47 protein-coding genes and 3 pseudogenes (1 of these 50 running past the window's edge) are annotated in these 56,631 nt (G+C 56.4%); 29 read left to right on the top strand and 21 right to left on the bottom strand.

The genetic code is table 11. The features are described from left to right. Positions 1–259: 259 nt before the first annotated feature. The 5 genes from ACR0KL_RS15545 to ACR0KL_RS15525 form a co-directional block, all read right to left on the bottom strand. Entirely contained in the window at positions 260–1,660 is a 1,401-nt protein-coding gene (locus ACR0KL_RS15545) for a TRAP transporter large permease (RefSeq protein WP_170680024.1), read from the bottom strand. A gap of 11 nt (positions 1,661–1,671) precedes the next feature. Continuing rightward, positions 1,672–2,304, bottom strand: a complete 633-nt coding sequence (locus tag ACR0KL_RS15540; RefSeq protein WP_480777230.1) for a TRAP transporter small permease subunit — start codon at positions 2,302–2,304, stop codon at positions 1,672–1,674. Positions 2,305–2,371: 67 nt separating this feature from the next. Continuing rightward, positions 2,372–3,382 carry a TRAP transporter substrate-binding protein DctP gene (dctP, locus tag ACR0KL_RS15535; protein WP_170680028.1) on the bottom strand — a complete coding sequence of 337 codons (1,011 nt, stop codon included), beginning with the start codon at positions 3,380–3,382 and terminating at the stop codon, positions 2,372–2,374. Positions 3,383–3,507: 125 nt separating this feature from the next. Further along, on the bottom strand, positions 3,508–4,848 hold the full coding sequence (locus tag ACR0KL_RS15530) for a sigma-54-dependent transcriptional regulator (RefSeq protein WP_170680030.1): 1,341 nt from the start codon (positions 4,846–4,848) through the stop codon (positions 3,508–3,510). Further along, positions 4,845–6,575 carry a sensor histidine kinase gene (locus ACR0KL_RS15525; RefSeq protein WP_480777229.1) on the bottom strand — a complete coding sequence of 577 codons (1,731 nt, stop codon included), beginning with the start codon at positions 6,573–6,575 and terminating at the stop codon, positions 4,845–4,847. The genes ACR0KL_RS15530 and ACR0KL_RS15525 overlap by 4 nt, the downstream gene beginning before the upstream one ends. 130 nt (positions 6,576–6,705) lie before the next feature. Between ACR0KL_RS15525 and ACR0KL_RS15520 the strand changes: the two are divergent. After that, positions 6,706–7,462 (top strand): annotated as a pseudogene (locus ACR0KL_RS15520) (IS5 family transposase). Positions 7,463–7,634: 172 nt separating this feature from the next. Here the strand turns inward: ACR0KL_RS15520 and tolA are convergent. From tolA to ACR0KL_RS15490, 6 genes are all read right to left on the bottom strand, one after another. After that, positions 7,635–8,342 carry a TonB family protein gene (tolA, locus tag ACR0KL_RS15515; RefSeq protein WP_170680034.1) on the bottom strand — a complete coding sequence of 236 codons (708 nt, stop codon included), beginning with the start codon at positions 8,340–8,342 and terminating at the stop codon, positions 7,635–7,637. A gap of 113 nt (positions 8,343–8,455) precedes the next feature. Then, on the bottom strand, positions 8,456–8,851 hold the full coding sequence (locus ACR0KL_RS15510) for an ExbD/TolR family protein (RefSeq protein ID WP_170680036.1): 396 nt from the start codon (positions 8,849–8,851) through the stop codon (positions 8,456–8,458). Next, positions 8,848–9,219 (bottom strand): biopolymer transporter ExbD, encoded by a 372-nt coding sequence (locus tag ACR0KL_RS15505; protein ID WP_170680038.1) that lies wholly within the window; start codon positions 9,217–9,219, stop codon positions 8,848–8,850. Before ACR0KL_RS15505 ends, ACR0KL_RS15510 begins: the two co-directional genes overlap by 4 nt. Beyond that, positions 9,209–9,874, bottom strand: coding sequence for a MotA/TolQ/ExbB proton channel family protein (locus ACR0KL_RS15500; protein ID WP_170680040.1), 666 nt, complete (start codon positions 9,872–9,874; stop codon positions 9,209–9,211). Before ACR0KL_RS15500 ends, ACR0KL_RS15505 begins: the two co-directional genes overlap by 11 nt. 4 nt (positions 9,875–9,878) lie before the next feature. After that, positions 9,879–10,277: a hypothetical protein gene (locus ACR0KL_RS15495; RefSeq protein WP_480555272.1), complete on the bottom strand. Its 399-nt coding sequence runs from the start codon at positions 10,275–10,277 to the stop codon at positions 9,879–9,881. A gap of 61 nt (positions 10,278–10,338) precedes the next feature. Next, the gene (locus ACR0KL_RS15490; RefSeq protein ID WP_170680042.1) at positions 10,339–12,378 is read right to left on the bottom strand and encodes a TonB-dependent receptor domain-containing protein; all 2,040 of its coding nucleotides are present in this window, start codon (positions 12,376–12,378) and stop codon (positions 10,339–10,341) included. Positions 12,379–12,617: 239 nt separating this feature from the next. Between ACR0KL_RS15490 and ACR0KL_RS15485 the strand changes: the two genes are divergently transcribed. The 5 genes from ACR0KL_RS15485 (at position 12,618) to ACR0KL_RS15465 (ending at position 19,934) form a co-directional block, all read left to right on the top strand. Further along, a complete protein-coding gene (locus ACR0KL_RS15485; protein WP_170680044.1) occupies positions 12,618–13,670 on the top strand; it encodes a ChuX/HutX family heme-like substrate-binding protein in 1,053 nt (350 codons plus the stop codon). Then, entirely contained in the window at positions 13,670–14,521 is an 852-nt protein-coding gene (locus tag ACR0KL_RS15480) for an ABC transporter substrate-binding protein (RefSeq protein WP_170680046.1), read from the top strand. The genes ACR0KL_RS15485 and ACR0KL_RS15480 overlap by 1 nt, the downstream gene beginning before the upstream one ends. Next, positions 14,518–15,591 (top strand): iron ABC transporter permease, encoded by a 1,074-nt coding sequence (locus ACR0KL_RS15475; protein ID WP_170680048.1) that lies wholly within the window; start codon positions 14,518–14,520, stop codon positions 15,589–15,591. Before ACR0KL_RS15480 ends, ACR0KL_RS15475 begins: the two co-directional genes overlap by 4 nt. 2 nt (positions 15,592–15,593) lie before the next feature. Then, positions 15,594–16,367: a heme ABC transporter ATP-binding protein gene (locus ACR0KL_RS15470; protein WP_170680050.1), complete on the top strand. Its 774-nt coding sequence runs from the start codon at positions 15,594–15,596 to the stop codon at positions 16,365–16,367. 1,383 nt (positions 16,368–17,750) lie between these two features. Further along, the gene (locus ACR0KL_RS15465; RefSeq protein WP_170680052.1) at positions 17,751–19,934 is read left to right on the top strand and encodes an esterase-like activity of phytase family protein; all 2,184 of its coding nucleotides are present in this window, start codon (positions 17,751–17,753) and stop codon (positions 19,932–19,934) included. Between the two features lie 172 nt (positions 19,935–20,106). Here the strand turns inward: ACR0KL_RS15465 and ACR0KL_RS15460 are convergent, their stop codons facing one another. Beyond that, entirely contained in the window at positions 20,107–20,238 is a 132-nt protein-coding gene (locus ACR0KL_RS15460; protein ID WP_480555268.1) for a hypothetical protein, read from the bottom strand. Positions 20,239–20,680: 442 nt separating this feature from the next. On the opposite strand from ACR0KL_RS15460, the gene ACR0KL_RS15455 reads away from it, so the two are divergent. The 14 genes and pseudogenes from ACR0KL_RS15455 to ACR0KL_RS15390 all read left to right on the top strand — a co-directional run. Then, positions 20,681–21,718: a GlxA family transcriptional regulator gene (locus tag ACR0KL_RS15455; RefSeq protein ID WP_480777228.1), complete on the top strand. Its 1,038-nt coding sequence runs from the start codon at positions 20,681–20,683 to the stop codon at positions 21,716–21,718. A gap of 96 nt (positions 21,719–21,814) precedes the next feature. Next, positions 21,815–22,954: a ring-hydroxylating oxygenase subunit alpha gene (locus tag ACR0KL_RS15450; RefSeq protein ID WP_170473975.1), complete on the top strand. Its 1,140-nt coding sequence runs from the start codon at positions 21,815–21,817 to the stop codon at positions 22,952–22,954. Between the two features lie 96 nt (positions 22,955–23,050). Continuing rightward, positions 23,051–24,583, top strand: coding sequence for a choline-sulfatase (gene betC / locus ACR0KL_RS15445; protein WP_480777227.1), 1,533 nt, complete (start codon positions 23,051–23,053; stop codon positions 24,581–24,583). 1 nt (position 24,584) lies between these two features. Next, positions 24,585–25,379: an SDR family NAD(P)-dependent oxidoreductase gene (locus tag ACR0KL_RS15440; RefSeq protein ID WP_480777226.1), complete on the top strand. Its 795-nt coding sequence runs from the start codon at positions 24,585–24,587 to the stop codon at positions 25,377–25,379. 154 nt (positions 25,380–25,533) lie between these two features. Next, positions 25,534–26,463: a 3,5-dioxohexanoate:acetyl-CoA acetone transferase gene (gene kce / locus ACR0KL_RS15435; RefSeq protein WP_480777225.1), complete on the top strand. Its 930-nt coding sequence runs from the start codon at positions 25,534–25,536 to the stop codon at positions 26,461–26,463. A 12-nt stretch (positions 26,464–26,475) separates the two neighbouring features. Continuing rightward, complete coding sequence (locus tag ACR0KL_RS15430) at positions 26,476–27,897, top strand: aminobutyraldehyde dehydrogenase (protein ID WP_480777224.1); 1,422 nt, start codon at positions 26,476–26,478, stop codon at positions 27,895–27,897. Next, a complete protein-coding gene (locus ACR0KL_RS15425; RefSeq protein ID WP_480777223.1) occupies positions 27,890–28,636 on the top strand; it encodes an SDR family NAD(P)-dependent oxidoreductase in 747 nt (248 codons plus the stop codon). The genes ACR0KL_RS15430 and ACR0KL_RS15425 overlap by 8 nt, the downstream gene beginning before the upstream one ends. Beyond that, positions 28,636–29,562 (top strand): 3-hydroxyacyl-CoA dehydrogenase NAD-binding domain-containing protein, encoded by a 927-nt coding sequence (locus tag ACR0KL_RS15420; protein WP_170680062.1) that lies wholly within the window; start codon positions 28,636–28,638, stop codon positions 29,560–29,562. Before ACR0KL_RS15425 ends, ACR0KL_RS15420 begins: the two co-directional genes overlap by 1 nt. 465 nt (positions 29,563–30,027) lie before the next feature. Beyond that, a complete protein-coding gene (locus ACR0KL_RS15415; RefSeq protein WP_480555263.1) occupies positions 30,028–30,318 on the top strand; it encodes an oxidoreductase C-terminal domain-containing protein in 291 nt (96 codons plus the stop codon). A gap of 545 nt (positions 30,319–30,863) precedes the next feature. Then, a complete protein-coding gene (locus tag ACR0KL_RS15410) occupies positions 30,864–31,166 on the top strand; it encodes a hypothetical protein (RefSeq protein ID WP_480555261.1) in 303 nt (100 codons plus the stop codon). A gap of 26 nt (positions 31,167–31,192) precedes the next feature. Next, positions 31,193–31,327: pseudogene (locus ACR0KL_RS15405) on the top strand (glycine betaine ABC transporter substrate-binding protein); the annotation flags it as partial. Between the two features lie 109 nt (positions 31,328–31,436). After that, positions 31,437–31,583: a hypothetical protein gene (locus ACR0KL_RS15400; protein ID WP_480777232.1), complete on the top strand. Its 147-nt coding sequence runs from the start codon at positions 31,437–31,439 to the stop codon at positions 31,581–31,583. A 140-nt stretch (positions 31,584–31,723) separates the two neighbouring features. Further along, positions 31,724–31,855 (top strand): hypothetical protein, encoded by a 132-nt coding sequence (locus tag ACR0KL_RS15395; RefSeq protein WP_480555257.1) that lies wholly within the window; start codon positions 31,724–31,726, stop codon positions 31,853–31,855. Between the two features lie 222 nt (positions 31,856–32,077). Next, positions 32,078–32,749: pseudogene (locus tag ACR0KL_RS15390) on the top strand (ATP-binding cassette domain-containing protein); the annotation flags it as partial. A gap of 367 nt (positions 32,750–33,116) precedes the next feature. Here ACR0KL_RS15390 and ACR0KL_RS15385 read toward each other — a convergent pair. After that, positions 33,117–34,070, bottom strand: a complete 954-nt coding sequence (locus ACR0KL_RS15385) for a helix-turn-helix domain-containing protein (RefSeq protein ID WP_170680063.1) — start codon at positions 34,068–34,070, stop codon at positions 33,117–33,119. An 82-nt stretch (positions 34,071–34,152) separates the two neighbouring features. Between ACR0KL_RS15385 and ACR0KL_RS15380 the strand changes: the two genes are divergently transcribed. Continuing rightward, complete coding sequence (locus tag ACR0KL_RS15380) at positions 34,153–36,633, top strand: CoA transferase (RefSeq protein WP_480777222.1); 2,481 nt, start codon at positions 34,153–34,155, stop codon at positions 36,631–36,633. A gap of 4 nt (positions 36,634–36,637) precedes the next feature. Then, entirely contained in the window at positions 36,638–38,281 is a 1,644-nt protein-coding gene (locus ACR0KL_RS15375) for a N,N-dimethylformamidase beta subunit family domain-containing protein (protein ID WP_170680065.1), read from the top strand. A gap of 675 nt (positions 38,282–38,956) precedes the next feature. Here the strand turns inward: ACR0KL_RS15375 and ACR0KL_RS15370 are convergent. From ACR0KL_RS15370 to ACR0KL_RS15340, 7 genes are all read right to left on the bottom strand, one after another. Beyond that, positions 38,957–40,021, bottom strand: coding sequence for an ABC transporter ATP-binding protein (locus ACR0KL_RS15370; RefSeq protein WP_170680066.1), 1,065 nt, complete (start codon positions 40,019–40,021; stop codon positions 38,957–38,959). Next, positions 40,021–41,268, bottom strand: coding sequence for an MGH1-like glycoside hydrolase domain-containing protein (locus ACR0KL_RS15365; protein ID WP_480555253.1), 1,248 nt, complete (start codon positions 41,266–41,268; stop codon positions 40,021–40,023). The genes ACR0KL_RS15370 and ACR0KL_RS15365 overlap by 1 nt, the downstream gene beginning before the upstream one ends. Before the next feature lie 5 nt (positions 41,269–41,273). After that, complete coding sequence (locus ACR0KL_RS15360) at positions 41,274–42,482, bottom strand: carbohydrate ABC transporter permease (RefSeq protein WP_170680068.1); 1,209 nt, start codon at positions 42,480–42,482, stop codon at positions 41,274–41,276. Continuing rightward, complete coding sequence (locus ACR0KL_RS15355; protein WP_170680069.1) at positions 42,482–43,717, bottom strand: carbohydrate ABC transporter permease; 1,236 nt, start codon at positions 43,715–43,717, stop codon at positions 42,482–42,484. The genes ACR0KL_RS15360 and ACR0KL_RS15355 overlap by 1 nt, the downstream gene beginning before the upstream one ends. Before the next feature lie 60 nt (positions 43,718–43,777). Continuing rightward, positions 43,778–45,133, bottom strand: a complete 1,356-nt coding sequence (locus ACR0KL_RS15350; protein WP_480777221.1) for an ABC transporter substrate-binding protein — start codon at positions 45,131–45,133, stop codon at positions 43,778–43,780. A gap of 21 nt (positions 45,134–45,154) precedes the next feature. Beyond that, on the bottom strand, positions 45,155–46,285 hold the full coding sequence (locus ACR0KL_RS15345) for a substrate-binding domain-containing protein (RefSeq protein WP_170680073.1): 1,131 nt from the start codon (positions 46,283–46,285) through the stop codon (positions 45,155–45,157). A 184-nt stretch (positions 46,286–46,469) separates the two neighbouring features. Further along, positions 46,470–47,669: an ROK family transcriptional regulator gene (locus tag ACR0KL_RS15340; protein WP_170667793.1), complete on the bottom strand. Its 1,200-nt coding sequence runs from the start codon at positions 47,667–47,669 to the stop codon at positions 46,470–46,472. Positions 47,670–47,857: 188 nt separating this feature from the next. Here ACR0KL_RS15340 and ACR0KL_RS15335 point away from each other — a divergent pair, with 188 nt between their 5' ends. From ACR0KL_RS15335 to ACR0KL_RS15315, 5 genes are all read left to right on the top strand, one after another. Beyond that, entirely contained in the window at positions 47,858–48,877 is a 1,020-nt protein-coding gene (locus tag ACR0KL_RS15335) for a sugar ABC transporter substrate-binding protein (protein ID WP_170380654.1), read from the top strand. A gap of 117 nt (positions 48,878–48,994) precedes the next feature. After that, complete coding sequence (locus ACR0KL_RS15330; RefSeq protein ID WP_170474861.1) at positions 48,995–50,065, top strand: ABC transporter permease; 1,071 nt, start codon at positions 48,995–48,997, stop codon at positions 50,063–50,065. Then, positions 50,065–50,847, top strand: a complete 783-nt coding sequence (locus tag ACR0KL_RS15325; RefSeq protein WP_170429655.1) for an ATP-binding cassette domain-containing protein — start codon at positions 50,065–50,067, stop codon at positions 50,845–50,847. The genes ACR0KL_RS15330 and ACR0KL_RS15325 overlap by 1 nt, the downstream gene beginning before the upstream one ends. Beyond that, positions 50,847–51,515 (top strand): nucleoside/nucleotide kinase family protein, encoded by a 669-nt coding sequence (locus tag ACR0KL_RS15320; RefSeq protein ID WP_480555283.1) that lies wholly within the window; start codon positions 50,847–50,849, stop codon positions 51,513–51,515. Before ACR0KL_RS15325 ends, ACR0KL_RS15320 begins: the two co-directional genes overlap by 1 nt. Positions 51,516–52,461: 946 nt before the next feature. Then, the gene (locus ACR0KL_RS15315; protein ID WP_480555251.1) at positions 52,462–52,746 is read left to right on the top strand and encodes a DDE-type integrase/transposase/recombinase; all 285 of its coding nucleotides are present in this window, start codon (positions 52,462–52,464) and stop codon (positions 52,744–52,746) included. 284 nt (positions 52,747–53,030) lie between these two features. Here ACR0KL_RS15315 and ACR0KL_RS15310 read toward each other — a convergent pair whose 3' ends face one another. Next, positions 53,031–54,293: a replication initiation protein gene (locus tag ACR0KL_RS15310; RefSeq protein WP_170680218.1), complete on the bottom strand. Its 1,263-nt coding sequence runs from the start codon at positions 54,291–54,293 to the stop codon at positions 53,031–53,033. Positions 54,294–54,873: 580 nt separating this feature from the next. Between ACR0KL_RS15310 and ACR0KL_RS15305 the strand changes: the two genes are divergently transcribed. Together ACR0KL_RS15305 and ACR0KL_RS15300 are read left to right on the top strand one after the other, a co-directional pair. Further along, positions 54,874–56,259 carry an AAA family ATPase gene (locus tag ACR0KL_RS15305; RefSeq protein WP_170380699.1) on the top strand — a complete coding sequence of 462 codons (1,386 nt, stop codon included), beginning with the start codon at positions 54,874–54,876 and terminating at the stop codon, positions 56,257–56,259. Next, on the top strand, positions 56,252–56,631 hold the 5' portion of the coding sequence (locus ACR0KL_RS15300; RefSeq protein WP_170680077.1) for a ParB/RepB/Spo0J family partition protein. It continues 688 nt past the right edge of the window; the window shows 380 of its 1,068 coding nt (coding positions 1–380); its start codon is at positions 56,252–56,254; the stop codon falls past the right edge of the window. Before ACR0KL_RS15305 ends, ACR0KL_RS15300 begins: the two co-directional genes overlap by 8 nt.

Below are 56,631 nucleotides of genomic sequence, written 5' to 3'. Positions count from 1 at the left end.
GGGCAATCCTAGGTTCTTTTCCGGTATGGCGTTCCGTTTCCATTTTGACCGATTGTAATGCGAAGATGTGGAGATGTCTCTGCTAGGCTCTCTCCGGTCATTTTGTCATCCGCAGAATAGATAGACCATGGCACTAACCGTCCCGGCGAGGACGGTCAAAACTGGACATTGAACAAGTGTCATGAATTCTGCCACGCAGCTGATTGATGCAGGCCTTGGCCGCACCGGCAAACCGCACTCCAAAACCAACCCATGTGGTTCAGACCTGTCCTGGAAGCCATAGAACAATCGCAGGGAAGACGACGAGCATCGCGATGGTCGCAGCATCCGCTAGAAAGAAAGGCGTTACACCCTTAAAGACATCCTGCACGCTTAGGTCATCCCGCACACCAGCCACCACAAAGCAATTCAGCCCGATAGGTGGGGTGATCAGGCAAAACTCGGCCATTTTGACAACCAGAATGCCAAACCAGATGGCACACATGGGCCCAGACATACCGAAGGTACTCTCGGCTGCACTTACGGTCTCACCACCGTTCAGAGCCATGACAGCAGGGTACACGACCGGCAACGTCAGCAGCAGCATACCTATCGCATCCATGAACATACCCAACACTGCGTAAGCCAGAAGAATACAGATCAGGATCAGCATTGGAGACATTTCTAGCGAGGTGATCCAGTCGGAGAATGCACTTGGCAACTCGGCGAAACCAAGAAAACGAACGTAAACCAAAACGCCCCAAATGATCGTGAAAATCATGACGCTCAGCTTGGCGGTTTCCAAAAGCGCGTCTTTGAGTTCGGACCAGCGCATACCCTGATACAGCGCCATCAGGAACACTACGAATGCTCCAATTGCGCCGCCTTCGGTTGGCGTACCCCAGGCATCGCCGCCGAATGGATTGTAGACAAAGAAGATGATAGTAACGACGACAATCACGATGGGCAATGCGGGCGGCAACGAGAGGAAACGTTCTTTCCATGTAAATCCGGTGACCGCGGGACCAAACCCTTTGATTACGACGGCCATGCCAATGATAAGCAGGCCATAAATCACAGCCGAGAACATGCCCGGGATGAATCCCGCCAACAGCAGTTTGCCCACATCCTGCTCGACTATAATCGCGTAGATGACCAGAATGGCCGAAGGCGGAATGAGCGAGGCGAGCGTACCGCCTGCAGCAACGACACCTGCAGCAAAACGCTTGTCGTAGCCGATCTTCAACATCTCGGGGATGGCGATACGCGCGAACACAGCGGAAGTGGCGACCGAGGCCCCGGAAACCGCAGCGAACCCAGCAGTCGCAAAAACTGTCGAGACAGCCAGCCCGCCGGGAACCCATGCCAGCCAACGCTTTGCGGCTTCGAACAAGGCTTTGGTTAGCCCCGCATAATAAGCGAGGTAGCCAATCAGAATGAAAGTCGGGATAAGGCTCAACGCTTGGCTTGAGATCTTAGAGTGCGGCACCTGCCCCGCTGTCTTGACGGCCACAGTCACAGCCTTGCCGAACCGCGCCGGGTCATACCCAAACTTGGCCCAGAAGATCCAGATCAGACCAACCATGCCAGCTGTCGCGGCGGCGAAGGCCACGCGCATCCCCAACACCACAAGAACAAGCATACCGCCCGATACGATCAGACCAATATCTATGGGTTCCATAAGATTTAACCTCAGTTGTCGTGGCCCGAGACGTGCTCGGCTTCCATTGCAGCTTGGGTCGCTGCATCGGCAACTAGCGGGACGGCAATCGGTGCCTGATCGGGGTGCCGGATCGCACGACTGTAGGCCCAAAGCTGTAGAGCAAGCCTTAGGCAAAGCACGCTAAAGGCGACGGGTGCCAACAGCTTGGCCGGCCACAGCGGGATACCGATGTCGATGGAGCTGTCGCGGCTCCAGAGTGGAGCACCAAAGTCAAAGCTGCGTGCGAAATGCGCCCAGCTCCCCCAGATCAGCAAGACGATCAGCGCCAGAATGACTGCGGTCGTGATGAACTCAACGATATAGAGCGTCCGGCCCTTGAGCGCGCCAACAACCATGTCCATTCGGATATGACCGCCATCACGCTGCGCATAAGAAATCCCCATGAAGGCGATCAACGGCATGGCCTGCTCGATCCAGTCCACGTAACCGGGAAGCGGCGCATTGGCGAAATTCCGGCCACCAACGGAAACCACGGCCATGACCATCAGCGAGAAAACTGCAAGACCGCTGATCAGAGCCAAAAAGCTTTCCAGTTTGTAGAGACGTTGATCGAGAATGCTGAGACGGCTGTCGTCGGACAGCACTTGGGATGACCCGGCCATCTTTGTACTCCGCTGTCAGGAAAAAGGCACCCGACGCCAGCTTGGCCGACGCCGGGCTGTGAGTGGATTAGCTACCGTTTGCGATCTTGCCAGTCACAAGGTCATAAAGCTCTTGTGCTGGCAGGCCGCGCTCGGTGTTTTCTGCAATCCAGGCCTCGGCCGCGGGGGCGGCAGCGGCTTCTTTGAACGCTGCGATTTCTTCATCGCTGAAAGTGACCCGTTCAATACCGCGTTGATCCAACTCTGGGCCCCACGCTTCCATCGTTTTGGTCTGGTAGTGGCTCACGTAATGATCCAGTGCCTCTTCCACCGATCCCAACAGCGCTTTGCGGTGTTCGTCAGATAAATCTTCCAGCGCCAGCGTGTTCACCACGACAGGGCAGTTGACGGTGCCGGGGTTGAGGTTCGTCGTCCACCACGTGCCGTTTTCAATGGTGCCAAATGACATATGCGCATGTGGCGCAAAGCTGACCGCTTTGACGATGCCACTATCCATTGCCTGGCGCACTTCGGATGCAGACATCGAGGTCGGAACTGCCCCAACCGTCTCCATCGCTTTACCGATGCCGCCGGTCGCCCTTACGCTTAGACCTTCAAAATCGGTTAGAGATTTCGGCGCTTCACCGACACCCACAAGGTTGTACTGCGGCAGTGGCGACGGCATCAGCAGAGTCGCGTCCCAGCGGGCCAGATCCTCAACAACGGCCGGGTGTTGATAAACGGCCATCGACAGATCAATTTCTTGTTCAAGGGATGTCACGCCCAGAAACGGCAGTTCCATGACAGTGATCGAGGGGTTCTTGTCGCGGTGATAGCCTGCGCAGAATTGGGCCATTTCAAACGCACCGATCGAAATCCCATCGAGGTTTTCTTTGTTCTTCGACAAACCGCCATAGCTGATGTTGAGTGTGAACTCACCGTCCGTCTTTTCGCTCACCAATTCAGCAAGTTTCTCGACGTGTTCGGTAAAGGCACGACGCTTGCCCCACAGGGAAACGTTCCATTCGACAGCCAGCGCTTCGGATGCAACGGTCAGTGACAGGGCGGCAATGGCCGCCCGGTTAAGATGTTTGCGCATATTGGCTCCTCCCAGATCACGCAATGTGTTTGGGCAGAGTATTCAGGATGCGCAGCAGCCTGCCTATGAAGGAAAACGCGCGGGAAATTTCTGTTCCTCTGCGGATATCCGCAGAGTGGTTTCGCTTACAACAGCGCCTCTTTGTCGAGACCGAGCTTGACGATCTTTTCATTGAGCGTCCGGCGGCCAATCCCAAGCGCTTCGGCGGCGGCATCCATGCGGCCTTTATGTGCCTTGATGGCTTTGCCGATGAGCTCGCGCTCAAAAGCAGCAACCGCCTCGCGCAGTGTATCCGGTACTTCGTCAAAGTGTTGATCGCTGTGTATAGCCTGCGCCATCGACCCTCCTCCGCGTCGCGCCGCTAAAATGCGCCGTTCGCAGACATGGCGCAATTCTCGCACATTGCCGGGCCAGTCATGGGCAAGCAGAGCGGCCAAATCGTCCTGATCAAGCTCTGGCGCGTCAATCTCATAAACCTGCGCGTATTCGCTCAAGAAATGCGTCGCCAGCAGAACCAGATCATCCCGTCTTTGCCGTAGCGGAGGTAAAGTAAGGACGACAGTATTTAGTCGAAACAATAGGTCCTGACGCAGGCGGCCTTCCTCGGCGGCCAGTACAACGTCTTCGTTGGTTGCTGACACGACCCTGAAACTTACCGGCACCGGCGACACAGCCCCCACCGGCAGGACCTGCTGATCTTCGATGACCCTTAGTAGCTTGGCCTGCGCCGCTGGTGGGCACGAGCAGATTTCATCCAGAAACAAGGTTCCGCCCGATGCCGCCACAAGCCTGCCGTCAGATTCACCTGCGACCCCGAACATTTCCGCTTCAAACGTATCGGCCGACAATGCGGCGCAGTTCAGCGCCAAGAACGGAGCCTCCGGCGCGCGGCCCAAATCATGTAAAGCATGGGCAACCAGCTCTTTCCCAGTGCCGGTATCCCCCTGCAACAAAACCGCAACCGACGTATCGGCAAGGTCAAGTACGTCTTGTCGCAGGTCTGTAATGGCGTCTGTTTGGCCCAGCAGGATGCGGTCAAGCCCTGACAGTTTGAATAGCCGATCTTTAAGGCGGGCATTGCTTTTCCGCATTCGGTTTTGCTCGGCCGCGTGCCTCAGCACCGTCAGCAATCGCCGAGGTTCATATGGCTTTTCGATAAACCCATACGCCCCGTCCCGTATAGCCTGAACCGCCATCGGGATATCACCATGTGCTGAAATCAAAACCACCGGAGGCGCCACATGCCTGTCCAAACTGGCCAGCAATTCAAGCCCCGTCATGCCGGGCATACGCACGTCGGACAGAATGACATCGGGCGACGCGCTGACCAGATACTCCGTCACCTGGGTCGCGCGCGAAAGGGCGCTAACAGTCCAGCCAGCGGCTTCGAGCAACTCGACAAGAGAATGTCGCATCGATTTGTCATCATCAACGATCAGAACTTTGAAAGGTTGCTGCTGGGTCATTCGTCCGTTTCTTCAGTATTTGAGGCCATCGGGAAGGTGACGCGGAAAATTGTTCCTCCACCATCGCGGTTACGGGCCGTCATTGTGCCATCGTGATCTTTGACAATGCTGGTGGAAATCGCCAGTCCTAAGCCCATGCCTCGCCCGCTCTCTTTTGTGGTTACAAATGGCTCTTGCAACTCAGCCAGCGTTGCCTCGCCCAATCCGTGACCGTTGTCCTGAATTTCCAACACTGCCTCATCATCAGAAGCCGTGATAGAGATTTGGATTTCAGGCGCATCCGCTTCTTCCGTAGCATCTATGGCATTTCGCAAAAGATTGGTGATGACCTGTTCGACCCGCAGGGCACTGCCCCGGATAAAGACCGGAACAGTCGGCGCATCAACTGAGATTTTCGCCCTGCCCTGCTCAATGTTTGGCGCAACCAGAGCCAAAGCGGCATTGACCGAAGTAAATAAGTCTACGTCATCAAACGCCTCATTCTCTGACCGTGCAAAGAACCGCAATTGGCGCGTGATCCCTTCCATCCTGTCGACAAGGCTTCCGATTTTTTGCGGCAACTTGGTCTCACCGGTAGATGAGATCTCTGCTGCCACCAGGTGATTGCGCATCGCAGCTATGGGCTGGCCCAATTCATGTGTGACCGACGCGGAGAGTTGCCCCAGAGCCGCCAGTCGGCTTGCGCGCTCCAACTCGCTCTGGGTGCGTTTGAGGCTACGTTCGGCTGTCTTGCGGTCGTCGATTTCGATGGCAAGCCGTTCATTCGCCTCGCGCAGCTTTGCTTCTTCTTCTTCGGACCGCGCCAAGGCCGCGCTTACGCGTCTCGCGCGTTGTATTTGGAAGAAGATAAATGTGAGCCCCGCCAAAAGGACAAAAATTGCAGTTACAAGCCAACTGCGCGCTACGGCCTGATCGTCACTCGCAAAGTAGTGAAGCGACCAGCCATGAGGTAGATCCTTAGCTGCAAGATGCAGGCGCTTCGTCCCCGCAATTCTGGCCTGGTCTCCCGGCAACTCAACCCAATCCAACGCATCTAAGTCTCGCCCCGGAAACTGCCTGGCATCTCGAATTCGCTCTCGCTGTGGTTCCGACAATGGCGTCAACGCGCGATATTGCCAATCCGCGTTCGAAGACAGCAGAACGACGCCGTCTTCATTGGCCAAAAGGACCTGTTCGCCCGAGTTTTTCCAACTATCCTGAAGATCAGAGAAGTCGATCTTGATTGCTACGACACCTGTTGGAGCTCCTCGGTCGTTCAGCACTGCGTTCGCAATGAAGTAACCCGGCAAACCCGTTGTGGCCCCGATGGCGTAGAAGCGGCCCTGTTCACCAGAAATGGCACTTTGGAAATACGGGCGGAAAGCATAGTTCTGGCCAACAAAGCTCCCTATTTCGCGGTAGTTCGATGCGGAAATCGTGATCCCGTCTTCGTCCATCAAGTAGATCGCATCCAGACCTGCCTGTTCGGCAAAATCCTCAAGGCGTCGGTTCAATGTTCCGGTGCCATCGCCTTCGGCTGTTCCAATTACAAAGGAGTCTTGTGACAGCACATATGTAAGGTGGGAAAATCGTTCGAGTTCGCTGTTCACCGAGCTTTGGTAAAGAGAGAGCCGGCCCTGAGCGTTCGAAAGCTCCTCCGAAACGAAGTATTGGTAGGAAACCAAATAGAGGCCAAAGCTGGCGGCAATGGCTACTACAATACCTAAAATATGAGAAGCTGATCGCATTGACTGCCCATGAACTGCGACAGCATAGGATCACAGTAGGTTTTAGCCGTCCATCCCAAGAGTTATGGGGTCAGGACCCATGATTTCCTTCGGACGGTATGATTCACGTTTTGAAAACTGAGATTTGAACATATCAGATCAATTTTGGCTGACAGAAGCGCAGATGGCTTGTCCTGGGCCTTTCTTCCCGAAGTCCCATGGCAAGCCATGAGTTGAAGACCGGCGCGTATTGAGCGGGTTTCTCGTCATCAAAATCGAAGGCATGCGATAGCGTGATGCCCCGGCGGTATCTGGGCCTCATAAGACGCGGTACATCCGTTGGAAGCTGTGGAGCGATAAGGGCATCTTCGCCCGGATGATGGCTGCTCTGGCCACCGCGCATGGCGAAGAGAAGACCGTGATGATCAACGCGACTTACCTGAACGCGCACCGCACGGCGACCAGACTTAGCGTCAAAAAGAGGCGCGTGAACGCCTAGTAGGTCGGCGCCAGCCTACACTTACACGAAGCTGAATGCCATCTGAGATAGTTTGGGCAAACCGATCAACCTCCTTGTCACTACCGGTCTGGTCAGTGACTAAATTGGTGCACCGGAGTCGTTAAGCAGCCTTCCGGACGTCGATTGGCTACTCGGTGACCGGGATTGTGATGCCGGCTGGTTCAGAGAAGCGTTTAAAAACAATTTGATCAGCGCCTGCATCCTAGACCGCAAACAACGCGAGACCCAGGTCAAATACGACAAGCGCAGGTACAAACGCCGCAACCGGATCGAGATCATGTTTGGAAGGCTTAAGGACTGGCGGCGCGTGGCAACCCTATACGACCGCTGCCCGAAAGTCTTCGTCTCTGCCATCACCCTCGCTGCACCCGTCATCCCTTGGCCATGATTCCTGGCCCTAAGGTGGCAAATCTCCCTCATCGGAAGCATCAGTGCGGCTATTGCATAGCTTAGCTAACGCGTACTATCTGGCATTTTGAGATCACCCTTCGCACTCGCGCTGTCGCAATCTGGTGCTGATCATATGGTTCTTAAAACTTTCCTCCCTCGTGCATTCACCGCTACTTGCTCAAAATTTCTATAGTGTACTCGCGACGGGCCCCGACAGGCGGAATTGGGAAAGGTGCGGCCGTGCGCACCTGTGACAAGGCGATCTGGTCCAAACGCTTTGAACCTGAACTGCGGGCAATGTTGGCCGATACCAAAGCTCCGCTGTCAGCGATGCGAAACGTCACCAGAACCGCACCGCGGATGTTCGCGCTTTTGCGTCGCGCGCGGAGGATCTTGCGTTTGACTTTCCCCGCGTAGTTGGTTGCATCGGCATTGCCTTGAGCCGAGGCCGTGCGGGCTGTTTTTGCTGCGCCAGCTTCTCCCTTGGCGGTTTCGCCTGTTGTACTGCCTTTTTTTTGAGTGCGTTCACCATTGCCTGCCTTCACAGCGAGCTGGGCGACTTTCTTTTTCTCAAGTTCTGGGCTTTGCACAGGTGTTGTTGCAGGTCTGCGTTTGGGCTCAATCTCAGGCCGTTTGGCTTGGGTCAATTCGGGCTGGCTTGTTTTAAGAGGATCCGTCGCTTTCAATGCTTCTTTCGCCGAAGGCGCGACCTGTTTTACGATAGGTTTTGCAGTCTTCACTGTCTGCACCTCGGGGTTTGCTTGTTTTATTGGTTGATCAGGCTCTACAGTCGTTTTCCGGGCCGTGGTCGGCGCGGATGCAATGGTTCCAGCAGTGAAATCCTTAAAGGACGTCCCAAGCGCCGCAGTTTCGACCAAGCCACCACCTTCGATTTGCGTCACCGTTTGTGGGCCAAAGTCATGCAAAGCAAGACCGTGGGTCGCAGCAGCCAACACGATCGAAGATGCGGCTATTGCGCGAGAACTGGGGATCATTGCAGCGCTCTTTGTGTGATCACAAAGACCTTTTTTGCGCCTAGGGCACGAAGCGCATCGCTAACCGCTTTCAGCCGCACCGCTGGAAGCGCGCGGTCGGGAACCAAGCGTACTACTTCCAGCGGCAGGTCAATTGAAGCGCGTTCAACATAGGCTTCAACATCTGTCAGCTCGGCCCCGCGATACTCGAGCACACCATCGGCACGGATGACGAGCGCATCTGGCGGCTCGCGCCCTTCAAGGTTCTGCGTTTCAACCAGTTGCACCGAGTTGCCAAGCGGTGGGGCAAGCGTACCCGCAATCATGAAGAAAACCAGCATCAGGAAGACGACGTTGATCAGAGCAATTGTGGGTTCTCGGGTTCGCCTCGCCTTTGGTTTCAGTTGCATCATCCGATCACCTGCGTCCGTAGGTGAGCCACGCCTTTCAAAGCCGTCAGCAGGTCAATCAGTTGTTGCGAAGTTGCGTTCTGGCCGAGACTGATCAGTGCCATTTGTTCGGAGGCCCCGTCGAAAAGCTCAGTAACGCTATCCAGGGTTGTTACGGTCCCGTCGACCAGAAGACGATCCTGTTCAAGCTTCACAAAGCGGATCGGGACGTCTTGATCTGACCCTCCTGCCGAAGCCGTTGAAAACTCAATCTCGCCGAATTTCGAGTAGGTTGAAGTAAGCATGAAAAACAGCAGCAGCAAAAAGATAACGTCGATCAACGAGGTCATCGACAGGTGCTTGCGCCGCTTGGTGCGGGTCTCAAGTGCCATGGACAAGAGCTGCCTTTGGCATCTCGGTCGCTTTGCATTCTGCGGCGTGACCAGGTGCGAAAGCGGTGCGTAAGGCACGGTTGGTAAAGATGCGCTCACGCGTCATGCGTGACTCGAACCAAGTCAGCACAAGCGAGGTTGGCATGGCGACGGCTAACCCCGCAGCCGTTGTTAGCAGGGCAACCCAAATGCCGCCAGCAAGCAGTGCAGGATCTACCGAATTGCCTGCGCCTTGCAGGGTCTGGAAGGCTTCGATCATGCCAAGAACAGTGCCGAATAGCCCCAGTAGCGGTGCAAGCTGTGACACCACATCAAGCACGTTGAGGCCCCGTTCAAGCCCGGCAAAGCGTGCTTCGGCCTCGGCATCGGCACGCTCGGACAGCGTGCTGCTATCTCCACTGAATGACATGGCGATCACCGGGGCCAGATAGCTGCGGCTTTTGTCCAGATGCGCCATCGCAACAACCCGGTCCCGGCGGTCCCAGGCTTCAATCGCCAAAGACAGTTCGAAATGGCGACCGACGCCGGCGGCCGCATATTGCCAAAGCTTGTAAATTACGAGCGACAGGGTTGCGACCGAGGTTGTGATCAGGATCGCAACAACCGGCCCGCCAAGCGCAAGGACGTCTGTCAATTTCTGAATGATCGTATCCATTGGCCTATCCAATTATTTCCGTTTCAAGGCGGCTTTTGAGTGTCAGGTTCGACATGCAGGCATTCTGCATGCCTCCTTGATGCGCACATTCCTGAGCGTCGTTGATCAGGATACGAGTGATTTGGTTGCAGGCCATTCCATCGAACTGAAATTGGCGGACCCTAGGACGCCCTGCGGGCATATCCTCGAAATCCAGAAGCGTGAGCAGAGCAACGCCACCTTCGGCGCCGAATAAGACCATTTCGTAGACGGCGCCTTCGATATCGGTGTCATGTTTATTCTCGACCAAAAAGCTGAGCAGGCAGCTTTGGTCGCGTTCTTCCGCAGAACTCAGCTCTATCGAAACGCCACCGGTTTCTTCGGCGGAGGCAAGCCCCGCTCCCAGAATTGGGAGCAGGGTCAACAGGACCAACCGAGCATTTCTTTTCGACGCAATTCGCATAACTGGTCCTTTCATTTTTTGATCAGAAGGTTTTGGCCACTGTCAGCTTGAAGTTCCGGCCCGGCGCATTGCGCGTCGACAGGTTCGGCAGGTAGTTTTTGTCAAAGATATTCTCGATACCTGCCCTAACTTCGAACCCTGCAAGCGCGCCTTCTTGCGGGAAGTAGGACGCGCGCAATGTGTTGACGCCATATCCGGCAACCGGGTCGCCTGAAGAATCAAAGCCAGACCTGGCTCCGAAAAGCTCCCAACTGACATCAATCGTTTCGCCAAACCGTTTGCCGAATGTGATCCGCGCCGAATCCGATGGTTCGTTGCGCCAGCGGGTCTCCTGCCCGTTTTCATTGGTTTCCGTGCCGCTTACGACATTTGCGTTAAAGTCGACATAGAATCCGCCAACGTTCGCGTATGATGCTTCAATTTCCACACCGTGCGTTTCGACCTTGTCCAAAAGAACAGATGCTCCGGTAATCGGATTCGACTGATTGTACGATGTGACATCCCGCAAGTTAGTGTCGTAGAAATTCACCTTGGCGCGTATGATGTCGCCCTCGGCAAAGATATCTCCGCGATTGAACGAAAACCCTGCTTCCCAGGTGCGCGATTTCTCGGGCTGGGTCATGAATACCGGGGTACCAAGGTCGTCGATGATGGGCAGGCTTTCAGTGTATGCACCGCCGCCGAAGATGCCGAAACCGTTTGCGAATTCGTACCGCGCCGACAGTCCCCCCATCAGAGCATTGTTATTGTAGCTCTCATCGAAAGGTGCTGTATCGCCATCCCCCTTGATGTCCTGCGTTTCGTAACGCAGCGCCGGTGTGATGGTCAGTTGATCGCCGATCTGAATGTCATCGACAGCGAACAAGGCAATCCGACGATCGGTCCCACCCGGGGCTGACGGAGCATCCAGACGCTCTCGATTGATGAACTCGATCCCGGCTCGAAGATCATGCGAAGCGATTCCAGTTTGGAAATACGAGGTATTCTTGATCGTCAGTTTGGTGGTTTCATAGTTATGTGACGCGTCCGCAAGAGCCCGAATGCTTGGGAAAAACGGAGTTCCCTCTAAGCTGGAAGAGCCAGGAACATAGCTGCTGTCGATGGACTGCTCGGAATAGCTGAGGTTCACATCCAAATCGATCAGATCGTTGTCTGCTGGCCGGTATTGATATCGCAGGATGCCAATCCGGGTTTCGATATCACGATCCACATTTCCAAAAGCGTCTGCAGATGTACCGAATGAGTCATATGGAACGTCCCGTTCTTCCGAGGTCGATTGGTTCCATGATGCGGTGATAGAATGCTCCAGATTGTCGCCGAAGCTGTATTTACCCTTCGCCAACAGGGAAGGCAGGGTAAAGGCGCTGTTGCCGATCGAGCCGCCATTCCCGTCTTCCTGATCGTCTTGATCGCGATAGGTGTAGTTGAACAGAAACTCGGTCTGCTCGTTCGGCTGCCACGCCAGAATCGACGATGAGGCAAAGCCGCTTCCGTTCGAATAGCCTTCCAACGTCTGACGGAACCGGAAGCCGGGCTCACCGCCGGTGAAATCCGAGGCGTCTTTGGTTTCCAATTGAACCACGCCTCCCACGACGCCCGAACCGAATTCGAAGGACCCAACAGTGCCCCGAATCACCGACACGCTCTTGTAAAGTTGTGGATCGGTGAAGAGTTGGTTGCCGATCCGATACAGCTCTTCCGAACCGGTTGTTGCCCCGTCGATCAGAATGAGAACCTTCTGGTCGGTACCGAAGGTGCTGTTGGCGCCGAAGCCCCGAATGTTGATGCCAGACCCCTGCGGTGTCGAGCCATTCACCAGAGTCACACCAGGCACGGTGTCGATCAGCTCTGCAACCGTGTTGGCCTGACGGTCATTGATCTCTTCCTGATCGATATTGGTGATCGGTACAGCGGTGTCGGTCTGGATTTCCCGTTTGCTTTCGCCCAGCTCAAGTGTGCCCAGGAACCCATCATCCTGTTCCTGCGCCCAAGCGGCCGCTGCGATCATACTGAGGCAAGAGGCGGTGCCAAGCAGGCCCGCCTTTCGAATTGAAGCACGCATTTCTGTCCCTTCGAGTGGTTTGAGGACCGGAGATGCTTGCAGTTCGCTGGCTAAGGTCAGTCTTTTTTGGTGTTTTTTTGGAATCGCCTTTCAGCGATGACTTGTGCTCGTTAATAAAGCTTACTAAAATAGTCAACATATTTCCGTGACTGAGTTTGCAGTCACTGCCAGCGGGCCAACGACGCGATCATGGGCCAGGCCAGCGCTTCACAAAACCACTCGAAGTTGGGAAATCCACTATGGAACAGGTGCTTATGGCCCCTCAGGATATTCGTGCCGCCTATGCAGAGAAGGCTGGCAAACGTGATCGCGATCTGGCGGAATCACTTGGTTTGTCCGAAGGGCAGCTGGTGGCGGCCTTCGCTGGGTACGGCACAACAAGGCTGAGATCAGACATGGATGCGCTTTTTGGCCAGTTGAACGGGTTGGGAGAGGTCATGGCGCTGACTCGCAACCCTTCCTGCGTGATCGAGAAAGTCGGGCAATACGACAACTATCATCCCGGCGCCCATGCTGCGATGGTCCTAACCCAAGAGATTGACCTGCGCATGTTCCCCAGCCATTGGGTTCATGCCTTCGCGGTCGAGCGTGAAACGAATTCCGGAACACGCCGCTCGATTCAAGTATTTGATGCGGCCGGAGATGCGGTACACAAGATTTTTCTGCGGGACGGCTCGGATCTGGATCACTGGGCACGTCTGGTTCAGACGCTGGCCGCAGACGACCAATCGCAGACGATGGCTGTCGAGCAGCGCAAGCCAGCCGAGGCACCCAAGGCCAATCCGGACAAGGCTGAAATCCTGCGCAGCGAGTGGGCCAAGATGACGGATACGCATCAATTCCTGCGCTTGACGTCAAAGCTCAAGATGAACCGGTTGGGGGCATATCGTATTGCCGGTGCGCCACTGGTTCGGGCGCTTGACCCAAACACAATTCCGCAAATGTTCGAACAGGTGCGCGACCAAAGACTTGAGGTCATGGTCTTTGTCGGCAATCGCGGTTGCATTGAAATCCATGGCGGCCCAGTCAAAACCCTGAAACAGATGGGGCCTTGGTTCAACCTGCTGGACCCGGATTTCAACCTGCATCTGCGCACCGATCATATTGCCGAAGTCTGGGCCGTCACTAAACCGACCCAGCGCGGACCCGCTGTTTCAGTTGAAGTATTTGATGCCGAAGGCGGTTTGATTTTCCAGATATTCGGTCGACGCGCAGGCGAGACCGATCACCGCCCCGCCTGGGACGCTTTGGTTGCCGGGCTATCAGACATAGCCGAAAATGAGGTGATGTAGTGCGACTGCTTCTATCTTTCTGCACGGCTGCCTTACTCTCGGCCACAGCGCTGCAAGCCGAGGAAAAACGCGTGATCGCGATTGGCAGTTCGGTTACCGAGATCATCTATGCTCTGGGGCAACAAGACCGGCTCGTGGGCCGTGATCGGACCTCAACTTACCCGGCCGATGCGATGGACTTGCCGGATGTGGGCTATAGGCGCGCTCTGTCACCCGAAGGCGTGCTGTCGGTCGCACCCGACCTGATCTTGGCATTGGAAGGCTCCGGCCCGCCAGATGCCATTTCGGTGCTCGAAGAAGCCGGTGTGGAATTTGTCACCATCGATGATGAGTTTACTCGCGATGGGATAGTGGAAAAAATCCTCGCGGTGGGCGCCGCTTTGGGCGTTGAAGCTGAGGCTGAAACGCTTGCTGCAAACGCCGCGCAACAACTGGATCAGGCGCAAGAGAGTGCCTCAGTCGCCGCGGGTGCGGACCCATTGAGCGTGTTGTTCATTCTTTCTGCACAGGATAGAGAAATCACCGTCGGTGGGGCCGATACACAGGCAGATAGCATTATCAGAATGGCGGGCGGTGAAAACGCTGCCGCAGGCGTCGATGGCTTCAAGACCATGACACCAGAAGCGTTGGCTGTCACAACGCCCGACGTGATCCTGATGATGGAGCGGCGCGGCAATCACGCAACTTCGGACGAGGACCTTTTTGCAATACCCGCGATCCAACTGACCCCGGCAGGGCAGAATAAAGCCCTGATCCGTATGCCGGGTGCGTATCTTCTGGGCTTTGGCCCGCGTACAGCGGATGCGATTTCAGACCTATCGGCGGCGTTGCAAAACGCGAGCGGATCATGACGCTGGCGTTAGACCACGGCGCTCCGATGCGCGCCGACGCGCGAAGGATCAGGGCCAAGCGCGTGACGCTGTCTCTAATTGTCGTCCTGACCGTAACAAGTGTGTTCAGCGTCTCGGTCGGAGCGTCTGACGCCTCGCCAGCGATTGCAGTATTGGATTTACTTCAGGGGCGCGAGTTGTCGGACCTGAACCGGATCATTCTGTGGGACATCCGCCTGCCCCGTCTGGCGATGGGAATACTTGTTGGTGCGGCGCTGGCAGTCTCGGGCGTGGTGATGCAAGGGCTGTTCCGCAATCCGCTGGCCGATCCTGGCATTGTCGGCGTGAGCGCGGGTGCTGGGTTGGGCGCGATAGCAGCCATCGTCTTTGGTGGCCTCCTGCCTGGCACGGTCCTCGCCTGGGTAGGCGACGGGCTGGTTGCCGTTGCGGCCTTTTTGGGGGGATGGGCCTCGGTTCTGATCCTTTATCGGGTGTCCACGCGCCAAGGGCAGACATCGGTCGCCACAATGCTGCTTGCAGGCATTGCACTGGCGGCTTTGGCCGGAGCTGTATCCGGAGTGATGATCTACATGGCTGACGATCAGCAACTCAGAGACCTCACCTTCTGGGGCATGGGCTCACTGGCTGGTGCGACGTGGACCAAGGTTGCAACGGCTGCCCCGATTATTTTGGCTGCAATTATCTGCACACAGTTTCTTGCCCGTGCTTTGAACGGTTTGGCGATGGGTGAGGCTATTGCTCATCACATGGGTATTCCAGTCCAGCGAAGCAAAAACCTCGCGATCCTGACGGTTGCTGGGGCAACTGGTGCCGCCGTTGCCGTGTCGGGTGGCATAGGTTTTATCGGAATCGTGGTGCCGCATCTGCTGCGTCTCAGCACTGGACCAGACCACCATCGCTTGCTGATGAATTCAGCTCTGCTGGGGGCCACGCTGCTGTTGTGCGCAGATATGATCAGTCGCGTGATCGTTGCTCCGGCGGAGCTACCAATTGGGATCGTGACCGCGATCCTTGGCGCGCCGGTGTTTTTCTGGATCCGGCTTCGACGCCACGGCTCAATGGGAATGTAAGTATGAAAGCTGAGAACGTTCGCGTACAGATCGGAAGCACAGAGATCCTGAAAGGTGTGGATTTTCAGGCGGAGCCCGGGCAAGTCACAGCCATTATCGGCCCGAATGGATCCGGTAAATCGACTTTGCTGAAAGCACTGTCGGGAGAAATCCAAAGCTCCGGCAGGATCTCATTGAACAGTCACGACATCACGGCACTAAAGCCTTGGGAATTGGCTGCCATACGAGGCGTTCTTCCGCAGTCTACAACCGTGGCTTTCCCCTTCTCTGTGCACGAAGTCGTCAGGCTCGGGTTGGCGAATGGCTTGGCTGCCGAAGACGACACGTTGCCGTCTCGGGCATTAATGCAAGTTGACCTCGGAGGCTTCGAAACGCGGTCCTACCAGAACCTATCTGGCGGTGAGCAGCAACGCGTTCAGATGGCGCGAGTTCTGACGCAAGTCTGGGACACCAAAGATCTGGATCAGCCGCGCTGGTTGTTGCTGGATGAACCCGTTGCAAGCCTGGACGTCGCACATCAGTTCATCGTTTTGCGCATCGCGCGGGACTTCGCGGCCCAAGGCGGTGGTGTTGTCGTGGTTATGCACGATCTGAACCTGACAGCTTTGTTCGCCGACAGTGTATACATTCTGAGCGAAGGCAAAGTCTGGTCATCTGGTGTTGTGTCCGACGTTCTCAACAATGAGACGATGCAGCAGGTTTACGGTATCGACTTGCCGATAAACACGGTACCTGCAGGCGGGATGCCATTTGTTCTACCGCAGGCGATGATGTGAATTCGAAGGTCCGTACGTTTTTCTAAACGTGAAAGATACCGTGAGCAAGATACCAATGGGTCCGGTGCATACCCCGTTTCCACGATGCATCAACGGCTCAAAGCGGACATCCGTCAGTACACAGGGATGCTGCCATGCGGCCCGCCGAATCTGCCATTCGCTGCAAGCGCAAAGTTGCGCTGCCTTCAGAGGTCGGCAACGCAACTTTGCAGCCTTCTGCATTTTTGCTCCAAAGAACCACAGTCAACCCAAAGCTACCATTGGTCTGAAGTGCAAACACTAAGGCCGTCGTCTCTCCTAATTGGGAATCACAAGTTTTTGCAAACTTGGTTTTCGGGTCACATTTTGTAGAGGAATCCGGTCAGGCAGGAGCCATCTTTACATGCGTGATTTATGGCGCCGGAGGTTTCGCCCAAAACAAAATCTACCCTGCTTGAAAACTGGAGCCCCTGAAAATCTGAGTAGCGATAACAGGTACAACTATTGAAACGCCAGCATGAAAAAGGGGTGTCGGGGCTGAAAAACCGCATGACTTAACTGCAAGGTTACACCATGTACCAAATTCGCAAGGTCTATGCCTTCGAACAATGAAGGTGCCAATGTGGGCCTAATATCTTGAGCTTTTTTGCGGCACATACTTTGATTACTACTATGATGATGCGCGATCAGTATTAGAACAGAGCGGCCGCCAACTTGCGCGTCCTCTTCGTTATTTTCTCTTCAACAATAGATTGTTACGGAATTTCCGGTTAACTGGCAGTTGAGGGTCGGGTATTGGGCCACTTAGTCGGCCAATGGCAATGCAGGTATAAGGTTGCGGGTGCAGGCTCAGGTAGTTCTTTCTAAAGGATAGGCCGAGGCCATCTTGGGCAAAGTGTTGTTGATCTAAGTACGAAGGATGATTGGCTATTTGCGGCACAAGGCCGACCTTGTCTAAATATATTAATTTCCGCGATTGCGCCCCTTCCTTAAAGACATTCGCTGCAAGTGCGATGCCGTCTAAGCAGCAGACTGCCAACTTTCAGAAGTATGCAATTAGGCTTCGTCCAATTTGATAAACCAGATCATCCCCACGCGACTAATCCATGGGACAATCCGTATGGGAAATAAGGACACAGCGACAGGAGGTTTGCGCCTGAACGAGTTTGCCACGGTTGGCTCATGTGGAAGCACGGGACGCGACCAACACGAGTATCTCGCCTCGGATAAAAACGCTGAATACTTGCAGCACCACCTTTGATCTGACGGTGTTCGAATTGGTCACTGAATACGATGCGAACTTCACTTTTTTACGTTTGTCACCAAACTGAATCCAAACCGTCACAAAACCGCAATGTCCCGGGTTCATCCCCTTCTCATCCAAGTGAGAGAGGATACCACCCGATGTCGTTGCGCTTTGTCTGCCTGACATCTGCCCTTGCCCTGACCGCCGGCCAGGCTTCGGCAGAAATGAATTTCAACCGAATTGCTTCTTTCCCCGTCGTTAAGAATATGGCCGAGGGAACTGATACCGAACGTGAGACCTCACCCGAGATCATCGCTGCGACTGCAGACGGGATGACGTTGGTCTATACAGATAGCCCGTTAGGTGTAATCGGCATGGTCGACATCACCGACCCAGCGAACCCGGCACCTCTGGGCGCGATGGAAGTGGGCGGCGAGCCGACGTCAGTTGGGATCGTTGGTGGGACGGCTTTTGTGGGCGTGAACACTTCGGAAAGCTACACCGCCCCGTCGGGCAAACTGATCTCGGTCGACATCGAAGGCAAGGCGGAAACCGGCGCCTGTGATCTGGGTGGTCAACCCGACAGCGTCGCGGTTGCCCCAGATGGCAGCTTTGTCGCCGTGGCGATCGAAAACGAACGCGACGAAGACCTGAACGATGGCGTTATCCCTCAACTGCCTGCTGGATCGCTGGCGCTGGTACCGTTGAAGGATGGCGCGCTGGATTGCTCTGGCATGAAGATGGCCTCGCTGACCGGCCTGGCAGACGTCGCGCCCACCGACCCCGAGCCTGAGTTTGTGGACATCAACGCTCTGGGCGAAACCGTCATCACCCTGCAGGAAAACAACCACATCGCGGTTGTTGACAAGGACGGGAACGTAGTCAGCCATTTCTCGGCTGGCGCGGTTGATCTGGAAGGCATTGACGCCACGGATGAGCGCGGCGCGCTGATCTTCACCGAAAGCCAAGAGGGTCGCCTGCGCGAGCCTGATGCGGTGAAGTGGATCGACGACAACCATTTCGCCACCGCCAACGAAGGTGACTACGAAGGCGGCTCGCGCGGCTGGACGATCTTCCACAAGGACGGCATCGTTGTTTACGAGAACGGCACCGATTTCGAGAAAGCCATCATCCAGATCGGGCACTATCCCGACAAACGCTCAGACAGCAAAGGCGTTGAGCCCGAAAGCGTAACCGCAGCCACGTTCGGCGGCACGCCGATGATCTTTGTGGGGGCCGAGCGCGCCTCGGTCGTGGGGGTCTATGACGCCACCGATCCGGCCAACCCGGTTCTAAAACAACTGCTGCCCTCGGGCGTGGGGCCGGAAGGCTACGTTGCTATCCCTGAGCGCAACCTTCTGGTCTCGGCCAATGAAAAAGACCTGATCGAAGATGGCGGTCCGCGTGCTCATGTGTCGATTTTTGAGTATCAGGATGCCCCCGCCGCTTATCCGCATCTGACCTCCGCTGGCGCGGATGAGTTGATCGGATGGGGTGCCCTGTCCGGTCTGGTCGCAGATGAGGATGGCATCATCTACGCGGTTAATGACAGCTTCTACGGCTTCCAGCCTTCGATCTTCAAAATCGACCCCAGCCAGACCCCGGCCCGCATCGTGGACGTCGTTCGCATCAGCCGTCAGGACGGCAACCCGGCGCAAAAGCTGGATCTGGAAGGTATCACGCTGGATGGCAAGGGTGGCTTCTATGTCGCCTCTGAAGGCCGAACCGACCGCGTCATCCCCCACGCGATCTACCATGTCTCGGCCGAAGGCAAGATCAAGGACCGCAAGGGTGAAATAGGCCTGCCGCCGGAACTGATGGCCGTCGAAAATCGCTTCGGGTTCGAAGGCATAACCAAGGTTGGAGACACCCTGTGGATGGCAGTTCAGCGCGAATGGAAGGACGACCCCAAGAACCACGTGAAACTTGTCGCCTATAACCTTGAAGCCAAGGAATGGGGCGCAGTGCACTATCCCAAAACTGACCCGGAAACTGGCTGGGTAGGTCTGTCGGAGATCACCGCATTCGGCGACCATGTTTATGTCATCGAACGAGACAACCAGCACGACCACCGCGCAGTGACCAAGAAAATCTACCGCATCCCGCTGTCTGAAATGACCCCGGCCCCGCTGGGCAGTGAGCTGCCCGTGGTTAGTAAGGAAGAGGTCCGTGACTTGCTGCCCGACCTGACCTCGACCGGCGGCTACGTTCTGGACAAGATCGAAGGTTTGGCCATCCTGCCTTCGGGCGAGGCATTCGTTATGACCGACAATGACGGCGTCGATGATGCCTCGGGCGAGACGATGTTCTGGTCGATCGGCTCGGTTTCGGCTGGGAACTAGATCAAACATCAGAAATCAAAAAGGCCCCGCGCGGAGATTGCGCGGGGCTTTTGCATTCAAAGCCAGTTTTGATCCATTTGGCCGGATCGATTCTCATGAACTTTTACATGCAGCCTGATTGGAAAGTTGTTTTAGTCTATAGATTTCTTCGGGGATCTACTTCGAGTGACCATCACGCCTTGGCAAAGTTGAAGAACTCCGACCTGTCATCATCGCGGCCAATTGGGGCGATCTTGCGGTAACGCATCCTGCCATCCCGTTCGGCGCCGAACCCCTTCACATTGTGGTTAATCTCACGGGCCATCAATTGTACTTGGCTCTCATACGCTAGAAAAACCGGCGACCTAGCATGTCATCTCAGGTCTGCCGATTCGTTCGCACATGTGTATTTTGGCGAAGTTTGTGGAATTTTTGGTGTATGGCGAAGTTAGCAACAGCGTATCTCGGTACCCTAACGCTCAAAGACTAAAATGATGTCGTGAAAATTCGACTCAGAAGGACCGTATCACCATTCTGTGTGCTGAATCTGAACAGACCTTTTGGACCCCAACCAGCCTGTGCCAATTTGAGAAAGGCGGCCTTTCAGATCGCTGGCATGTAGGGGAAAAATTTCTTGCCCAAATGAGCCGAATGCGAATTCGACCGACAGGCATTCTTTAAACAGCGACTAACAGACAACACGTGTTGGTCCTGATCGAAATGATAGTCTTGATCAATCCCGACGCCCATTTAACGTAGATGGCCTCATGGCGTCTCAACCAAACAACACTCTGACACTTCTTGTCCTTGTAACTCCAAACTTCAACATGGCGGCGACAGTGGGTTTCATCGACCCGTTTCGCGCCGCAAACTACCTGGAAGGCAAGGCACGGTTCCAGTGGCAGATCGCGTCCCTGGACGGCGGTCCTTGCACTGCAAGCAACGGGATGACCATCGACACGATTGCGCTGGCCGAGGTTCAGGAAGGGCGCAAGGATTTCGTGATCGTCTCGTCCAGTTGGGCGCCGGAAGCCTACAACTCGACCCCGCTTCATACATTGCTATGGCGTTGGGCCGGTCAAGGGAGCACGCTGGGCGGGCTGGACACCGGGGCGTTCATCCTCGCCGAAGCTGGTTTGCTCAAGGGGCGTCGTGCCACGGTGCACTATGAGCATATCGACGCGATGAAAGAGCTCTATCCCAATGTCGAGGTCACTGAGGAGTTGTTCGTATTCGACAAGGCCCGCATCACCTGTTGCGGCGGCGCGGCAGCCTTGGATTTTGCCTTGCATATCATCAAGGGCACCAAGGGCGACGCTCTAGCCAATGCGGCAGCACGATACGTTTTTCACCAGACCGTGCGCCCCCAAGGCGCTATGCAAAGTCCGGGACTGGCCGAGCCGATGGGTCAACTGGCCCCCACAGCGGTCAAACTGGCGATAGCGTTGATGGAGCAGAACCTGGAAACACCGCTAAGCATTCCCGAGATCTGTGATTCCATAAACCTGTCACAACGCCAGTTGAATCGGCTGTTCGCGCGGCACGTCAAGAAAACTCCAACCATGTATTATCGTGACATCCGGCTGGACCGTGCACGCGGGCTGGTGACACAGACAGATATGTCTTTGCTTGAGGTTTCGGTGGCCTCGGGTTTTGCCAGCCAGGTTCATTTCAGCCGCGCATACCGCGAACGGTTTGGGCTGTCACCGCGCAATGATCGGGTGGAAGGCCGCGTTCCTTTTGAATTTCGAGCCTGGCCCATGCACCGCAAGACCGATAGGCGGGTGGCGAATAAAGTTAAGTAGACGGCGATCTGTGCACATTGATCATGTGTGAGAGACGCGATCCTATACCTCTGACCGAGTCACTCGGCAGGGTTTTGTTCACAGGAGACGCCCGCAATGACTGAACAGCCAACGTCCCAGCAATTCGCGGATATCTCCAAGGGCTATCACGAAAACCCATCCAGTTCGTTTTCGCTGCGGGCCGAGGCCTATACGGATCCAGCCTGGCACGCTGTGGACCTACGCGAGATCATCGCCAAGACGTGGCAATGGGTCTGCCATGTCGAAAAGCTGCGCAAACCAGGCAGCTTTGTCACGATCGAGATCGCTGGTCAGCCGATAGCTGTGGTACGTGATCGGGAAGGCATTCTGCGCGCGTTTTACAATGTCTGCAAACACCGCGCCCATCAGCTTTTGTCGGGCGAAGGTAATACGACCCGCATCATGTGCCCTTATCACGCCTGGGTTTACAAGTTGGATGGACAGCTGGTGCGTGCCCCGCATACCGAGAATCTGAATGGATTCGAGCCCAAAGAGATTTGTCTGGATGAGGTGCAGGTAGAGGAATTTTGTGGGTTTGTTTATGTAAACCTGGATCGAGAGGCCTCACCCCTGTCGGAGCTGTCCGGCGATCTGGAAACCGAAATCCGCCACTGGGCGCCGGATATCGAAGAGCTGACATTTGCTCATCGACTGACCTATGACATCAAGTCCAACTGGAAGAACGTGGTCGACAATTTCCTGGAGTGTTACCACTGTCCGACCGCTCACAAGGATTTTTGCGAACTTGTCGATATGGACACCTACAAGGTGACCACGCACGGCATCTATTCCAGTCACATGGCAGATGCGGGCAACACGACCAACAGCGCTTATGACGTGTCGAATGCCACGGTGAAAACCCATGCCGTTTGGTGGCTATGGCCCAATACCTGCATCATGCGGTATCCAGGTCGGTCGTCGATGATCATCCTCAACATCATCCCTGCAGGCCCCGACCGGACGCTGGAAACCTATGACTTCTTCCTTGAGACCAAGGAGCCCAACGAGGCCGAGGTCGAGACGATCCGCTATCTGGACGAAGTGTTACAGGTTGAAGACATCAACATCGTTGAAAGCGTGCAGAAAGGGATGAACACTCCAGCCTTCGACGCGGGCCGCATCGTGAACGACCCTGATGGCTCGGGCATGTCGGAACATGCGGTGCACCATTTCCACGGTCTTGTTTTGGACGCATACAAAAGGGCCGCCAGGTGAGTCAGTTTTCCAAAAGAATGCAGTTCCAACCTCCTCCCCGCCCGTGACTGAACGCGCGCAGTCACCGCATATTGGCAGGCAAGGAGGAACAGCATCATGCCAGCAACACCAAATATCGTCGTCGTGATGGCCGACCAATTGGCACCGCAGTTTTGCGGGGCCTATGGCCACCCGGTCGCCAAGACACCGCATATCGATGCGCTGGCCGCGCGCGGGATGCGGTTTGATGCGGCCTATTGCAACTCACCACTTTGCGCACCTTCCCGGTTCGCCTTCATGTCCGGCCAGTTGATCAGCCGTATCGCCGCCTACGACAATGCCTCCGAATTTCGCGCCAGCGTGCCAACATTCGCGCATTACCTGAAAACGTTGGGCTATCACACCTGCCTGTCGGGCAAGATGCACTTTGTAGGCCCCGACCAGAAACACGGGTTTCAGGATCGGGTGACCACCGACATATACCCGTCCGATTTCGCCTGGACGCCCGATTGGGAGTCCCATGATGAGCGCATCGACAAGTGGTACCACAACATGCAGACGGTCAAGGAAAGCGGCGTGGCCGTCGCCACCTTCCAGACCGACTATGACGACGAGGTCGGCTTTGCCGCGCGCCGTTGGCTGATAGATCGCGGGCGCGATCGGGCGCACGGATCGGAAGCGCCTTTCTGTATGGTCGCCAGTTTCATTCACCCACATGATCCCTATGTTGCGCAGCCGGAATGGTGGGACCTCTATAACGATGATGACGTCGACATGCCCGAGTTCACGTTGTCACCTGAAGACCAAGACCCGTTCTCGCGCCGTGTCATGGATGGGATCGAAGCCAGCTATGTACCTCTGACAGACGAAGAAGTCCGGCGCGCGCGCCGTGCCTATCTGGCCAATGTCAGCTTCTTCGACAGTCAGGTAGGCAAGATCGTCAAGACTCTCAAAGACATTGGCGAGCTGGACAACACCATCATCATTGTCACTGCAGATCACGGCGACATGCTGGGTGAGCGCGGCCTGTGGTACAAGATGAACTTCTTCGAACACTCGGCTCGCGTGCCCTTGATCATGGCCGGGCCGGGGGTAGCCAAAGGCCGCGCGCCCAATGCCTGTTCGCTACTGGATCTGTTGCCCACCTTTGTTGATATCGGAGGCGGCACCCCGGACATGTTTGGCGAAACGGTCGACGGCCGATCACTAATGCCACTGGCGCGCGGTGAAGCCGACCCGGTGGACGAGGCGATCGGTGAATACTGCGCCGAAATGACCCCCTGGCCGGTCTTCATGATCCGACGCGGGCCACTGAAATACATCCATTGCGACATCGATCCACCACAGCTTTATGACCTGTCGGTTGACCCGTTGGAGAAGGTGAATGTCGCTGCTGATCCAGCCTATGCCGAAGCCGCTGCAGGCTTTGCCGCCGAAGTCAGAGCCCGCTGGAACAGCGACCAGCTGCGCACAGATGTGATCGCTACGCAGAAATCCCGCCGCGCGCTTCATGCGGCGATGGAAGCCGATGCTGGTGAGCATTGGGATTACAACCCACCCTCTGATGCCAGCCAGCAATATGTGCGCAATCATATGGATTGGACCGAAGCCGCAGGCCGTTATCGGTTCCCGCCACAAAAGGACGACTGATATGAAACTACAGGGAAAAATCGCCCTCGTAACTGGTGGTCGTGGAGGGATTGGTCGGGCCATCGTCGCGCGCTTTCTGCGCGAAGGTGCTATTGTCTATACCGCCGATCTGACACCACAAGGATCATTGACCAAACATGACGATAATGGCAGCCGCTTTGTTGCGATGAACGTGGCAGACGAGGCTGCGGTAAAAGCTGCGATGGCGAGGATCGAGGCTGACGGAGGCAAGCTCGATATTCTGGTGAACGCCGCCGGGATTGAGATCGAGAAGACCATCGAAGACACCACGCTTGAGGAATGGAACCAGAGCTTCGCTGTAAACTGCACCGGAACCTTCCTGACATCGAAATACGCCTTGCCCCTGATGCGCGCGGCGGCGAAAACCGGCGTTTCGGCCAGCATCATCAATTTTGGTAGCTACGACGGGTTCATCGCCGATCCCGGCCTTGCGGCTTATTGTGCCACCAAGGGCGCGGTGCATGCGCTGACCCGCGCCATGGCTTGTGACCACGGCCCTGAGGGCATCCGCGTAAACGCGATCTGCCCGGGCTATATCGACACACCAATGCTGCAAAGTTTCTTTACCGGCGACGGGTCCGGCGGCGGAGGCAAATCGATTAATGAGCTGCAACAGGCTGTGCGCGACGTACACCCGATGCGCACCTATGGCACACCCGAGGATATCGCGAACCTTGTCAACTGGCTCGCCTCGGACGAGGCCCGCTATGCGAGCGGTCAACTTTGGGTTCTGGACGGCGGACTGTCTGCGCAAGTCCAGCAGATGAGACTGTGATGTCAGAAGCGTTGCGTTCACAAGAGCCGGAGGTCGCCGCTTGGATGCCTCTCTTCGCGTTTGGAGAGATGGCTTGGCGAAAGCCGATCTGGGGCGTACCAGAGAACCAACGCCGCCTCTTCGTTGTCCCTAAGACCTTCGCGGAGCCAACAACATGACCAAGCCCGTCATCATCACCTGCGCCCCTACAGGTGGCATTCACACCCCTACCATGTCGGAGCACCTGCCGATAACTCCCAGCGAGATCGCAACCGCCAGCATCGAGGCCGCCGAGGCCGGTGCCTCGATCATCCACCTGCATGCGCGCGACCCGGAAACCGGCAAGCCCGACCCGAACCCCGACCTGTTCATGGAATTCCTGCCGCGCATCAAGCAGGCGACAGATGCGGTCATGAATGTCTCTACGGGCGGTGGGTTGGGCATGTCTCGTGAAGAACGCCTGCGCGCCGCAACGGTCGCCAGCCCGGAAATGGCAAGCATGAATATCGGGTCGATGAACTTCGGTATCTTCCCGATGAAAGACAAGTATTCAAACTGGACGCATGACTGGGAGCCCGAATTCCTGGACATGACCCGCGATTTCATATTCCGCAACACCTTCGCGGATATCGAATACTGCCTCAAGGAACTCGGTCAGGTGCACGGTACGCGTTTCGAGTTCGAATGTTATGACCTGGGCCACCTTTATAACCTTGCGTGGATCATTGATCAGGGTTGGATCGAAGGGCCGATTTTCGTGCAGATGGTTTTTGGGATCTTGGGCGGGGTTGGGGCTGATCTGGACAACCTGATGCACATGCACACCATTGCCAACAAACTGTTTGGCGATGACTATGAATGGTCGGTTCTGGCCGCCGGTCGCCACCAGATGCCGTTCACCACGCAAAGCGCTTTGCTGGGGGGGAACGTGCGGGTGGGTATGGAAGACAGCCTATACATCGGACCCGGAGAGAAAGCTGTGTCCAGCGCCCAGCAGGTTCGCAAAATTCGGGAAATCGTCGAAAATTTGGGGCTTCAGGTTGCCACCCCCGCCGAGGCGCGCGCGCGTCTGGGTCTGAAAGGCGGCGATCAGGTCGCATTCTAAGGAGGGGAGCACATGCAGACAAAGATGTTGATCAATGGCGAGCTTGTTGAAGGAGGCGGGGCAGCGATCCCTGTCCTGAACCCGGCAACCGGAGAAGAGATTTGCACCATCAATGCCGCGACCTCGGAACAAGCAGACGCCGCGGCCGCCGGTGCGCATGAGGCGTTTGACACGTTCGGGCAGACCAGCCCGGCGGAACGGTCGCAACTGCTGACAAATATCGCCGATGTCCTCCAAGCCAATATCGAGGAGTTGGCCGAGTTGGAAAGTCTGGACGCAGGCAAGCCCTGGCCCTCGGCGCTGAACGATGAAACCCCACTGACGCTGGACACCTTCCGCTTTTTCGCCGGTGCCGCGCGCACTATGACCGGGGTGACGGCGGGCGAATACGTAGCTGGTCACACTAGCATGATCCGCAAAGATCCGGTTGGACCGGTGGCGGCGATTGCCCCATGGAACTACCCTTTGATGATGGCCGCCTGGAAGCTGGCTGCGCCATTGGCGGCGGGCTGTCCCGTGACGCTGAAACCCTCTCAGCTCACGCCACTTTCCACATTGAAGGCCGCCGAGCTGATTGCAGACATCGCCCCCAAAGGCGTCGTGAACGTTCTACACGGTTCGGGCCGCGAGATCGGCAGCCAGATGATCAACGACCCGCGCACCGAGGCGATTTCGATCACCGGGTCCAATGCGACCGGGGTCGAGGCGATGAAAGCGGCCTCTCGTCAGATTCGCCACGTGCATTTGGAGCTGGGCGGCAAGGCCCCCGTGATCGTCTTTGACGACGCCGATATCGACGCGGTGGCGGAAACCGTTCGCTATGGCTCGTTCTTCAACGCCGGTCAGGATTGCGCGCAACCCTGCCGCCTGCTGGTGCAGGATGCAGTCTATGACACGGTGGTCGCCGCTGTGCTCGATCAGATTGGGCAGATCAAGGTTGGGGCGCAAAAGGCTGAGGGCACGGAAATGGGCCCGATCATCTCGGCCGGACAACGCGACACCGTGGCCGGTTTTGTCGACCGCGCGCGGGATACTTGCGAGGTTGTCGCCGGTGGTAGGATGATCGACGGCCCAGGCTTCTTCTATGAACCCACAGTGCTCGCGAATGTGCCCCATGATGCGGAAGTGTTCTGCAACGAGATCTTCGGCCCCGTCGTTACGATCTCGCGGTTCAGCGACGAGGACGAAGCGCTGCGGGTTGCCAATGCCGGGCCGTTCGGGCTGGCTTCGTCGGTTTGGACCAACAATACCGGGCGGGTGATGCGGATGTCGGCGAAACTGCGTTACGGATTTACCTGGGTAAATATCCACGGCGTCGCTACCCCGGAGATGCCCTGGGCAGCGATGAAATCTTCGGGAACAGGCTGTGATATGAGCGTCTTTGCACTCGATGCCTACACCGCCGTCAGACATGTGATGATCGCCCATGGATAATTGCGCGATTATCACCGGCGGAAGCCGGGGGATTGGCCGGGCTATTGTGGACCGGCTGTTGGCAGACGGTTTTGATGTTGTCACATGCGGACGCGGTGCCCGGCCTGAGGACATGCCGGAAGCGGTAGTTTGGGTCATGGCGGATGTGTCGAAAACCGGCGATGCGGCGATGCTGATCAAAGCCGCAAACAACGCATTCGGTCGCGTCACCTTGTTGGTCAACAACGCCGGCGTTCAGGTCGAAAAAACCGTGGCCGACAGCGATGATGACGATTGGGATCTGGTGATGAACGTGAACTGCAAAGGCGTGTTCAACATGTGCCGCTTGGCCTTGTTGGATATGGCCGAACATGGCGGCAACATCATCAATATTGGGTCAATCTCCGGCATGGTCGCGGACCCAAGCATGGCGCTTTACAATGCGTCCAAGGCATTTGTTCACGGGCTGACCCGCTCGATTGCCGTTGATCACGGGCCCAAAGTACGCTGCAACGCGATCCGCCCGGGCTGGATCATGACGGAGATGGCCGAGGACGGGTTTGCCCTGGCAAAAGACCCTGAGAAAGCCATAGCCGACGCATTGGCCCGCCACCCGGTGGGCCGGTTCGGGGAACCCGCCGACATTGCCAACATGGTAAGTTGGCTGGCCTCGGATCAGTCGGCCTACGTGTCTGGCGAATGTTTCACGGTCGATGGCGGCATGACTGCTGCCTCGCCCCTCAACCCGGGATTGTTCTGATGGAATTTGCACATACGGCCTGCCTTGGTGGTGGTGTCATCGGGGCCAGCTGGGCGGCGCTTTTCTTGGCTTCTGGACGTTCGGTTGCGGTGTTCGATCCGGCGTCGGAGGTGGAAAAGCATGTGCGCGACTATGTCGAGATGGCCTGGCCAACCCTGACCGAGCTGGGGCTGACCGAGAACGGCGCTCCTGACGCAATCAGCTTTCACGACAGTGCCGCCAAGGCAGTCGCCGGAGCCGCGTTCATCCAGGAAAATGTGCCTGAACGCCTGCCCATCAAACACGCCACCTTTGCCGAGATCGAGCCAGTTCTGGACCCGCAGGCCATTGTCGCCAGTTCCGCCTCGGGCCTGATGCTGAGCCAGATGCAGGGAGGCTGGAAAGATCCCGCACGCTTCGTGCTGGGGCACCCGTTCAATCCGCCCCACCTGATCCCGTTGGTGGAAATCCTGGGCAATGACCTGACCGACCCGGCGGCAGTGGACGGGGCCGAACGGTTTTACGAAGCAGTGGGAAAGGTTACCATCCGGGTGAACAAGGAAAAGAACGGCCACGTCGCGAACCGCTTGCAAGCCGCAATCTGGCGCGAAGCGATTTCATTGGTGGTCGAAGGCGTGGCGAGCGTCGAAGACGTGGACAAGGCAGTCTGGGCAGGACCCGGCCTGCGTTGGGCCGCGATGGGGCCAACCATGCTTTTCAACCTGGGCGCGGGCGCAGGCGGGCTTCAGGCGTTTTGCGACCATTTCACCGACACTTTCAACAGCTGGTGGGATGATCTGGGACAGGTGCGTCTGGATGAGGATGTTTCGCGCACCTTGATCGAAGGCGTGCGCGACGAGGCACGCGGGCAAAGCCTCGCCGAGCTGTCAGCGAAACGCGACGCGTTGATCCTGGCGATGCAGAAAGCCATTTCAGGTTTGCGTTAGTTGATGAACCACGTTTTGGCTATTGGCACCGGGCAGGCCGGGTTTTCGGACTGCGCTAACTTGCGCAAGCGTGGGCATGTAGGGCCGATCACACCTATTGGATAGGAGCGCGAGCCGCCCTATCAACGCCATCCGCTGTCCAAGGCCTATCTTCTGGGCGAGATGGCGCGCGAGCGGTTGTTTCTGCGGCCTGCAGCTTATCGCGGCGAGAATGACATCACTCAACGTACAGGCTGCCGTATCGTTGAAATACACGGGTTCAACAGGCAGGTGCGCACCGAAACAGACGGCTCCGTCTTCGATGATCATCTTGTGCCGTCAACTGGTTCACGTCCGCCGTGCTTGCCAGATGCCTTAGGGGGGAGCCTGAACAGCGTGTTGACGATGCGCGATTTGGCAGATGCCAAGGCGTTTGCGTTCCGCGCGTAGTTGGGGAGCAATGCGCTGGTAGTCGGTCGGGGCTAATTGGAGCTTGAAGCCGCAGGGGTGCAGGTCAAGCTGGGCCTGCCCGTGACCTTGTTGGAAGCGGCGGTTCGCATTTTGTCGCAGGCGACCTCGGTCCATTTCCGCGCGTTGCATCTAGCAAATCAACACTATTTGGCTGATGCAACGATTCTCGGGCGCCGCGCATCCCATAAAGCCAAGCCATGGTTCTGGTCGGGTCAGAATGCCACCAAGCTCCAAATCGTGGGCTTGTCGGCGGGCCACCACGAGGTCGTGCACCGGGCTGTTGACAACGGGGCGTTGTCGCTTTGATACTATCTTGTCGACACGTTTTTGGCGGTCGACGCGATCAACGACCCGCGCGGGTAAACGATCGCGAAACGCTTGATCGATGCGTGCAAAACTCCACCGAAATCACTTGTCGCAGCCCTAAGCGTCACGGCCAGAGACCTGCTGTAAGCCAGACCTGATTTGCTTCCCGATTCTCGCCTCGTCAGGAAATCCTGGCGAGGTTTTCCATTTTGACGGCGGAGAACAAGAAACCTGCAAAATATGACGGATCAGGTTCAGGTCGCGGCGAAAACGTATCTTGCGAATTAAAATGTGCGCAATCCTGAATGCCACCGGATCAACCCAGGGCGTGGAAAACCGCGCTGCGCCCCTCCGGATACGAATAACTGGGAGACCGAAATGACCTTCAAGAGAATGCTTGCCGCACCCACCCTTTTTACCGCTCTGGGACCTCGTCCGACTTTGCCGACTGTGACGAGGTGTCGATCACCGAAATGGATTGAGCCTCGTCGGCGGTTGTGACGTCGGTTGCCAAGTTCCTGCTCGAAACCGGCTAGGGCTGCACGGTGAACACGGTACCATCCTCGACCAACCCGGCGATGGCTTCGATTGCGGAAACCGATGAGCCGGGCATCCTTACGGAACTCTGGACAAAGTCCTCGCCGGTCTATGAAGAGTTGCGCCGTAAAGGATTGCTGGTCGAGCTTAGCCATGTTCTGGCCGATGGCGGCGTCGAGGCCTGGTGGATCCTCGTCTATCTGGCCGAAGCTCATCCCGAATTGAAAACGCCGGAAGGTATCTTGGCCACCCGCAACTGGTCGGAGGGCAGTTCCATGATTGCCCCGCCGGTTGGGCGTGAGATGCGGTGAACCCGATTAATGCCAAGGCAGTGGATATGGCCGGCCACGGGATTGACCGGTTCCAGCACGGATCGGGCGAAACCTTGGCCACCGCCATCGCTGCGGCATTTGCCGCAAAGGAACCCTGGTTCGGTTACTACTGGGCGCCAACTTCGGTGCTGGGCAAATACCCGATGGTGCAGGTGGAAACCACGCCCTTCGATCAGAGCGCGCATTCCTGCAACGGGGACCCCGAATGCGCCACGCCTATACTGCCCCGCCCGTCCCACCGCCAAGGTCGTGCCCGGCATTGCCCCCAGCCTCCTGGAGCGCGAACCCGCGGTGGTCGAGTTCCTCAAGCTGATGTCGTTTACCAACGACCAGATAGTGCTGGCCTGGCAGGATGAAAACAACGCGTCCTATGAACGGGCCGCGGCCATTTCTTGATCAACTATCACGATACATGGTCGCATTCGCTCAGGGACGAAGCACGTGGCAAGCTGTCCGCGCTGTTGAAGTAACCCCCTGCGGACACTTACTACCTCGCCGTGTAGAAGGCGAGGCCTTTCCCAAGACAAGAGGGGCGCATGGCCTTCTATGACAAGCTTTTCGACGCACTTGGTCTGCGCGACTGGTGCCACGCCAATACAGAAGGCGAGCCGATTTCGATGGCGCAGATGTTGGCCCAAATAGGACGGCGATCAAGTGGACGCAAATAGTGAAATGCTCCCCTTCCCGTCGCTCGACAACCTACATTACAGCTATGCAGCGATTGCCCAAACTCGGGATATGACCATGGAGATCGAAGACTTGATTCTTTCGATGCGAGACGGGTTGAAATTGGTGTTGGATCCGCGGACCCAACAGCTCAGCTGGGCACTTGACGGAACGCACCACCTTTTTTTCGCTCTGCCTTGGTCGGTCTTGGTACCGCTCCTGGTCGCGCCGGTTTGGGCAAGGCCGACCTTCTGACCGACCGCAAGCACGTGCTCGGACTACGGGATATCCATGTTGATATGCAGGCTGGCGAAACGACCGTGCTCATGGGCCTGTCCGGGTCGGACAAATCGACACTGATCCGCCACCTGAATCGCCTGATCGAACCCACAACGGGCGAGATCCTGTTGGATGGCGAAGACGCAACATAGCCGTTCGCCGCGGACCTGCGCCGTTTGCAACAAAAGAAGATGTCGATGGTGTTCCAGAAATTCGCCCTGCTGCCCCATGGCACGGTCCTGCAAAACGCCGCGATGGCATAGCAAATTCAGGATGTCGACTAACAAACCTGCGAGGATCGGGCGCGCAAATGGTTGGCGCGCGCGGGGCTTAAGGGGTATGAGGCGCGTTATCCTGCACAATTTTCTAGCGGGACGCTACAACGCGTGGGCATTGCACATGCATGGATTTCAAACTCGGACATTGTGCTATTGGACGAGGCATTCTCGGCGCTGGATCCGTTGATCCGCACGGATATGCAGGATCTGCTGCTAGAGTTGTAAGACGAGTTGCGCAAAACCATAATCTTCTTCACCTACGATCGGGATGAAGCGCATAAACTGAAAGATCACCTTGTGGTTTTGAAAGACGGTGCTGTGGTGCAACAGGGCGAGCCGCCCGTAAGCGCGAAAATTTGGGAAATCAACGTTTTTCGCAGATTCAATGAGGGTTTCGTTTTTCCTTAAATCAAACGACGACAGCTTTTTGGTACTGAATGTGGTACGGCATGAAGTAGCGCGAACTGCCACTTTCCGTCCTTCGCGACGGATACAACAGTTTGCTTCAAAGTCTGCTTTAAGGGCCTCTGGGCTTCACCACAGACCTCTATAACAGCAGGTTAGAGACAATGCCCTGCGGTTCGTGGGGATCGTCCCAACGGCCGTTTTTGAACACTTCGATTAGTGTAAGCAATGCTCAGCAAAGCCCGAAAATTTGTTGCTTGCCTTTTGCAGGGCAATTTTCGCAAAGCTTAGGTTGAAATAGTCACAGATTCGCCCGGCGATCCTGAAGCGGATCGGTTACGAAATTCTTGCGCAGGCTGCGTGTCAGGGTGGTCGAACTCGCAAAACCGCAACGCAAAGCGATTTGATCGAGTGAGAGGTCGCTATGTCTAAGCAACTCGCGGGCGCGGGCCAGGCGAAGCAGTAAGTAGTATCGCCCAGGCGTCGTCTGCAATTCTGCCCAGAACGGACGGCGCAAGGACCGTTCAGATATGTGTGCCTGTTCCGCTAGGGCGGGGATAGACAGCGCCGTTTCGAGCGTTTCGGACATGAGCACAACGACACGTTTGAGCTTCGGGGACACCGCTTGCGACAATGCCTGATCGGGATATGAGGCGCCGTGCCGTCGGGCGTTATCGTGTAGGAACATTGCACCGGCATCAAATGCGACCGAGGCGCCAAACCGCTCTCGAATGAATTTCAACATCAGATCAATCGCCGCCGCCGCGCTGCCGCATGTCCAGAAACGGTCGTCTTGCACATGGCGATCGGGAAGGACGTTGACCTCGGGAAACTCCTCGGCGAATTCCTCAAGAAGCTGCCAGTGCAACGTGGCATTCCGAGCGTTCAGAAACCCGCCCCGCGCCAACACCCAAGCACCGGTATCGGCTGCAATCACCGTTGCGCTCTGCATAAATTGTCCAAGACTGCGGGCGGCGGTCACGCCTTTGGTGTCGCGAAAGGCGTCGCCACCTATGATAATGACCAGATCAGGTTTGGGCGAGTCTACAATCGACATGTCCGGCGAAACGCTCAGACCGCTGGAACTGCTTACGGTACGGTCGCCATCCGTCAGGATATTCCAGCGGATATCTGCACCGGTTTGATCGCGCACCACCCGCAACGGTTCAAGCAGGCATGCAAGCACCATATTGGAAAAGGCATTGCACAGGAAAACAGAGACGTGGAAGGGATGCATTGGCAGAATAGATCTCATTTTTGGCAGGATGAATATGAAACACGCCCAGACAATTTCATAGATTTGTGGGGGTAAACCGTCGGAACAGGATCCAGTAACCATGCAGAACCGCCCGCTTTCCCACATTCGTGTCCTTGATTTTGGGCATTTTCTGGCCGGACCGTTGGTCGGGATGATGCTGGCCGATCTCGGGGCCGAGGTGATCCGCATTGATCCGCCAGGTGGACCCAGGTGGCAGGACCCCGCTTTCGACATGTTATCGCGTGGCAAGCGTGCGCTCGCGCTTGATCTCAAGACAGCCGACGGACGCAATACGGCGCTAGATCTGGTTCGCCGCGCTGACGTGGTGATCGAGAACTTCCGTCCCGGCGTGATGGAGCGGCTGGGGCTTGGGCCGGAGGCGCTCAGGCATGTGAACGCCGACATCGTCTCGCTTTCGTTGCCCGGTTTTGCGTCAACCGATCCCGAGCTCGCCGGGATGGCAGCCTGGGAAGCGGTGATCGCGGCGCGCACTGGGCAATTTACCGACATGGGGTTGAACCGTCGGCTGATGGGGATCAACCCTTCCTTTACCCCGCTGGGACTGGCCTCGGCCTATGGTGCCGCATTCGGCGCGATGTCGGTCCTATTTGCGTTGGCCGCGCGGCCCCGGACGGGAGGCGACCACATCGAAGTACCGCTTGCGTCTGCCCTGCTGGAGGGGCTGGTTTACAATTGCGAACAGATCGAGGGCTACCCCGAGCGCTACAAATCTCCGCGTGAGTTGGAGTTGGAGCGGCGCGCGCGCGAAGGCCTGCCCAACAACCTGAGCTTTGCCGAGCTCTCCGAATTTCTTGATCCGTTCTACCGCACCTATAACTGTGCCGATGGACGAGGGTTTTACATCGTATCCTGCTCGATCGTGAACCATCCCCAAAGAGTGCTGGAGGTTCTCGGTCTTGGCGATCTGTTGAAGGAATTGCCGGATTTTGATGTCTATGTCGATCAGGCGGATTGGCCCGCGGAATGGGCTTTGCGCAGCTATCCGGTGGGGGTAGGTGATCGCAGGCGACTGGCTGATGCTATGAAAGCAGCCTTCCTGACCCGTCCTGCGCATGAATGGGAAGAACTTTTCGGAGCGGCTAAGGCTCCGGCCACAGCGCAACGCAGCACGGCCGAATGGCTGGCCGACCCCCATGCGTTGACCTCGGGGCTGGTGGTCGCGTTTGACGATCCCCGCCACGGTCAGATGCGGCAGATGGGCAACGTCGCTTGGCTGGCCGATGATCCAGGCGCAATGGATAAAACCGCTGGGCCACAGCGGGACGATTTTCGGGATGCGCTGAGCGGCGTTCTTGCAGAGACGCCGCGAAAACCCATGGGCGGCGATGGCGAAGGCCTCTGGCTTGACAGGCTGAAGGTGCTGGATCTGACCAACGTTATTGCCGGACCGACCATCGGGTCTACACTGGTTCGGTTCGGGGCGCAGGTCACGCTGGTACAGCCCGTGCAGCCTTCGGTCGATCCGTGGAACGCGGTGGTGTTCGGGCTGCATGCGCAGCGAGGCAAGAAAAGCGTGTTGCTCGATCTGCGCTCGGAACAGGGGCAAGAGGCGCTATGGCGAATGGTGGCGCGGGCCGACGTGATAACCACGAACGGCACCGATCAGCAACGTGATGCACTGGGCCTGAGCGAAGCGCGACTGAAGGAACTCAATCCGCAGCTCATTATGGTGCAGCTTGATGCGTGGGGCGGACCGCGTCGGGGGCCGAAATCGGATCACCTTGGCTATGACGACCTCGCGCAAGCCGCGACAGGTGTGATGACCCGCTTTGGTGGTGGCCCTAAGACACCCGAGGAGCACGCTCATTTCGGCACGATCGACGCGCTGACCGGGCATTGTGCCTGCGTGGCTCTCGGAGCGGCGCTGGAACGGTTAAGGGTGACCGGCAAAGGTGGTGTTGCCCGCGCCTCACTGGCCGCTGCAGGTGAAATGATCCAGGCGCAATTCATGTATGATTTCGAAGGGCGTCCAGCGTTCGACGAGCCTTCAGGACGCGAGGTGCGAGGTTGGGGGCCGTTCTATCGCTGTTATGCCGCCGCCGATGGCTGGATGTTCTTTGCTGCCCCGACAGAGCGGGAAGCGGCCCTTAAACGGGTGCCTGATCTGTCCGATCTCGTCGGAAAGGATGACACCGAATTGGAAGCCGCCCTTGCCGAGCGGTTTGCGCAAAAACCGGTGACAGACTGGATGCACGTCTTTGCCGCCGGCTCGGTGGGTATCACGCCTCTTGGTTCCCTCCATGACACGCGCGACGCAGGCCTGCAGTTCGAAAGCGACGGTAGGATCGACATATCCACGGCGACTTTCCGCGCGGTGCGCCATAATCAGCATCCGATGGGGAGGTGGGTCGACCTTGTCGCGCCCAATGCGGTGCGGCCCGAGAAAGCCTCGATCACGATCCCCGGACCTGCTCCGAAATACGGGCAGGACACGCGCGAAATCCTCGCACGGCTAGGCTATACGAACGAGGAAATCGAGCACATGATCGAAAGCAGCGCAGCTGCCGAAAGCTGGTCAGAGAAGTATTTGCCGGAGTAGACATATGACACAGGACCACCCCGGACCAGCGACCGCGCCGCGCACCCGTGCAAAGGCGCGCCATATCCTTGATAACTACTATGTCGGCCCGGCGCGTGACGAGGCGGTTCTGGAAATCTGGGGCTACACCCCCGAAATGAGCTATTCCCCCGGGGACCGCGTTGCACTGCACGTGTCCACCACGGCAGCGGAATGGGAGCTTGAGATCGGCCGCGACGGGCAGCTCTATGAGCCACTACTGACCAAGAGCGGTCTTCCGGGGGCGCATCATCCAACGCCCCGGGATTGCTCGGTCAAGGGCTGCGGCTGGCCCGAGACCCATGCCTTCACCATCCCCGATGATTGGGCACCCGGCGGTTATCTGGTCAAATTTCGCGCTCGGAAGGGCGATGATGTGGTTGAGGAACACCATGTCATTCTAATCAGAACCGCGCCAGATGCTGCGCCACCGCCCTATGTTCTGGTTTGTGCAACGGGCACCTGGCTGGCCTATAATTGCTGGGGCGGGTCCAATCACTATGAGGGTATCACAGGGCCGAATAGCGATGCATTTTCACCCATCGTCTCCACACAGAGGCCATGGACGCGCGGGTTCTGCAAACTGCCCGAGGGCGCACCGCGTGCGCTGCGCGAACAGCCGACCAAGCCCGGCGAGATGGTACGCTATCCCTATATGGAGTGGGCCTATGCCTATGGCTATTCCAAGAAATACGCTTCGGCGGGCTGGGCAAGCTATGAACGTCATTTCGCCCGTTGGGCCGAGGCTGAGGGATATGCATTCGACGTGGTCACACAGCACGATCTGCACCGCGACCCTCCTCTTCTGAACCGCTATGCCTGTGCCGTTTTCGTTGGCCACGATGAATACTGGAGCGCGGATATGCGCGATGCTGTCGATGCCTATGTCGATTCCGGGGGGCATGTCGCGCGGTTTGCCGGGAATTTCCTGTGGCAGACCCGGATCGAGGACGAAGGCCGCACACAGGTCTGCTACAAGTATATCGCAGATCAGGACCCTTTGATGGGGACTGATCAAGAGCACCTTGTCACGGGTGCGTTCGAGGTAAACCCAATGAACCGTCCCGGCGCGTTGACCTTCGGGGTTAACGCCCTGCGCGGCGTCTATGCCGGACTTGGCAACTGTGTTGGCGGCGGTACGGGTGGCTTTACGATTTACCGGTCCGATCATTGGGCCTTTGACGGAGCCGGGCTCGGTTATGGGGACGTGCTGGGCGCGCGATCGCGGATTTTCGGCTACGAGGTTGACGGGCTGGACTACTGTTTCGAGGATGGGTTGCCCTTTCCGACCTGCACGGATGGTGCCGTGCCGGAGATCGACATCCTCGCAATGGGGCTCGCAACCAATATCGAGGCCGATCACGGTATTTGGGGTGAAACGCTCTACATCGGGTCAGCGGATGCGGCGTTCAAAGCGCAGGTGCTCTTCGGAGAGGTCACGCCCGAAACCTTGGACGCCTGCAAACGCGGCAACGGAATGATCATCTCGTGGCCGCGTGGCAAGGGCGAGATATTCACCGCTGCGACCTGCGAATGGGTCGCGGGCCTGATCCGGCAGGACGACCAAGTCGAACAGATCACACGCAACGTCCTTAACAGGTTTGGCAAATCGAGGGACCGCTGGCGGTAGCTTCTGCGTCTGTCCGAGCAGCCAGTCCTTGAAGGAGGCAACGTCCTTGTCACTTTCCTGTTCACTGAACCAGAACGGATGTGTTGCAATCTTTCGAGTCTTGTCGACGAGCCTTCGTGATCTTAGGTTTGTACTGATCGAAAAATTTTCGAACAGGTTTTGGCATGAACTCGTCGAAAGGCTGTCATTCCCCAAGGTTGCAGTTTTGCACGCCATAGTTCTATCTGCGGTACACGGTGTCCAATCGTGACTTCGAAGATATCATGGCTGAACGCGGCGGCCGGTGGACCGCGCCACTCTCAATAGGTAGGTTCTCAAGACACGCCGATGATCGCTATTCACGCGCATTAGAAAAGCGAACAAAATCCTTAGTCGGCTTCGTTGCTCAGTCAAAATCCAAACAGTCAGGTCAAATTTCTTGAAAACTTGATCGAGCAGGATCATCGCTTCATCAAGTGCAACAGACTGCACATATGCGCGTTCAAGTCGTTCAGATCTGCCTCGGCTGCAATGGACAGTATTGAGATCGCCAACATTACTGGAAGCGGCATTTCTCTAGCTCCACGCCGGCTGGTTTTCGGCTATTTGCCAAGATCTCAGGATAGGGTGTCCAGTGAGTCGCTGGCTCTGGCCATTCCAGAAGCTTGCGACACATCCCCAAACATCTCAAAAGTGTCACACCCGTTCATCTGGGCTAATCGTCTGCCCTGCCGCGTCGAAAAATTGCAGTTTCTCGGGTGCAAAATACAAGCCGATTTGCGCTCCGGCTTTGATCTGCGTGTCCCCGCCAAGGCGAACCGTCACCTTCTCCTCAAACCCGCAATCGACGATGACGAACATGTCTGCGCCAAGATACTCGACCACCTCGACCTTGCCGTCGCTGTGACCCGAGCCGGGTTCGACCACACTTATATGTTCCGGACGGATGCCCAGCATCGTAGCGGTACCAGTCCGATCAAACGGGCCGCCTCCACCGTTCTCCAGCTGGAACTGATCGCCGGAAACAGTGCAGGGAATGACGTTCATTTTCGGACTGCCGATGAACTGCGCCACGAACAAGTTGGCGGGGCGTTCGTATAGTTCGCGTGGGGTCCCGACCTGTGCAATCTTGCCGAATTCCAGCACCACGATACGATCAGCCAGTGTCATCGCTTCGACCTGATCATGAGTCACATAGATCATGGTGCGGTTCAGGCTCTGGTGAAGCTTGGCAATCTCATACCGCATCTCGACCCTAAGAGCGGCGTCTAGGTTGGATAGCGGCTCATCGAACAAGAATGCGGTGGGATCACGCACAATTGACCGACCGATTGCAACGCGCTGACGCTGGCCGCCGGACAGGTCTTTAGGTTTGCGCTCCAAATAAGGTTCCAGCTTGAGTACCTCGGCGGCTTTACCCACGCGTTCGGCGATTTCACCCTTGGATACGCCCGCCACTTTCAGCGAGAACCCCATGTTTTCGGCTACCGTCAGGTGAGGATAAAGAGCGTAGGACTGGAACACCATGGTCAGCCCGCGCTTAGAGGGCGGATTGTCGGTGACATCATCCCCATTGATCAAAAGAGACCCGCGCGAGATGTCCTCGAGCCCACCGATCATCCGCAACAGGGTCGATTTACCACAGCCCGACGGGCCAACGAAGACGACGAACTCACCCTCTTTGATCTTTAGGTCGATGCCTTTGATCACTTGCACTTCGCCGAACCATTTTTCGACGGAATTGAGCTCTATGCTGCCCATCAGTTCCTCCCTGCCCAATGCAGCCAGACGGCAGCGGTCCATGTGAAAGAGTTGCCCCCGGCAGGACTGCCGGTAATCGGGTCGTAATATTCGGCAAATCCGTGGCCTGCGATCAGACGACCGGTTTTCAGGCGCAGTGCTTCGGCCTCAACCCCGTGGCCCATATCCTTCAGACCGAACCCCGTCAGCATGTTCATGAATGCCCATGTTGGCCCACGCCAATATCGGCGTTCGTCAAACTTGGGCGATTTGTGATCATAGCTAGGGATCGGGTGCGGGACCGTGGTCAAAACAGTTTTCAATCGGTCCAACATTTGCTGGGACTCAATGCCTGCATACCAGCACAGATAGCTTGCATTTGAGACGCTTTCAGCCCATTTGCCCGTATGCGCATTTCGTGAATCAAAGGTGCCCAAAGCCTCGTTCCACAGTGACTTTGCGCCTGCCTCAAGCCGGTCTACGTCTTCACCGAGGCCTTCGGCCCTGATCCCCAATTCCTCGCTGATCGCCAGCAGATCGCGGGCCGCGCGCAGGGTTGTGAAACTCATCGTCGGATCGGCGACGCGGAAAGGGTTCTTCTCAAGCAATTGCTGCTGATCCCAGCCCGCTTCACGCCCAATCTGGACAAGTTTGATGTAGCGGTCATAGTCGTATTTGGTGGGCCGGTCGGCGCTGTTCACGTGGCTCGTGTCGCGACGCTGGTATTCGCCCACGTCTGAGGCATCAATACTCGCCATTGCGTCGTCCCAGTCCGGTGCATTGTCACGCCCAGCCTCCCAAGGGTGGGTGGTGCAGACCGCGCCGTGGTCATCGAGACGCCATGTCATGAACCACCGATGCCAGGCTAGCATAGCGGGGAACAGGGCGCGGAGGCGGGCTTCACCAGCCGCGCGGTCTTTCTCCCATACCCGCCGGGCCATGGTAGCCGCCAACGGTGGCTGGGTTACGCCAGAGGAGGCAATCGGCCCGATGCCGCCCCAGACATCCGGCCCGGGGAAATAGCCCGGATCCGTTTTGTGGAACAGGATGTGGGGAACCATGCCGTCCTCCCACTGGCCTGAGAACAGCGTCTCAAGCTCGGTCCAGGCGCGGTCGATATCGAACTCGGCAAAGCCCAGCGCAGCGATCGCGCTGTCCCAGTTCCATTGGTAGGGATAGAGCCCGCTGGTCGGGATCGTATAGCCACCCCGATCATTGGCGATCAGGATATTGCGTGCTGACTCTGTCGGCGAAGTAAAGTGGTTCATTTCTGTCATCCTTTGACCGAGCCTGCTGTCAGGCCTTTGGTCATGAAACGTTCAAGCCCCAGGAACAGGGCCATGATTGGAACAGTGGCAATCACTGCGCCAGCCATGAGGTGTTGGCGAGGGATTTCCGAAGAGTTCAGCATTGTGACGCCTCGGGTTAGAGTGAATTTCGAGGGATCGTCCAGCAGCATGAAAGCCAGAAGGAATTCGTTCCAGGCGATCATGAAGACATAGAGCGACACCGAAGCCAGAGCCGGCAGGCTGAGCGGCAGGGTGATCTTCCAGATCACCGCCAAGCGCGAGAGACCATCCATCAAGCCGGCCTCTTCGACCTCGGTCGGGAGACCACGGAAATACCCCTGCAGCATGTACAGCGCGACCGGGATCGTGGTGACCGGGTAGATCATGACGATGCCCAGGATCGAGTTACGCAGGCCGGTCAGCGAGAACGCGATATAGATCGGCAGCGCTAGAACGATCATCGGCACCATGTAGATCAGCAGGATCGAGCGCGAGAACGCCTTTTGCCCTTTGAACCGGAACCGTGCGACTGCGTAGGCCCCCGGAATGCTGAAGGCCAGCGTGATGAAAACCGTCAGCACCGAGACATAGAAAGACGTCCAAAGGTACGAGCCGAAATTGAAGTCGCGGAACAGTTCCGTATAGCTGCGGAACAATGCCCAGCCCTGATCCAGATCCAGCGAGAAATCTAGCGGGTTCTGCAACAGCGCCTGCTGCGATTTCAGGCTGGTCATCACCATCACATAGAAGGGGATGACCACGATGGCCGTGAAGAAGATATAGCCGAAACCAGTGCAAAACCTGATCACGGCGTCTTCGAACTCGTGGCGGGTCAGTTCGCCAAAGGGCAGCTCTTTCAGGATTTCAGCCATCGACAGATGCATGACCACGGCAATCGAAACCACGGTGACCGATAAAGCCAGCAGAGTTGTGTCCGAGCCGATCAGAACCGGGCCAAAACCGGTCAGGCAGGTCAGACCCAACAGGGCCGACACGCCCGGACGCGCCGAGGCATGACGAGCGGGAAAGCGGACATATGCCAGACCAGCCAACGCGCCCCAGATCAGGCTCAGCAGAACTTGGGGACGGAAGGCCGCGCCCGTGGCGAAGGACATGGTGACCGCAATGGTGGTGGCGATCACCACCAGCCACAGCGCGCCCAGGATCGGGCCAGTGATATATCCTTGGCGCATCACAGACCCTCCTCACGGCTGATGAATTTGAAGAAGACAAAGCTGAAGGCGATCAGACAAAGCAGGATCACCACGGCCACGGCCGCGCCTGCCCCAATGTTCGACACAGCAAAGGCCTGTTCATAGACGTTAACCGTCAGCGTGCGGGTGCCTGCGTTGCCTCCGGTCAGCAGGAAGATGTCGTCGAACTTGTTGAACGTCCAAATGAAGCGCAGAAGGAACAGGACCGACAGGATGCCCAGCAATTGCGGGATGCTCAGCAGCCAGAACTTCTGGAACGGTGAGGCCCCATCCATATCCGCCGCTTCGTACATGCTGGAGTCGATGGACTGCATCCGCGCCAGAATGAACAGGAAGGACAGCGGGAAGTAGCGCCAGATTTCGAACACGGTGACCATGATCAACGCCAGTGGGCGTTCCCCGAAGAAGTTGATCGGCTCGCTGCTCAGCCCCATCTGCACCAGCAGCGCATTAGCCGAGCCTGAGAACGGATCAAACAGCGTGACCCAGGTAAAGGCCACGGCAATGACGGGCGCCACGTAGGGGAACAGGTAAAGACCCCGGATGAACCCCTGCCCCTGGAAGCTCTTGTTCAGCAGCAAGGCCGCGAACAGGCCCATGACCAGCGCGCCAATGGTGCCGAAGACGGTGTAGAAAAGTGTGACCCAAAGCACGCCCCAGAACTCGTCGCCGTCAAACACGCGGGCGAAGTTCTCCAGGCTGAACTCGAAGTTTGTCAGCACGCTGGGGCCGCTGCCGGTGACTGTTGGTTCAGACCCTTCAACCAGATCTTCGAAAGCGTCCGGGTCGCCATCGACCGCAACGGGAACGCGAATGCGCTCGCGTTGGCCACCTTCCAGCGTACCAAAGTCGCAGAACAGCTCTTGCCCGTTCAACACACAGGGGGCTGCAACGTCGCCGAGTGGCGTGACGCCGTCGGGTAGGACATCCCGGACTGTCACGCCATCGATCGCAATATCCTGACTAGAGTTGCGTAGGCGGTATTCGATCCGCAGATCATCACCCGATCCGCGCAGGCTTTCACGCACGACCGGAGCAGGCGGGCGCAGGTCAGACAGGGTGAAGGGTTTAAAGCTGATCCAGAAGATCGCCAGCAATGGCAGGATCACAACCAGCGACACACTGATGATGGTCGGAGCCAGCAGCGTCCAGGCCAGACGCGCCTCGCGTTTGGCTAACGCCCCGGTTCCTGTCGGTGGGGAGGCCGAAGTCATGGGTTACCTCGAAGGGTGTTTAGGGGCAGCGGCGCGCACGCCGCTGCAGGTGCCGGGTGGTTACTGAACCTTGGCCAACTCTTCGTTCATCGCCGCAATGGCTGCGGCCGCGTCGATTTCGTCGTCAATATACTGGCGAACGACGCGGTTTATGGCCTGGCTGTTTATCATCTTCGATGCCAGCGCAAGTTGGCCTTCGGCCACGCCCCAGCGCTGCGCCACATCCAGACCGCCAACGATCTCGTCGATCATGGATTGTTCGTACAGATCACCCAGGGGCGCTTTGCGGTCGACACCAACAGGCAGCTCTGCCCAGGCTTCCGAGAACGCGGTCGGGTTGTCGGCATTGCCACGACGGACCGGGAACTTGCCCTCAGGCGCGATTGCCAGCGTTTGGGTGTAGCCGTCGTCCATGGCGAACTTCACAAACTCCATCGCCGCATCGGTATCTGCGTCGTTGGTGATGCCGAAGTACCGTACATCCCCCCAGGCCGCACCATCGGGATTCGACGGGCCGGACAGTTTGGTCACGATGCCAGTCTTGCTGGCCAGATCGCGCGAGGTCGGATCGTCATTGATGGTCGGCGGAGCGCTGTCACGCAGACCTGCCAGCTCGTCCAGGATGAAAGGCGACCAGATGATCATTGCAGCCTTGCCATCAAAATACAGCTCGCGGGATTGCTTCCAGAAAAGCTCACCCGGAGGCGACGCCTTGGAGATTGCTTTGTAGAAATCCAGAACCTCTGTGGTCTTGGCTTCGTCCAGCGGCTGGAACCCATCGGGACCCACAGGCGACACTCCATTGGCTAGGAACACATGCTCCAGCACCTGGCTCATGAAGTTCTCGTCGACCTTGGTTGCCGAGACGAAGCCGTACATTTCCGGCGGGTTGTGCAGGGCCTCAAGCGCAGCCTGAATATCGGCAAAGCTGTCGGGGGCTTTCAGACCGGCCTCTTCGAACAGGTCCTTTCGGTAGACCACCATCTGGGTCCAGCCATCGACTGGCACCGAGGCGGTTTCGTCGTTGAACGAAGCCATCGCCAAAGCACCGGGGGCGAAAGTGTCAGCGCCTAGTTCTTCGATCACTTCCGTCGCGGCTTCGGTGTCCAGAATACCGGCCTCGGCCCAAGGCAAAGCGTATTGCAGCGTGTGATAGACAACGTCCGGCAGGTCGCCAGCCGCAAAAGCGGCCGTCGCGCGCGTGCCCAGATCGCTTTCGGTGACCGGGATCACCTCAACCGTGGTACCGGTTTCGGCTTTAAACTGGTCCGCCATCTCTTGCTGTTTGGCCAGACGTTCAGGTTGCTCCTCTGTGGTCCAAAAACGGATCGTGTCGGCCTGCACGGATAGCGCTGTCAGCGCCAGCGCTAGCGACGAGCCAAGCATCAGCTTGGCAGCCTTGGGTGTTAGTTTCATCGGTGTCCTCCCCGGTTATGTTCACGTCAGATGTTTTAGTTTACGCGCCAATTCGTTTGACGTCAGATTTGGTGGCCCGTCAGAGTCACCTTCGATTAGGGTGGCCTCGGCCAGCTCTCGCAAGTCTGCAGCCGCTTCGCCACGGATTTGCCGGATCAGTAGGGTCGCCAGCCGTTCACCGGCCGCGCGAGAATCGACGGAAAATGTGGTCAGTGCGGGGCGCGCGTACCGGCACTCCGGAATACCGTCGTAGCCAATCACCGAGATGTCGCGCCCGATCTCGAGCCCCTGATCCTGCGCATCCGCGCAAAATCCCAGCGCGGCCAGATCGGTCGCAAAAACAATCGCCGTTGGAGGTTGATCCAAAGCCATCAGCGCCCGTCCCTGCGCCGCGCCATCTTCACGCGTGCGCGCCCCTTCCTGGATCAGATCCGGATCCAAGGGTAGACCAGCAGCATGCAAACCTTCGGCATATCCGTCACGGCGTAGATGCGCATAGTTGAACTTTGGATCGCTGCCGACAAAGCCTATGCGTGTATGTCCCAAATTGCTCAGTCGCAAAACTGCGTTTCGCATCGCGCTTTCACCGGCAATGTCGAACCACGAAGTCTCGTCCCAGTTGTTCGGTTGTCCATAGCCGGTGCGCCCATACAGGATATGAGGTACCCCAAGACTGCGCAGCAGGCCAATACGCGCATCCTTCACCGCTGTCCGCGGTAGAATGAATCCATCGGCCTTTCGTTCCTCGTAGAGACGGCTAAGGACCTTCAGAGTGTCTTTCTCGGAGGTCGCCGTGGAAATGGTCATGGTCCAGTCCAGGCTGCTTGCCGCTGCGCAGGCTCCGGCCAGAAAATCCTGCAAGAAGGGATTATGCTGATCCGGCTCCTCGCTGTTGAGAACCATAGCTATCGCACGAACTTGTCCGGTGCGGATCGCCTGCGCATGGCTGAGCGGCCGATATCCCAACACCCGAGCCGCTTTTTCAACCCTGGCGCGAGTCGCCGACGATATATCTGGATACCCGTTAAGCGCGCGCGAAACCGTGCTTTTGGACAAGCCCAGATGCGCCGCCAATTCGTCCAGTTTCACCCGGCCCGTGACGGTTGCGTTACCTGACTGGTCACGCGGTGGATATGAAAGATTCGCGGTCATTGAAGCTATTTGTTCGTTCCGAAACCGGTTTCGGCAACAAAAAAGTTAAAAAAAGTGCAACCTGGCTATTTTTTGGACGTTATCTGAATTGCATCAGAACACTTAAAGAACACGCGGAAGGGCTTTGTCGTAGAGTTGGGACCAATCACGCTGGTGCAGCCAAGGCGTGTCTGTTCGAGGGTCGCTACATCCCAGAAAGCCCAGCATTGGTGTTCAATAGAAACTGGCGGAAAATTGGGCTGCTTGCCGCTCCGATACCGCGGGCGTTTTCTCCGACTGCTGCCGCTTCAACGACTGGAGGAATCAAACCGCGTTTGTCTTGGTTGGCCAGGTAGCGACGAACTCGTGAGACCAGTTCTTCCCGTATTTCAGGTGGGAATGCGCCGTCGATGAAAATCGCTTCAAAATCTATGACCGCGCAAATAGACAGCGCAGCCTTGGCCAGTTCCTGTGCCGTGGTACCGATCCAGGGTTCGACATAGCGAGAAATGCTGCTCCAATCCTGCGGCTTTTTCCATAAAATGACCGGATCAATACCCGCTTCGATCAGCCTGTCCTCGAGCAGAAACAGCGATGCAGTGTCGATCAGTTGCTGGCTTTCACCCAAAGGACCCGTTGTCCGCATGGCGCCCAAGGCACCGGCATTGCCTTGGTTGCCCTCAAATACGGTGCCATTCAAGGCAACGCCTCCGCCAATCATTGAGCCGATGAAGAAATAAAAGTAGTCTCGGTACTCGGCCCCGCGGCCGTAGAGATGTTCGGCGTGACACGCGGCCGTCGCGTCATTGACCACAAAAACAGGCAGGTCGCTGAACTTGGCCACTTCGGAAAAAAAGTTCACGTTTCTCCAGGATTTGAATTTCTGAGCCGCAAGCCCAGACAGGTCGTGCCATTTCCACAGCTCGAACGGTGTACCGATCCCGATCCCGCATACACGGTCGCGAAGCTTCTGGGGCTCATTGGCCAGAAGCTCTTGCAATCCCTCCTCCAAAAAACCAAACACAGCTTCGGGCAGCGGGTAGTCATAAGTCGTCGAGAGCTGTTGGCGTGGCTTACCGGTAAAGTCGATCAAAAGAAGATCGGCGCTGCGGCGACCGATCTTCATTCCCACCGACAGAATGCCTTCGGGATTGAGCTCCATGGGGATCGAAGGTTTCCCAACTTTGCCCTTCAACGGCGTCCCACGTTTGAGAATCTCATCCTTTGCGAGCTTACGTAGAATGATCGACACGGTCTGCGGGGACAGGCCGGTCAGCCGCGCGACATCGGCCCCGGCGGCAGGTCCATGCCGTTGTAAAACCGTCAGAATCAGGCGTTCGTTGTGATCACGAACACCGCTTTGGCTTACCCCGCCGGTAAGTATTTTCAGCGCCTCTCTTTCCATTACCCTAAACATAAACACCTTGTTTTCTTATGAAAAGATGCGCAGCCAAATTAATAAATAAACTTTATTTATTTATTGACACAGAGGCTAGAATCACGGTTTCTTGAGCAAGACCTTCATTGGAGGATGGAGGCGCGCCTTGTCGCTATTCCACGCAGGGCCACAACAATTTTCTGGGAGGAGACTAAATGAGAAATCTATTTAAGATTGCCGCATCCGCCACAGCGCTGACTTTGGCTGCAGCATCTGCGCAGGCTGCCGGGGAAACCGTTTGCCTGATTACCAAGACCGATACCAACCCCTTCTTTGTCAAGATGAAGGAAGGCGCAACCGCCAAGGCAGAAGAGCTGGGCATGACGCTCAAGGCGTTTGCTGGTAAGGTCGATGGCGACCATGAAACTCAGGTCCAGGCTATTGAGACCTGCATTCTTGATGGCGCAAAAGGCATTCTGCTAACGGCATCGGACACAAGCTCGATTGTTCCCGCGGTCAAGCAGGCGCGGGATGCAGGCGTTCTGGTCATTGCGCTGGATACGCCGCTTAGCCCGATTGACTCTGCGGACGCGACATTCGCGACGGACAACTACAAGGCCGGTCTGCTGATCGGTCAGTGGGCCAAGGCTAAAATGGGCGACGCCGCAGCCGATGCCAAGATCGCGACGCTGGATCTGAACGTCAGTCAGCCGACAGTGGACGTTCTGCGCAATCAGGGTTTCCTCGACGGTTTCGGTGTGGACCTGGCGGATCCGAATGTCATCGGTGACGAAACCGATGCGCGTCTGGTCGGCAGTGACGTGACAGACGGCAACGAAGAAGGCGGTCGCCGCGCGATGGAAAACCTTCTGGCCAAGGATCCATCCATCAACGTTGTTCACACGATCAACGAACCGGCCGCTGCGGGCGCCTATGAAGCTCTGAAATCCATCGGGCGTGAAAACGACGTACTGATCGTTTCGGTCGACGGTGGTTGCCCCGGTGTCCAAAACGTCGAAGCCGGTGTGATCGGTGCGACAAGCCAGCAGTACCCGCTGTTGATGGCTTCGCTAGGTGTTGAGGCTGTGAAGAAATGGGCCGAAGAGGGCGTGAAGCCCGAAAACACACCCGGCAAAGACTTCTATGACACAGGCGTAGCGCTCATCACCGACCAGCCGGTTGATGGGGTTGAGTCGCTGTCGGTTGCAGAAGGCCTGGATCTCTGCTGGGGCTAGAGACAGCTCTCTAGGTGAGGCGCGCCGCAGCGCCTCATCAATCCTTTCACCAGCAAACCGAAACTTCCTGTACACTGATTTCGTGGACGCGATGCCAGCCACGAAAAGGGGGGAGATATGTCTGAAGCAAACCAAAACGCCCAGGAATTCGAAACCGCCGCCAACGCGTCAGAAACCGTTGCGGAGTTTGAAGATCACCGGCGTGGTGTTCTGGGGAAGTTGCAGCATCTTCTCCACGTCAATCCATCCTTTGTACCCTTGATCGTTCTCGTTGGCGCGATCGTAATTTTCGGCCTTCTGCTGGGCTCAAAGTTCTTCTCACCCTTTGCGATGACGCTGATCCTGCAGCAGGTTCAGATCGTCGGCATCGTGGCCGCGGCACAAAGCCTTGTCATTCTGACCGCCGGTATCGACCTAAGTGTCGGTGCGATTATGGTGTTTTCTTCCGTCATTATGGGTCAGTTCACGTTCCGCTACGGCATCCCTGTGCCCATTGCGGTGATGTGCGGGCTGGCCATGGGGACCCTGATCGGGGCTCTCAATGGATGGCTGGTCAGTCGCGTAAAGCTGCCGCCCTTTATTGTCACGCTCGGCATGTGGCAGATCGTCCTTGCAACAAACTTCCTGTATTCCGCAAACGAAACAATTCGCAGTCAGGATATCGAGGCCAACGCCCCGTTCCTGCAATTCTTTGGCACAAAATTCAGCGTTGGTGGCGCGACCTTTACGGTTGGCGTGATATTCATGCTCGTTCTGATTTTCGTGCTGGCATATGCGCTCAAACACACGGCCTGGGGCCGGCATGTTTATGCGGTGGGGGACGACCCTGAGGCCGCAGAGCTATCTGGTGTGAACGTGCACAAAACGCTGATGTCCGTTTACATGTTGTCCGGTCTAATCTGTGCCTTTGCGGGTTGGGCGTTGATCGGGCGCATCGGGTCGGTTTCACCAACATCCGGTCAATTGGCCAATATCGAAAGCATCACTGCAGTTGTGATTGGTGGTATCTCATTGTTCGGCGGACGAGGCTCCATTCTAGGGTCCCTGTTCGGGGCTCTCATCGTCGGCGTCTTTACTCTGGGGCTCAGGCTTCTGGGCGCGGACGCGCAGTGGACCTTCCTGCTTATCGGACTTCTCATCATCGCAGCCGTCGCAGTCGACCAGTGGATCAGAAAGGTATCGGGCTAATGTCAGACACAACTCCAGTCGTCCAAGGCCGCGGGATCGTGAAGCGCTATGGCCACGTCACCGCCATCGACCATTCCGATTTTGAACTGCGGCAAGGCGAAATCCTTGCGGTGATCGGTGATAACGGCGCAGGCAAGTCATCCATCGTCAAGGCCATCTGCGGTGCCACGATCCCGGATGAAGGCGAGATCCTGATAGAAGGCAAAAAGGTCAACTTCACCTCGCCGATTGATGCCCGGAACATGGGCATCGAGATCGTCTATCAACAGCTTGCCATGTCCCCTGCCCTATCGATTGCAGACAACATGTTCATGGGGCGCGAGATTCGCAAACAGGGATTCATGGGCAAATACATGCGTCAGCTGGATCGGCCTGCCATGGAAAAATTCGCCCGCGAAAAACTGACCGAGCTTGGGCTGATGACCGTGCAGTCAATCAATCAGGCGGTAGAGACACTATCCGGCGGCCAGCGCCAAGGCGTTGCCGTTGCGCGCGCAGCTGCCTTTGCGACCAAGTTCATCATCATGGACGAACCGACGGCGGCTTTGGGCGTGAAGGAAAGCCGCAAGGTGCTTGAGCTGATCCAGGACGTAAGGGCGCGTGGCATTCCGATCATTTTGATCAGCCACAACATGCCGCATGTCTTCGAAGTCGCCGATCGCATCCATGTGCACCGGCTGGGCAAACGTCTTTGTACGATCGACCCCAAGGATTATACGATGTCCGACGCCGTGGCCTTCATGACCGGTGCCAAGGAACCTCCAAAAGAGGACGCAGCGTGATCGAGCAGGATGCAAAGCACGTTTGCGACCTGATCTCCTCCCGGAGGCTGGTTGGGGTTCGGACGATTGTTGCAATTGCCGGCCCCCCTGCATCCGGAAAGTCGACCTTAGCGGAGGCCGTTGTGCAATCGCTGAACGCGCAACAGAGCTCGGCGGTTCCTTTAGCCACTCTTGTGCCAATGGATGGTTACCATTTGGACAATCGCGTTTTGGAAGCGCGCGGCTTGCGTGCAAAAAAAGGCGCACCAGAGACCTTCGATGCCGTTGGGTTTTGCAAGGCGATTAGGGCGCTGCAATCCGCGCTACATGAATCCTTTCATCCCATGTTCGACCGCCAAATGGACCTGGCCATCGCCAATGCGATTGCGGTTCATCCTGAAACTCCGATCGTGGTTGTGGAAGGAAACTACCTTTTGATGAAAAGCGACCCGTGGAGGATGTTGGAGGATGTTTTCGCCCTAACGGTTTTTGTCAGCCCCACTTTGGAAGAACTTGAAAGCAGATTGCAGCAGCGCTGGATTAAGCACGGATTTGACCCGGAAACCGCGCTGAAACGCGCGAAAACCAACGATCTGCCCAACGCAGAACGTGTCATCCGCGATAGCCGAAAGGCAGATCTTACACTGAGTCAAAACTACACCGAATTCGGGATGCGCTACGCGTTCTGAACCTGTGTACTGGTTTCAGCCAGCCCTTGAGGCAGGACCTCTGGACAGCTTCAGGTACAACCGAATCACTCAATCAGACGTCCAGAAAATGATCATGCGCGTTCGAGCGCAGTGAGAAGCAGCGCATGTAAACTCGATCGGTGCTGGAATTCCTTAAACACTTCAAAACTCTGGATTTCATGCTCTCCAAACGGCGAACTAGCCAGCCGCCACAAAACTGATTGCATGGATGCTTTAAGTGACCGGCCCACTGCGAAAGAGTATTTTCGATACAAGCAGAACTAAGTCAGCTGGAATCGAGGCGATGAACAAAATACTCAGAGGCTTTGGTTGCACCATTCCGATAGAGATGTTCAGGCGGAAAGCTCTAAACAACATCATAGAATAGGACCATCGTTCCAAATATAAACGAACTCGCACGTAGCTCGGCTTCAAGCCTTTTGCATCTGCACTCTCAACTCTTGCAGGGATAGAAGTGTAGTAGATGATCCACAAAAGTCTGTTCACGCCGAGAATTTGTCCGTTTCTACAACTCGCAGAATTCGCTGCTTAACCCGCGGGGAAATCGCGATACCTGCACTCAGCAAGGAACTTCGCAACAGAACTTACGAATGTAAGAAATTAGTTTGATCAACAAAATAATGATACTTTTTTATTATTTTTGCTTATTGCAACAGAGTTCCCAGTTTCGACCATTTCTGAGGCTTTGTTGCAAAGTTCTGGATTTTGACGTGCTTTGGTTTGGCACGTGGTGGTCCTCGGTCCCACTTCGTCGAAAGCCAACTCATAACTTCCTTCGAAGTTGCGAAGTATCCACGAGGATTGATCCTATTTTCTGTCTCTTTCTGTATCCGATACGGCGTGCCGTACCATTATCTCAAACAGATTATGTCTTAGCCTAGCGTTGTAGTGAAACACACTACGCTTAACCGGCGGGTGATAAAACATGCTAGTGAAATCGCCGACGTTGCGCGCAAACGTTCGGGACCGAGTGACCGCTCCTCGCGGGTGGATGAAGCTTAAAAGCGTGAATGGTGCGAGGATCACTCTCTACAGAGCTATGGATAAACACGGCAATACGCTGGGTTTCATGCATTCAGAGCGTCGGAACAAACCTGCCGCTCAAGAACTCGTCGCTCAATTGATTGAACGCAATGATCTTGCGCGACAGTTTGTGTCGATATTAGCGGAGCGAACACAACAGGTATCAAAGCCAAAGAAAACATGCTGATTGGCTTAGGCGGCCCACCCCCAATCAAGAGGGTCATGGGGAAACATATGAGTGAGGTCGTGGGACAGGACCACCGGATCATCAAAAGACACACTCGACAGAATTAGGGTTCGAGATAATCACTTCAGTGACAACAACACCAGAAGGAAGCGAGGTGGTACTCATGATCTGCAAAGTTGAATTCACGTCCAGATACTTTCAATTCCGCTTGCGTGCAGTACTAAAGGCATTGGCCGCGAGTTCGGTGTCAGCTTTTCTTTCAGAAAAAACATCACAACAGAGCGTCAAACCGCGAACGCTTCTGGCTCCAGGTCCTCCCAAAATTCAAATATAGCTGTGGCGTTCAAGCCCGAACGCCAGCCATGAGATCGAAAATGCTCTCGATCTAGATCATTGTTCAAACCTGCTAAGAACAACCGCTTGTCTGCATCTCGCTGTGTAGGGTTTCGCCGCGAAACCAGGTCTTCCACGATGGCAAGCTTGCGCGCCCTTTCCTGCCTTTCCGCTGTTCGGGCAGCATATGCCTTTTCTTCTGAGGCTTTTTCCGCGACCCGTTTACGCGCTGCCTCGATAGCTTCGGGAGTAGGCTCGGGTGTTGGAATTTCCTTGGGATCGTCGTAGTCATCCCGCAAAGCAGCCGACAAATACCCGACGGTGGATTTTACACCGCCCTGCCCTTTTACGTAATCGAGCTTCTTCTGGACATAGTCCTCGCCGTGCTCCGCGATCCATTGCCGCGCCAAACGGTCCGACACACCCTGCTTCCTCAGAGTTTTGTACACGGCGAGATTGCGCACCCCATCACTATCGTCGATCTCAAACATCGCCTTTTGCGGATTACCTTTGATCAGAAAACGAATGTCAGTGACGGTTCGACCCTTCTTTTGAAATTCGGGTTCGATCAAAATATCCGAGCTTTTGTTCACCTCCGTGACTGCTGGCTTGATAATCTTTGCGTTGAGATGTTTGAAACTGGCGTAGTAGTCACTGCCATCAACACCCATCAGCTTACGAAACACGTCCAGGGGCCACCAACCTGTCGAACCTGTCCGCACAAATCGGTAGCAGTTTTCATACAAAGCAAGCCCATGCCCGGAACTGAAATTCCGCTGTATCTGTACATTGATCAGCGCATAGATCTTCGGATCGTACAGTTTTTGCGCCAGCGCGGGTGAGTATGAATACTCGCAAACTCCCCCCTTCAGTTTGGCAAAACTCAGCAGGGATGAGACGCCCCATTCCTGACGCCCCTGCTCATCCAGCATGTCCCATTCCGCGACTGTTTCCGCCAATGCCCGCAGGCTGGCTCGCAGAGTGTCAAAGTCGTTGGAATTGTACCCGACCATCATAGCAAGCGTCCGCGCATCAATCGTGTGGCTCTGCGCGGTCGTCAATGCATCATAGGCGTTCATCAACAAAACATTCGAAAGCTTTCTCTGCAGCAGAGAAAGTTTGCCGCTGATGTGTATCGCTGCGACATTCTTCTTAACAGTCTCTCGACGCAAAGCGCCTGAAAGCTGATCCATGTTCAGTTGTGTATCCGGCATGATTCTGCCCGGCTGCTCATTTTGCAAAAGCCTGACACAAAAGGTACCTTTGCTTCAATAGTTTTTGGGTACCCAAACACGGGATGAAGGCAATCCCGTATTCAGGTACCTTAAGAATCACGCACGCAAGTTATCCACAGAAATTGAATCAATCCGAGTCCGATCCCGACTTCGTCCCCGATACTCAGCGAGAAAACCCACCGAATTAGTGTCTCTTTTCCGAAGATTTTCAGTATCCCGAGAATCAGTCCCCTACTTCCTGATCCTTGGCACCTGATGTACCGTAAACAGATACCTTTGATCCCGTAAAATGGTTCCTTTAAAACCGCAAGTGGGTACTCAAGTACATCTATTTTATTGATTTCACTACATTTCTACTCAGCAAAGATTCTAAAACTTCTAAAATACTAAAACGTTTTTTGTGTCGATTTTCTTTGATTTAGAATGGTTTCGCCACGAAACCGCTTCAAGCTACAATCAACTGTGGAAAAAACACCGGAAGAGGATAGTCATCTCCAACAATGTTCGCTACATTTCCCGATATACGTCGCAAAGACGAACATTTTCTGAGGCATCGACAGTGAGTAAAACCAACCAACCTCCCCTGCCCCCATATCTGAACCTCGACCCGGAAATCGCAGCGACGAAGTTGCCTAATCCTATCGGCACATCTCGATTCGCAAAAGCAGCGGCTTTCTGTGCAAAAGGACGCGAGGACCTTGCCCGTAGAGGCTATGCGCCGGATGGTGAAAAGCGACTGCGCCGATTTTCAATTTGGGAAATCACAAAATATCTGATTCCGGTTGCTCCGGCTCATCTGCGGCGTGTTTTAAAAGCGAACCCAGATTTGCCACAAGGCGAAGGTGAGGCGGGCTCCAAGTGGTTCACCCTTGAAGATGTACTAACGCTGCGCAAGCACTTTGCGGCGGAAGGTGTAAGCACGAAGGAATACCTGCCCTACCGACCCGAAGGCCTGCCGGCCAAGGTCGTGGCCGTGGCCAATTTCAAGGGAGGTGTTGGCAAAACGTCCACTGCCGCGCATCTGGCGATGTCCGCAGCCTTGGATGGGTATAAGGTGTTGGTTATCGACCTGGATAGCCAAGGCTCGATGACGTCCATACTCGGAGGCCAGGTTGCTGATGAGTGGCAAACTGTCTTCCCTCTGGTCGCTAAAGACTATGCGCGCGCGGTGCAGGAGGAAAATCGCGTCCGATCGGCTGCGGCGCAACCCGAAATTCCTCTGGATGAAACCCTGCAGGAGGCTTTGAAAACCACACCTCAGGACGTGATTCAAAAAACGCACTGGCCCAATATCGACCTGATCGGCGCGCAGCTGAACCTATATTGGGCCGAGTTCCAGATCCCCGTCTGGCGTATGGGCCTGAGAAGCTGGCCTTTGTGGGACGGTCTGACGAACTTCCTTCAGGATGAAGGCGTTCTGAATGACTATGACGTTGTCTTCCTCGATACGCCTCCTGCTCTTGGGTACCTAACGATCAATGCGCTGGCTGCGGCGGACATTTTGTTGGTGCCGCTGGGGGCTTCATTCCTGGAATTCGATTCCACCGGTCGTTTCTTCGATATGCTCTATACGACATTCGCCAGCATCGAAGATGGTGAGAACGCAGCGCAACGTGCGGCGGGTTTACCCGAACTGAAGTTCGAATGGGATGTAGTACGCGCGATCATCACGCGGTTTGACGCGAGCCAGCAGACCGATATGGCCAATGTCATTCAAGCGTATTTCGGGGATTTCATGAATGCCTACAGGCAGGACTATACGGCGCTGGTCGGGCAGGCGGGTGAGCAAGTGAACGGCATTTACGAAGCGGATTATCGTGACTTCAACCGCGAGACATATGTGCGCGGACGAGAAACCTTCGACAGAACCTATGCCGAATTCAAAGAAGTTCTGATCGGATGCTGGTGGCGCGATGCGCAGATGGGAGGACAGGCAGATGGCTAAACGCAGAAGACTGATTGCACCAGATACAGAGGCGCTTGAACAACTAGAAGCCGGTTTCGCGGCGAAACCCTCGGTCAGCCCGTTTGAGACCAAATCCGCCCCGCCACCCATCGCCCAAGTCGCGGCGGAGGCAGCATCTCTTGGGGGAATGGCAGCTGTGACAGACCGTGTTGCGTTGGCTCAGGATCAGGGCGATGCTGCACGGTGGCGGGATGCACAAGAGGCCGGGTTGGTGGCCCAGATGCTGCCACTTGACCAGATCGACGCCGATTTCATCCGACGTGACCGTATGGTCGAGGATGAAGAAGCCATGGCAGAGCTTCTGGAATCCCTTCGCGTCAATGGGCTGAGAACACCGATCGAAGTTACTCC

Source organism: Ruegeria sp. C8, from assembly GCF_056537565.1.
Note: the sequence above shows the minus strand (reverse complement) of the source record. Positions and strands in the feature narration are given on the sequence as shown.

Excerpts from the sequence above, each read along its gene's own strand:
- ACR0KL_RS15545 (WP_170680024.1), bottom strand. The coding sequence starts at position 1,660 with ATGGAACCCATAGATATTGGTCTGATCGTATCGGGCGGTATGCTTGTT.
- ACR0KL_RS15540 (WP_480777230.1), bottom strand. The coding sequence starts at position 2,304 with ATGGCCGGGTCATCCCAAGTGCTGTCCGACGACAGCCGTCTCAGCATT.
- dctP (WP_170680028.1), bottom strand. The coding sequence starts at position 3,382 with ATGCGCAAACATCTTAACCGGGCGGCCATTGCCGCCCTGTCACTGACC.
- ACR0KL_RS15530 (WP_170680030.1), bottom strand. The coding sequence starts at position 4,848 with ATGACCCAGCAGCAACCTTTCAAAGTTCTGATCGTTGATGATGACAAA.
- ACR0KL_RS15525 (WP_480777229.1), bottom strand. The coding sequence starts at position 6,575 with ATGCGATCAGCTTCTCATATTTTAGGTATTGTAGTAGCCATTGCCGCC.
- ACR0KL_RS15510 (WP_170680036.1), bottom strand. The coding sequence starts at position 8,851 with ATGATGCAACTGAAACCAAAGGCGAGGCGAACCCGAGAACCCACAATT.
- ACR0KL_RS15505 (WP_170680038.1), bottom strand. The coding sequence starts at position 9,219 with ATGGCACTTGAGACCCGCACCAAGCGGCGCAAGCACCTGTCGATGACC.
- ACR0KL_RS15500 (WP_170680040.1), bottom strand. The coding sequence starts at position 9,874 with ATGGATACGATCATTCAGAAATTGACAGACGTCCTTGCGCTTGGCGGG.
- ACR0KL_RS15490 (WP_170680042.1), bottom strand. The coding sequence starts at position 12,378 with ATGCGTGCTTCAATTCGAAAGGCGGGCCTGCTTGGCACCGCCTCTTGC.
- ACR0KL_RS15485 (WP_170680044.1), top strand. The coding sequence starts at position 12,618 with ATGGAACAGGTGCTTATGGCCCCTCAGGATATTCGTGCCGCCTATGCA.
- ACR0KL_RS15475 (WP_170680048.1), top strand. The coding sequence starts at position 14,518 with ATGACGCTGGCGTTAGACCACGGCGCTCCGATGCGCGCCGACGCGCGA.
- ACR0KL_RS15470 (WP_170680050.1), top strand. The coding sequence starts at position 15,594 with ATGAAAGCTGAGAACGTTCGCGTACAGATCGGAAGCACAGAGATCCTG.
- ACR0KL_RS15465 (WP_170680052.1), top strand. The coding sequence starts at position 17,751 with ATGTCGTTGCGCTTTGTCTGCCTGACATCTGCCCTTGCCCTGACCGCC.
- ACR0KL_RS15460 (WP_480555268.1), bottom strand. The coding sequence starts at position 20,238 with ATGGCCCGTGAGATTAACCACAATGTGAAGGGGTTCGGCGCCGAACGG.
- ACR0KL_RS15455 (WP_480777228.1), top strand. The coding sequence starts at position 20,681 with ATGGCGTCTCAACCAAACAACACTCTGACACTTCTTGTCCTTGTAACT.
- ACR0KL_RS15450 (WP_170473975.1), top strand. The coding sequence starts at position 21,815 with ATGACTGAACAGCCAACGTCCCAGCAATTCGCGGATATCTCCAAGGGC.
- betC (WP_480777227.1), top strand. The coding sequence starts at position 23,051 with ATGCCAGCAACACCAAATATCGTCGTCGTGATGGCCGACCAATTGGCA.
- ACR0KL_RS15440 (WP_480777226.1), top strand. The coding sequence starts at position 24,585 with ATGAAACTACAGGGAAAAATCGCCCTCGTAACTGGTGGTCGTGGAGGG.
- kce (WP_480777225.1), top strand. The coding sequence starts at position 25,534 with ATGACCAAGCCCGTCATCATCACCTGCGCCCCTACAGGTGGCATTCAC.
- ACR0KL_RS15430 (WP_480777224.1), top strand. The coding sequence starts at position 26,476 with ATGCAGACAAAGATGTTGATCAATGGCGAGCTTGTTGAAGGAGGCGGG.
- ACR0KL_RS15425 (WP_480777223.1), top strand. The coding sequence starts at position 27,890 with ATGGATAATTGCGCGATTATCACCGGCGGAAGCCGGGGGATTGGCCGG.
- ACR0KL_RS15420 (WP_170680062.1), top strand. The coding sequence starts at position 28,636 with ATGGAATTTGCACATACGGCCTGCCTTGGTGGTGGTGTCATCGGGGCC.
- ACR0KL_RS15395 (WP_480555257.1), top strand. The coding sequence starts at position 31,724 with ATGGCCTTCTATGACAAGCTTTTCGACGCACTTGGTCTGCGCGACTGG.
- ACR0KL_RS15385 (WP_170680063.1), bottom strand. The coding sequence starts at position 34,070 with ATGAGATCTATTCTGCCAATGCATCCCTTCCACGTCTCTGTTTTCCTG.
- ACR0KL_RS15380 (WP_480777222.1), top strand. The coding sequence starts at position 34,153 with ATGCAGAACCGCCCGCTTTCCCACATTCGTGTCCTTGATTTTGGGCAT.
- ACR0KL_RS15375 (WP_170680065.1), top strand. The coding sequence starts at position 36,638 with ATGACACAGGACCACCCCGGACCAGCGACCGCGCCGCGCACCCGTGCA.
- ACR0KL_RS15370 (WP_170680066.1), bottom strand. The coding sequence starts at position 40,021 with ATGGGCAGCATAGAGCTCAATTCCGTCGAAAAATGGTTCGGCGAAGTG.
- ACR0KL_RS15365 (WP_480555253.1), bottom strand. The coding sequence starts at position 41,268 with ATGAACCACTTTACTTCGCCGACAGAGTCAGCACGCAATATCCTGATC.
- ACR0KL_RS15360 (WP_170680068.1), bottom strand. The coding sequence starts at position 42,482 with ATGCGCCAAGGATATATCACTGGCCCGATCCTGGGCGCGCTGTGGCTG.
- ACR0KL_RS15355 (WP_170680069.1), bottom strand. The coding sequence starts at position 43,717 with ATGACTTCGGCCTCCCCACCGACAGGAACCGGGGCGTTAGCCAAACGC.
- ACR0KL_RS15350 (WP_480777221.1), bottom strand. The coding sequence starts at position 45,133 with ATGAAACTAACACCCAAGGCTGCCAAGCTGATGCTTGGCTCGTCGCTA.
- ACR0KL_RS15345 (WP_170680073.1), bottom strand. The coding sequence starts at position 46,285 with ATGACCGCGAATCTTTCATATCCACCGCGTGACCAGTCAGGTAACGCA.
- ACR0KL_RS15340 (WP_170667793.1), bottom strand. The coding sequence starts at position 47,669 with ATGGAAAGAGAGGCGCTGAAAATACTTACCGGCGGGGTAAGCCAAAGC.
- ACR0KL_RS15335 (WP_170380654.1), top strand. The coding sequence starts at position 47,858 with ATGAGAAATCTATTTAAGATTGCCGCATCCGCCACAGCGCTGACTTTG.
- ACR0KL_RS15330 (WP_170474861.1), top strand. The coding sequence starts at position 48,995 with ATGTCTGAAGCAAACCAAAACGCCCAGGAATTCGAAACCGCCGCCAAC.
- ACR0KL_RS15325 (WP_170429655.1), top strand. The coding sequence starts at position 50,065 with ATGTCAGACACAACTCCAGTCGTCCAAGGCCGCGGGATCGTGAAGCGC.
- ACR0KL_RS15315 (WP_480555251.1), top strand. The coding sequence starts at position 52,462 with ATGCTAGTGAAATCGCCGACGTTGCGCGCAAACGTTCGGGACCGAGTG.
- ACR0KL_RS15310 (WP_170680218.1), bottom strand. The coding sequence starts at position 54,293 with ATGCCGGATACACAACTGAACATGGATCAGCTTTCAGGCGCTTTGCGT.